Origin of the sequence: Pseudomonas guangdongensis, from assembly GCF_900105885.1 — a bacterium.
GTDB lineage: Bacteria > Pseudomonadota > Gammaproteobacteria > Pseudomonadales > Pseudomonadaceae > Geopseudomonas > Geopseudomonas guangdongensis.
Genome location: NZ_LT629780.1, coordinates 3143663 through 3191054 on the forward strand (window position 1 = coordinate 3143663; position 47392 = coordinate 3191054).

The 47392-nt window shown below is 70.4% G+C and carries 45 protein-coding genes and 3 tRNA genes; 21 read left to right on the forward strand and 27 right to left on the reverse strand.

From position 1 onward, the window contains the following. Positions 1-22: 22 nt before the first annotated feature. On the reverse strand, positions 23-628 hold the full coding sequence (locus BLU22_RS14640) for an arylesterase (RefSeq protein WP_162274143.1): 606 nt from the start codon (positions 626-628) through the stop codon (positions 23-25). A gap of 10 nt (positions 629-638) precedes the next feature. Between BLU22_RS14640 and BLU22_RS14645 the strand changes: the two genes are divergently transcribed. From BLU22_RS14645 to greB, 3 genes are read left to right on the forward strand one after another with little or no spacing between them, the layout of a single operon-like run. Then, the gene (locus BLU22_RS14645; RefSeq protein ID WP_090216013.1) at positions 639-1316 is read left to right on the forward strand and encodes an ABC transporter ATP-binding protein; all 678 of its coding nucleotides are present in this window, start codon (positions 639-641) and stop codon (positions 1314-1316) included. Beyond that, positions 1316-3823, forward strand: a complete 2508-nt coding sequence (locus BLU22_RS14650; RefSeq protein ID WP_090216016.1) for an ABC transporter permease — start codon at positions 1316-1318, stop codon at positions 3821-3823. Before BLU22_RS14645 ends, BLU22_RS14650 begins: the two co-directional genes overlap by 1 nt. Positions 3824-3845: 22 nt before the next feature. Then, the gene (gene greB, locus BLU22_RS14655; protein WP_090216018.1) at positions 3846-4343 is read left to right on the forward strand and encodes a transcription elongation factor GreB; all 498 of its coding nucleotides are present in this window, start codon (positions 3846-3848) and stop codon (positions 4341-4343) included. An 8-nt stretch (positions 4344-4351) separates the two neighbouring features. Here the strand turns inward: greB and BLU22_RS14660 are convergent, their stop codons facing one another. Beyond that, entirely contained in the window at positions 4352-5740 is a 1389-nt protein-coding gene (locus tag BLU22_RS14660) for an MltF family protein (protein ID WP_394327556.1), read from the reverse strand. Positions 5741-5838: 98 nt separating this feature from the next. Between BLU22_RS14660 and BLU22_RS14665 the strand changes: the two genes are divergently transcribed. Further along, entirely contained in the window at positions 5839-6642 is an 804-nt protein-coding gene (locus BLU22_RS14665; RefSeq protein ID WP_090216021.1) for a TatD family hydrolase, read from the forward strand. Here the strand turns inward: BLU22_RS14665 and BLU22_RS14670 are convergent. From BLU22_RS14670 to BLU22_RS14685, 4 genes are all read right to left on the reverse strand, one after another. Then, positions 6634-7398: a CHAD domain-containing protein gene (locus tag BLU22_RS14670; protein ID WP_090216024.1), complete on the reverse strand. Its 765-nt coding sequence runs from the start codon at positions 7396-7398 to the stop codon at positions 6634-6636. The two genes, BLU22_RS14665 and BLU22_RS14670, sit on opposite strands and share 9 nt — an antisense overlap. 91 nt (positions 7399-7489) lie before the next feature. Continuing rightward, a complete protein-coding gene (locus tag BLU22_RS14675; protein ID WP_269457632.1) occupies positions 7490-9508 on the reverse strand; it encodes a transglutaminase TgpA family protein in 2019 nt (672 codons plus the stop codon). Further along, positions 9505-10464 carry a DUF58 domain-containing protein gene (locus tag BLU22_RS14680; RefSeq protein ID WP_090216026.1) on the reverse strand — a complete coding sequence of 320 codons (960 nt, stop codon included), beginning with the start codon at positions 10462-10464 and terminating at the stop codon, positions 9505-9507. The genes BLU22_RS14675 and BLU22_RS14680 overlap by 4 nt, the downstream gene beginning before the upstream one ends. After that, complete coding sequence (locus BLU22_RS14685; RefSeq protein WP_090216029.1) at positions 10464-11381, reverse strand: AAA family ATPase; 918 nt, start codon at positions 11379-11381, stop codon at positions 10464-10466. The genes BLU22_RS14680 and BLU22_RS14685 overlap by 1 nt, the downstream gene beginning before the upstream one ends. A 429-nt stretch (positions 11382-11810) precedes the next feature. On the opposite strand from BLU22_RS14685, the gene BLU22_RS14690 reads away from it, so the two are divergent. After that, positions 11811-12575 carry a 4-hydroxy-tetrahydrodipicolinate reductase gene (locus tag BLU22_RS14690; protein ID WP_090216032.1) on the forward strand — a complete coding sequence of 255 codons (765 nt, stop codon included), beginning with the start codon at positions 11811-11813 and terminating at the stop codon, positions 12573-12575. Between the two features lie 44 nt (positions 12576-12619). After that, the gene (locus tag BLU22_RS14695) at positions 12620-15310 is read left to right on the forward strand and encodes an HAD-IC family P-type ATPase (protein ID WP_090216035.1); all 2691 of its coding nucleotides are present in this window, start codon (positions 12620-12622) and stop codon (positions 15308-15310) included. A gap of 276 nt (positions 15311-15586) precedes the next feature. Here the strand turns inward: BLU22_RS14695 and BLU22_RS14700 are convergent, their stop codons facing one another. Next, positions 15587-15925: a ribonuclease E inhibitor RraB gene (locus BLU22_RS14700; RefSeq protein WP_090216038.1), complete on the reverse strand. Its 339-nt coding sequence runs from the start codon at positions 15923-15925 to the stop codon at positions 15587-15589. Positions 15926-16251: 326 nt separating this feature from the next. On the opposite strand from BLU22_RS14700, the gene BLU22_RS14705 reads away from it, so the two are divergent. Together BLU22_RS14705 and BLU22_RS14710 are read left to right on the forward strand one after the other, a co-directional pair. Then, positions 16252-16914 (forward strand): DUF2726 domain-containing protein, encoded by a 663-nt coding sequence (locus BLU22_RS14705; RefSeq protein WP_090216040.1) that lies wholly within the window; start codon positions 16252-16254, stop codon positions 16912-16914. Positions 16915-16939: 25 nt separating this feature from the next. Then, positions 16940-17422 carry a GNAT family N-acetyltransferase gene (locus BLU22_RS14710; RefSeq protein WP_090216519.1) on the forward strand — a complete coding sequence of 161 codons (483 nt, stop codon included), beginning with the start codon at positions 16940-16942 and terminating at the stop codon, positions 17420-17422. Positions 17423-17498: 76 nt separating this feature from the next. Here BLU22_RS14710 and speE read toward each other — a convergent pair whose 3' ends face one another. The 6 genes from speE to aroC all read right to left on the reverse strand — a co-directional run bounded on the left by speE (position 17499) and on the right by aroC (position 22743). Then, positions 17499-18359 carry a polyamine aminopropyltransferase gene (speE, locus tag BLU22_RS14715; RefSeq protein WP_090216043.1) on the reverse strand — a complete coding sequence of 287 codons (861 nt, stop codon included), beginning with the start codon at positions 18357-18359 and terminating at the stop codon, positions 17499-17501. 145 nt (positions 18360-18504) lie between these two features. After that, a complete protein-coding gene (mtnC, locus tag BLU22_RS14720) occupies positions 18505-19188 on the reverse strand; it encodes an acireductone synthase (protein WP_090216045.1) in 684 nt (227 codons plus the stop codon). Between the two features lie 2 nt (positions 19189-19190). Beyond that, positions 19191-19736, reverse strand: coding sequence for a 1,2-dihydroxy-3-keto-5-methylthiopentene dioxygenase (locus BLU22_RS14725; RefSeq protein ID WP_090216048.1), 546 nt, complete (start codon positions 19734-19736; stop codon positions 19191-19193). Between the two features lie 18 nt (positions 19737-19754). Continuing rightward, positions 19755-20375: a methylthioribulose 1-phosphate dehydratase gene (locus BLU22_RS14730; protein WP_090216053.1), complete on the reverse strand. Its 621-nt coding sequence runs from the start codon at positions 20373-20375 to the stop codon at positions 19755-19757. Between the two features lie 27 nt (positions 20376-20402). After that, positions 20403-21560, reverse strand: coding sequence for an MFS transporter (locus BLU22_RS14735; RefSeq protein ID WP_090216056.1), 1158 nt, complete (start codon positions 21558-21560; stop codon positions 20403-20405). A gap of 91 nt (positions 21561-21651) precedes the next feature. Further along, on the reverse strand, positions 21652-22743 hold the full coding sequence (gene aroC, locus BLU22_RS14740) for a chorismate synthase (protein WP_090216058.1): 1092 nt from the start codon (positions 22741-22743) through the stop codon (positions 21652-21654). A 201-nt stretch (positions 22744-22944) separates the two neighbouring features. Between aroC and BLU22_RS14745 the strand changes: the two genes are divergently transcribed. The 3 genes from BLU22_RS14745 to cmoB all read left to right on the forward strand — a co-directional run bounded on the left by BLU22_RS14745 (position 22945) and on the right by cmoB (position 25398). Beyond that, positions 22945-23511, forward strand: coding sequence for a hypothetical protein (locus BLU22_RS14745; RefSeq protein ID WP_090216062.1), 567 nt, complete (start codon positions 22945-22947; stop codon positions 23509-23511). Between the two features lie 149 nt (positions 23512-23660). Further along, positions 23661-24404: a carboxy-S-adenosyl-L-methionine synthase CmoA gene (gene cmoA / locus BLU22_RS14750; protein WP_090216065.1), complete on the forward strand. Its 744-nt coding sequence runs from the start codon at positions 23661-23663 to the stop codon at positions 24402-24404. 16 nt (positions 24405-24420) lie between these two features. Further along, positions 24421-25398, forward strand: coding sequence for a tRNA 5-methoxyuridine(34)/uridine 5-oxyacetic acid(34) synthase CmoB (gene cmoB, locus BLU22_RS14755; protein ID WP_090216067.1), 978 nt, complete (start codon positions 24421-24423; stop codon positions 25396-25398). Positions 25399-25421: 23 nt separating this feature from the next. On the opposite strand, the gene BLU22_RS14760 is transcribed toward cmoB, so the two are convergent. After that, on the reverse strand, positions 25422-25733 hold the full coding sequence (locus tag BLU22_RS14760) for a BolA family protein (protein ID WP_090216070.1): 312 nt from the start codon (positions 25731-25733) through the stop codon (positions 25422-25424). Between the two features lie 130 nt (positions 25734-25863). Between BLU22_RS14760 and BLU22_RS14765 the strand changes: the two genes are divergently transcribed. Beyond that, complete coding sequence (locus BLU22_RS14765) at positions 25864-27258, forward strand: class II fumarate hydratase (protein WP_090216072.1); 1395 nt, start codon at positions 25864-25866, stop codon at positions 27256-27258. A gap of 40 nt (positions 27259-27298) precedes the next feature. Here the strand turns inward: BLU22_RS14765 and BLU22_RS14770 are convergent, their stop codons facing one another. After that, on the reverse strand, positions 27299-28243 hold the full coding sequence (locus BLU22_RS14770; RefSeq protein WP_090216075.1) for a DMT family transporter: 945 nt from the start codon (positions 28241-28243) through the stop codon (positions 27299-27301). 263 nt (positions 28244-28506) lie between these two features. Further along, positions 28507-30000 (reverse strand): polyphosphate:AMP phosphotransferase, encoded by a 1494-nt coding sequence (gene pap / locus BLU22_RS14775; protein WP_090216079.1) that lies wholly within the window; start codon positions 29998-30000, stop codon positions 28507-28509. A 475-nt stretch (positions 30001-30475) separates the two neighbouring features. Here pap and mnmC point away from each other — a divergent pair, with 475 nt between their 5' ends. From mnmC to BLU22_RS14795, 4 genes are all read left to right on the forward strand, one after another. Further along, complete coding sequence (gene mnmC, locus BLU22_RS14780) at positions 30476-32437, forward strand: bifunctional tRNA (5-methylaminomethyl-2-thiouridine)(34)-methyltransferase MnmD/FAD-dependent 5-carboxymethylaminomethyl-2-thiouridine(34) oxidoreductase MnmC (protein ID WP_090216082.1); 1962 nt, start codon at positions 30476-30478, stop codon at positions 32435-32437. Positions 32438-32649: 212 nt separating this feature from the next. Continuing rightward, complete coding sequence (locus BLU22_RS14785) at positions 32650-33204, forward strand: Tll0287-like domain-containing protein (RefSeq protein WP_090216085.1); 555 nt, start codon at positions 32650-32652, stop codon at positions 33202-33204. Then, the gene (locus BLU22_RS14790) at positions 33204-33470 is read left to right on the forward strand and encodes a metal-sensing transcriptional repressor (RefSeq protein WP_090216088.1); all 267 of its coding nucleotides are present in this window, start codon (positions 33204-33206) and stop codon (positions 33468-33470) included. The genes BLU22_RS14785 and BLU22_RS14790 overlap by 1 nt, the downstream gene beginning before the upstream one ends. Before the next feature lie 109 nt (positions 33471-33579). After that, a complete protein-coding gene (locus BLU22_RS14795; protein WP_090216090.1) occupies positions 33580-33813 on the forward strand; it encodes a YheU family protein in 234 nt (77 codons plus the stop codon). Positions 33814-33893: 80 nt separating this feature from the next. On the opposite strand, the gene BLU22_RS14800 is transcribed toward BLU22_RS14795, so the two are convergent. Together BLU22_RS14800 and BLU22_RS14805 are read right to left on the reverse strand one after the other, a co-directional pair. Beyond that, complete coding sequence (locus BLU22_RS14800) at positions 33894-35552, reverse strand: cation acetate symporter (RefSeq protein ID WP_090216093.1); 1659 nt, start codon at positions 35550-35552, stop codon at positions 33894-33896. Further along, positions 35552-35866, reverse strand: coding sequence for a DUF485 domain-containing protein (locus tag BLU22_RS14805; RefSeq protein ID WP_090216096.1), 315 nt, complete (start codon positions 35864-35866; stop codon positions 35552-35554). Before BLU22_RS14805 ends, BLU22_RS14800 begins: the two co-directional genes overlap by 1 nt. Positions 35867-36361: 495 nt before the next feature. Between BLU22_RS14805 and BLU22_RS14810 the strand changes: the two genes are divergently transcribed. Then, positions 36362-37927 carry a glycoside hydrolase family 17 protein gene (locus BLU22_RS14810; protein ID WP_090216099.1) on the forward strand — a complete coding sequence of 522 codons (1566 nt, stop codon included), beginning with the start codon at positions 36362-36364 and terminating at the stop codon, positions 37925-37927. 139 nt (positions 37928-38066) lie between these two features. Beyond that, positions 38067-39242, forward strand: a complete 1176-nt coding sequence (locus tag BLU22_RS14815; RefSeq protein WP_090216103.1) for a YbfB/YjiJ family MFS transporter — start codon at positions 38067-38069, stop codon at positions 39240-39242. A 291-nt stretch (positions 39243-39533) separates the two neighbouring features. Here the strand turns inward: BLU22_RS14815 and BLU22_RS14820 are convergent. The 4 genes from BLU22_RS14820 to dapA form a co-directional block, all read right to left on the reverse strand. Next, positions 39534-39623: transfer RNA gene (locus BLU22_RS14820), tRNA-Ser, on the reverse strand. Positions 39624-39718: 95 nt separating this feature from the next. Next, positions 39719-40588, reverse strand: coding sequence for a phosphoribosylaminoimidazolesuccinocarboxamide synthase (locus tag BLU22_RS14825; protein ID WP_090216106.1), 870 nt, complete (start codon positions 40586-40588; stop codon positions 39719-39721). A gap of 85 nt (positions 40589-40673) precedes the next feature. Then, positions 40674-41765: an outer membrane protein assembly factor BamC gene (gene bamC / locus BLU22_RS14830; RefSeq protein ID WP_090216110.1), complete on the reverse strand. Its 1092-nt coding sequence runs from the start codon at positions 41763-41765 to the stop codon at positions 40674-40676. Positions 41766-41781: 16 nt separating this feature from the next. Continuing rightward, complete coding sequence (dapA, locus tag BLU22_RS14835; protein WP_090216113.1) at positions 41782-42660, reverse strand: 4-hydroxy-tetrahydrodipicolinate synthase; 879 nt, start codon at positions 42658-42660, stop codon at positions 41782-41784. 171 nt (positions 42661-42831) lie between these two features. Here dapA and BLU22_RS14840 point away from each other — a divergent pair, with 171 nt between their 5' ends. Together BLU22_RS14840 and BLU22_RS14845 are read left to right on the forward strand one after the other, a co-directional pair. After that, positions 42832-43389, forward strand: coding sequence for a glycine cleavage system protein R (locus tag BLU22_RS14840; RefSeq protein ID WP_090216115.1), 558 nt, complete (start codon positions 42832-42834; stop codon positions 43387-43389). Positions 43390-43411: 22 nt separating this feature from the next. Then, entirely contained in the window at positions 43412-43885 is a 474-nt protein-coding gene (locus BLU22_RS14845) for a peroxiredoxin (protein ID WP_090216117.1), read from the forward strand. A gap of 54 nt (positions 43886-43939) precedes the next feature. Here the strand turns inward: BLU22_RS14845 and BLU22_RS14850 are convergent, their stop codons facing one another. Next, positions 43940-44191 carry a sulfurtransferase TusA family protein gene (locus BLU22_RS14850; protein WP_090216120.1) on the reverse strand — a complete coding sequence of 84 codons (252 nt, stop codon included), beginning with the start codon at positions 44189-44191 and terminating at the stop codon, positions 43940-43942. Between the two features lie 108 nt (positions 44192-44299). On the opposite strand from BLU22_RS14850, the gene BLU22_RS14855 reads away from it, so the two are divergent. Beyond that, positions 44300-45733, forward strand: coding sequence for a M48 family metalloprotease (locus BLU22_RS14855; RefSeq protein ID WP_090216123.1), 1434 nt, complete (start codon positions 44300-44302; stop codon positions 45731-45733). A gap of 90 nt (positions 45734-45823) precedes the next feature. Here BLU22_RS14855 and nadA read toward each other — a convergent pair whose 3' ends face one another. From nadA to BLU22_RS14875, 4 genes are all read right to left on the reverse strand, one after another. After that, positions 45824-46882 (reverse strand): quinolinate synthase NadA, encoded by a 1059-nt coding sequence (nadA, locus tag BLU22_RS14860; protein ID WP_090216126.1) that lies wholly within the window; start codon positions 46880-46882, stop codon positions 45824-45826. A 114-nt stretch (positions 46883-46996) separates the two neighbouring features. Continuing rightward, positions 46997-47071, reverse strand: a tRNA-Lys gene (locus tag BLU22_RS14865). Positions 47072-47145: 74 nt separating this feature from the next. After that, positions 47146-47220: transfer RNA gene (locus tag BLU22_RS14870), tRNA-Lys, on the reverse strand. Positions 47221-47274: 54 nt separating this feature from the next. Further along, positions 47275-47392, reverse strand: a 118-nt coding sequence (locus BLU22_RS14875) for a 7-cyano-7-deazaguanine synthase (protein ID WP_173867185.1), incomplete at its 5' end; no start/stop codon positions are given.

Consider the following 47392-nt stretch of genomic DNA (forward strand, 5'->3'; position numbering starts at 1 on the left):
AAAGCCCCGGACGGGAAAAGCCTCAGAGCAGCGGCGCGAGGGTCGGCCAGAGATTTTCCAGCAGCACCGGCTGCGCAGCGGCGTTGGGGTGGATGCCGTCGCCCTGCATCAGCGCCGGCACGCCGCCCACACCCTCCAGGAAGAACGGCACCAGCGGCACCGCGCGCCGCGCGGCCAGCTCGCGGTACACCTGGGCGAAGGCGCGGGTATAGCGCTCGCCATAGTTGGGCGGCAGCTGCATGCCGAGCAGGACCACCGTCGCGCCGGCCGCCTGCCCCTGCGCGATCATCGCCTCCAGGTTGGCCTGCAGCTGTGCCGGCGGCTGGCCGCGCAGGCCGTCGTTGCCGCCCAGCTCGATCAGCAGCAGCTGCGGTGCATGGCGCTCCAGCAACTCCGGCAGGCGGGCCCGCCCGCCGGCGCTGGTTTCGCCGCTGCGCGAGGCGTTGACCACCTGCCACTGCGGCGCCTGCTCGCGCAGCCGGTCATCCAGCAGGCTGACCCAGCCCTGGCGAGTTTCCAGCCCGAAAGCCGCGCTGATACTATCCCCGACGACCAGCAGCGTGCCGGCCATCGCCTGCTGGGCCAGCAGCAGCCACAGCAGGCCGGTCCCCAACCACTTCATAGCCATCGGACTCCCCATGAGCGCCAGCATTCTCTCTGCGAGCCACCTTAGCAAAGTGGTCCCCGGCCCGGAAGGCGAACTGACCCTCCTCGACGCCTTCTCCCTGGAGCTGGCCCGCGGCGACTCGCTGGCCATCGTCGGCCGCTCGGGCTCGGGCAAGTCGACCCTGCTCGGCCTGCTCGCCGGACTCGACCTGCCCAGCGGCGGCGAGGTGGTGCTGGCCGGCCAGCCGCTCGGCCGCCTCGACGAGGACCAGCGCGCCCGGGTGCGCGCCGAGCATGTCGGCTTCGTGTTCCAGTCCTTCCAGCTGCTCGACAGCCTCACCGCCACGGAGAACGTCATGCTGCCGCTGGAACTGGAAGGCCGCCGCGACGCCCGCAGCCGCGCCGTCGCGCTGCTCGAACGGGTCGGCCTCGGCCAGCGCCTGGGCCACTACCCGCGCCAGCTGTCCGGCGGCGAGCAGCAGCGGGTGGCGGTGGCCCGCGCCTTCGCCGGCGAGCCCGACCTGCTGTTCGCCGACGAGCCCACCGGCAACCTCGACAGCCAGACCGGCGAGCGCATCATCGAGCTGCTCTTCGAGCTCAACCGCGAGCGCGGCACCACCCTGGTGCTGGTCACCCACGACGCCCGCCTCGCCGCCCGCTGCCGGCGCCAGCTGCGCCTGGAGGCCGGCCGCCTGGTGCCGGAGGCCTGATGCGCGCGCCGCTGTCCTTCCTCCATCTGCTGCGCCTGGCCCTGCGCCAGCTGCGCCGCGAGGCGCGCGCCGGCGAACTGCGCGTGCTGTTCGTCGCCCTGCTGATCGCCGTGGCGGCGAGCAGCGCCATCGGCCACTTCACCGAACGCCTGAACGGCGCCATGCTGCTGCGCGCCGGCGAATTCCTCGGCGCCGACCTGGTGCTGCGCGGCAGCAGTCCGGCACAGCCGGACCAGCTCGACGCCGGCCGGCGCCTCGGCCTGCAGGAAGCCGCCACGGTCGAGTTCTCCAGCGTGATCGCCAGCGAACAGGCCCTGCAGTTGGCCAGCGTCAAGGCGGTCGACGCGCGCTACCCGCTGCGCGGCCAGCTGCGCAGTGCCGCGCACCCCTTCGCCGCCGAACAGCCCGGAGGCCATCCGGCGCCCGGCGAGGCCTGGGCGGAAAGCCGCCTGCTGACCGCGCTGGACCTGAAGGTCGGCGACGTCGTCGAGGTCGGCCGCCAGCGCCTGCGCCTGAGCCGCGTGCTGACCTACGAGCCGGACCGCGCCGGCGACTTCTACAGCCTGACCCCGCGCCTGCTGATCAACCTCGCCGACCTGGACGCCACCGGCGTGGTGCAGCCCGGCAGCCGGGTCGCCTACCGCACCCTGTGGCGCGGCGAGGCGGCGCAGCTGGCGGCCTATCGGCAGGCGCTCGACGGCCGCCTGGCCGCCCACCAGCGCCTGCAGGATGCTCGCGACGGCAGCCGGCAGATCGGCGGCGCGCTGCAGCGCGCCGAGCGCTACCTGGGCCTGGCCAGCCTCGCCGCGGTGCTGCTCGCCGGGGTCGCGGTGGCGCTGTCGGCCAGCCGTTTCGCCAGCCGCCGCTACGACCTGGCCGCCCTGCTGCGCTGCCTGGGTCTGGCCCGTCGCCAGGCGCTCGCCCTGTTCGCCCTGCAGGTGCTGCTGCTCGGCCTGGCCGCCAGCCTGGCCGGCGTGCTGCTCGGCAGCCTCGCCCAGCTCGCCCTGTTCCACCTGCTCGGCGGCCTGCTGCCGGCCGAAATCCCGCCGACCGGCTGGCGCCCGGCGCTGCTCGGCGTCGCCGTCGGCATGGTCGCCATGGCCGGCTTCGCCCTGCCGCCGCTGGCCGCGCTGGGCCGGGTGGCGCCGCTGCGCGTGCTGCGCCGCGACCTGCAGCCGGTGCCGCTGTCCAGCCTGGCCGCCTACGCCAGCGCGCTGCTGGCGCTGGGCCTGCTGATGTGGTGGCTGAGCCTGGACCTGTGGCTGACCCTCGCCCTGCTCGGTGGCGGCCTGCTCGCCTGCCTGCTGCTCGGCGGCCTGTGGCTGCTGGCCCTGCGCGGCCTGCGCCGCCTGCTGGCCAACGCCGGACTGGCCTGGCGCCTGGGACTCGGCCAGTTGCTGCGCCACCCGCTGGCCGCCGCCGGCCAGTCGCTGGCCTTCGGCCTGATCCTGCTGGCCATGGCGCTGGTGCTGCTGCTGCGCAGCGAGCTGCTCGACGACTGGCAGCGCCAGTTGCCGGCCGACGCCGCCAACCACTTCGCCCTGAACATCCTGCCCGACGAGCGCGAGGCCTTCGCCGCGCGCCTGGCCGCGCTCTCGGCGCGCCGCGCGCCGCTCTACCCGGTCGCCCCCGGCCGGCTGGTCAGCATCAACGGCGAGCCGGTGCGCCAGCACGTCAGCAAGGAGTCGCGCGGCGAGCGGGCGGTGCAGCGCGACCTGAGCCTGACCTGGAGCCACGAACTGGCCGCCGACAACCGCCTGCTCGCCGGCCAGTGGTGGGATACGCTGCCGGCCGGACACGGCCCGGCGGTGTCCATCGAGGCCAAGCTGGCCGAGAGCCTGGGTGTCGGCGTCGGCGACCGGCTCGGCTTCGACATCGGCGGGCAGGCGCTGGAGGCGCGGGTCGCCAGCCTGCGCAGCGTCGACTGGGACAGTTTCCAGCCCAACTTCTACATGGTCTTCGAGCCGTCCAGCATGGCCGGCATCGCGGTCACCTACCTGACCAGCTTCCACCTGCCGGCCAGCCGCGAGCGGGAGCTGGTCGAGCTGGCCCGCGCCTTCCCGGCGGTCACCCTGCTGCAGGTCGACGCTTTGCTCGCCCAGCTGCGCAGCATCCTCGCCCAGGTCAGCCTGGCGGTGGAGTTCGTCCTGCTGTTCGTGCTCGCCGCCGGCCTCGCGGTGCTGCTCGCCGGCCTGCAGAGCACCCTCGACGAGCGCACCCGCCAGGGCGCCCTGCTCCGCGCCCTCGGCGCCGAGCGCCGCCTGCTGCAGCGCGCGCGCCTGGGCGAATTCGCCGTGCTCGGCGCCGCCAGCGGCCTGCTCGCCGCACTGGGCTGCGAGCTGGTCAGCGCCCTGCTCTACCGGCTGGTCTTCGACATGCCCTGGCAGCTCCACCCGCAACTGCTCCTGCTACCCCCGCTGGGCGCGGCGCTGGTCGCCGGCGCCGGCCTGCTGGGCACCCGCCGCGTGCTGAGCGCCAGTCCGCTGGCGGTGCTGCGCGAATCCTGATCCCCCGTACCGGAGTCGCTCGATGAGCCGATATCGTCCGCCGCGCCCCGCCGGCACCCCGCTGATCACCCCCGAAGGCGAGGCGCGGCTGCGCGCCGAACTGCACGAACTGTGGAACGTGCGCCGCCCGCAGGTCACCCAGGCGGTCAGCGAGGCCGCCGCCCAGGGCGACCGTTCGGAGAACGCCGAATACACCTACGGCAAGAAGATGCTGCGCGAGATCGACAGCCGCGTGCGCTTCCTGCGCAAGCGCCTGGAGGCCCTCAAGGTGGTGGGCGAGCGGCCGGCCGACCCCGGCAAGGTGTACTTCGGCGCCTGGGTGACCCTCGAGGACGAGGACGGCGAGCAGGCCCGCTACCGCATCGTCGGCCCCGACGAACTGGACCTCAAGCACAACCTGATCAGCATCGACTCGCCGCTGGCCCGCGCGCTGGTCGGCAAACCGCTGGATGCCGAGGTGCGGGTGCAGACCCCGGCTGGCGAGCGCAGCTGGTACGTGGTGGCCATCGACTATCCCTGAGCCGAGGCTCAGGGCTCCAGCCGGTAGCGCTCGCGGGCGAAGGCCAGCTGGTACTTGTTGATGCTGTTGACGTAGCTGACCACGCCCATGCCGTGGCGCTCGGCCGCCACCCGCTCGACCTGGAAGAACCACTGGTTGGGATTGAGCCCGCGCCGCCGCGCCTCGGCGCGCAGGCTCTGCACCCGCTGCGGGCCGAGGTTGTAGGCGGCGAGGACGAAGGCCATGCGCTCGCGCTCGTTGAGCTGGCTGCTGGCGAAGAAGCGCCGGCGCAGCATGGCCAGGTAGCGCGTGCCGGCCTGCACGTTGCCGTCGAGGCTGGCATGGTTGTGGACCCCGACGCTGCGCGCCGCCGCCGGGGTGATCTGCAGCAGCCCGGTGGCGCCACCGGCGCCGCGCGCGGCGGGGTTGAGGGTCGACTCCTTGAAGGCCAGCGCGGCCAGCAGCAGCCAGTCGAGATCCGCGGCGCGGGCATGGCTCATCAGCGTCGCGCGCACCCGCGCCAGGCGCTGCAGCTCGACGCGGCCGAGCGGGTTGTGGACCTTGTAGAGGCGCCGGTAGACCCGCTGGAAGGCGGCGTCCTGGTTGGCCGGCGCGCGGTATTCGCGCAGGAAGCGGTCGATGCCGGCGCGCAGGTTGGGCGCCTCGCGGTGCACGAACCAGTGCATGCCGCCCTCCGTGGCCAGCTGCAGGTGGCGGTCGATGCGCAGCTTCGGCCAGACCCGCGCCCAGCGTTCGGCGATCGGCAGCTCCACCGCGGTCATCGGCAGGATGCCGGCCTGGACCATCTCCAGCACGTCCTCCACCGCCAGGCTGGGGTCCAGCCAGTCGGCGACGATGGGCGTCTTGCGTCCGGCGTTGAAGCCCTGCAGCGCCTCGCGGGCGGCGCTGCCGGCCGGCAGCGCCAGGCTGCGCCCGGCCAGTTGCTCGAGGGTGGCGTAGCGGCGGTTGCCCTGGCGGCTGACCACCACCAGCGGCACCCGGGCCAGCAGCGGCGCGCTGGCGCTGACCGCCTGGCCGCGGCGCACCGCCAGCAGCTCGCCGGGCGCCACCAGGTCGCCCTCGCCGCGCAGCAGCGCCGGCAGCAGTTGCTCCTTGGGCAGGGGGATCAGCTTCAGGCGCACCTCGCGGCCGTCGCGCGCGCCGCGGTTGAGGTATTGCTCGAAGGCGCGCAGGCGCCGGTATTCGACGCCGATCGGCTCGCCACGCACCTCGCCCGAGCTGTTGCGGCTCTGGTTGACCAGCACCCGCAACTGCCCGCTGGCGCGCACCGCCGCCAGGTCGCGCACCCGCGTGTGGCCCTCCCAGCCTTCCGGCGGGCCGGGCAGACGGGCCTGGGCCAGCGGCGCCAGCAGCAGGCCGAGCAGCGCCAGGCAGGCGCACAGCCAGAGCGCCGGCAGGGTTCTGCCGTTACTGGCGCGGTTGCGGTTAAATAGGCTCTTTTTCGTCAATCTCGAATTCCCGACCGGGCATTCGGCCAGCCAACGGGTGCAGCACCATGCAACTGATCGACATCGGCGTCAATCTGACTCATGGCTCATTTGCCAGGGACACCGAGGCCTTCCTGCAGCGCGCCCGGGACGCCGGCGTGTGCCAGATGGTGCTCACCGGCACCTCGGCGGAGGACAGCGAAGCGGCGCTGGCGCTGTGCCGCGCCTTCGACCCCGAGGGACAGCGGTTGTTCGCCACCGCCGGCCTGCATCCCCACGAAGCCAGCCAGTGGCACGCCGACAGCGCCCGCCAGCTGCGCGCGCTGCTGGCCGAGCCGCAGGTGCGCGCGGTCGGCGAATGCGGGCTGGACTTCAACCGCGATTTCTCGCCGCGCCCGCAGCAGGAGAAGGCGCTGGAGGAGCAGCTGGCGCTGGCCTGCGAACTGCAGCGCCCGGTGTTCCTCCACGAGCGCGAGGCCAGCGTGCGCCTGCTGGCGATCCTGCGCCACTACCGCGACCGCCTGCCGGGCGCGGTGGTGCACTGCTTCACCGGCGAGAAGGCGGCGCTGTACGCCTACCTCGACCTCGACCTGCACATCGGCATCACCGGCTGGATCTGCGACGAGCGCCGCGGCAGCCACCTGCATCCGCTGGTGCGCGAGATTCCCGCCGGCCGCCTGATGCTGGAAAGCGACGCGCCCTACCTGCTGCCGCGCACCCTGCGCCCGCGACCCAGGCACGGCCACAACGAGCCGGCGTTCCTGGTCGAGGTGCTCGACGAGGTGGCCCGCCATCGCGGCGAGTCCGCCGAGCAGCTGGCCGCCCACAGCACCGCCAGCGCGCGGGCCTTCTTCGCCCTGCCCTCAGTCTGAGGCGCCGTCCAGATCGCGCTGCAGCTGCGCCAGCGCCGCATCGGCGGCCAGCGCCGCCTGCTCCAGTTCGGCCTGCCACTGCGCCAGACAGGGCGCCAGCGCGGCATCGACGGCGGTGCGCTGGCACCACTGCCAGCGATCGTGCCAGTCGCCGAGGGCGGCCTGGGCCAGCTTGAGGCCCTCGCCCTGCACCTGCAGCTGCCGCGGCCAGGCCTCGGCGGCGTAGCGCACGCGCTTGACCAGGATGCGCAGCCGATGGCGGTCGTGGGCCGGGTCGGCCAGCCCCTCGCGCAGCCGCAGCACCTGGCGCTGCAGGCGCCGCTGCAGGCGCTTGCCCAGCCCGCGCAGGGCGCCCTCGCGCTCGGCCTCGCGCAGCAGTCCCGGCCACAGCCCCAGCGCCTGGCGCAGGCGGGCCAGCTCGGGGGCGGCCAGCAGTTCGTCGTAGCCCGCCTCCAGCGTGCCGCGCCGCTGCACGGCCAGCGCTTCCAGGCCACGGCGCTGCAGTTCCTCGGCCAGCACCTCGACGTCGCGCAGCGGTCCGGACTGGCGGCCGAAGGCGCCGGACAGCGCCTCCAGGGTCTCCACCCCGGGTACCCCGCGCAGCGGGCGCAGCAGGCTGCGCAACCGCCGCACCGCCACCCGCAGGTCGTGCAGCGCCTCGCCGTCGGTGCGCGCCTGCAATCGCGCGCGGGCCGCCAGCAGGGCCACTTCAAGAGCGATGGAACGGTGGATCAGACGATCGAGCAAAGCGGACATTGCGCCTCTCCTTCTGTGTCGTCGGGAATCTCGCCTCGCCCAGCATACCAGCAGGACGCCGGGCGGCCCGCCCGCTCGGGCCGGCGCCGGCTCAGGCACGCCCCACGCGACGCAGGCTGCGCCGCAGCTCGTCCAGCCGCTGGCGCAGCGTCACGGCAGAGCGCGGCGCGGCGGCGTAGCGCTGCGCCTCGAAGGCTTGGGCGAAGGCGAGGATCGCCGCCGCCTGAGCCGGCAACGCGCGCGCCGCGCGCTCGGCGAAGTCGCGCGGCCCCTCACCGGGCGCACGGTACAGCCGCTGGCGCGCCAGCAGACGCTCGAAGCGCCGGTATAGGCGGCGCTGACCGTCGCGCTCGACCCGCCAGGGCTTGAGCAGCAGCAGGGCGAGCAGCGCCAGCACGGCCAGTGTGCCGCCGAGGATCAGGGCTGCGAGCTGGCCGTGCTGCAGGTCGCCGAACAGGCGGCGCAGCAGCTGCATCTGGGTGTCGCCGCGATAGCCCAGCACCTGACGCTGCCAGGCGTGGTTGAGGGCATCCCAGGACAGGCGCAGCTCGTTCAGCCAGGCCACGTGGCGATAGCGCAGCGCCGACAGCGGGGTCTCGGCGAGGAAGGCCTCGCCCTCCGGCAAGGCCTGCTCCAGCCCCAGCTCGATGCGCGCCGGCGCCACCTGGAAGGTCGGGTCGACGCTGCGCCAGCCGAATCCCGGCTGCCAGTACTCGACCCAGGCGTGGGCGTCGAACTGGTGGACCAGCACATGCTGGCCGTCGGGATTGACCTCGCCGCCCTGGTAGCCGGCCACCACCCGGCTCGCCACCCCGGCGGCGCGCAGCACGAAGGCCATCGCTCCGGCGTAGTGGGCACAGAAGCCGCGCCGGCTGTCGAACAGGAAGTGGTCGATGCTGTCACCGGCCGCCGGCGTCGGGCGCAGGGTGTAGGCGAACGACTGCTCGGCGAAGTAGCCCAAAAGCGCCGCGGCCAGCGCCTGCGGATCGTCGCCGTGCTGCGCGCGCAGCCGCGCCGCCCAGGCCCGCGCGCGCGGATTGCCGCTCGCCGGCAGCTGCAGCGCCGCGGCCAGCCGCGGGCTGCCGGCGGCCTCGCGGCGCGCCTCGGGCCAGGACTGCAGCGTATACAGCAGGCGCTGCTCGACGGGGCGGGCATGTTCGAGGCGGAAGTCGCCCTTCTGGCGGATCTCCGCCTGGGCGCTGTAGGCGCTGTCCAGCGCCGGCAGCCAGGGCCGGCCGCTGGGTTCCAGGACGATGCTGTAGTCCAGGCGCGGGCCGCGCGGCTGCCACCGCGGCGTATCCGACCAGGCCGCTTCGGGCAGTTGCGACCAGCGCTGGCCGTCGAACGCCTCGTAGGTCAGCGCCCGCCAGTAGAGCTGCGCGCGCGGCGGCGGCGGCCCCTCGAAACGGGCGCGCAGCACCAGCGCATCGGACAGCCCCAGCTCGGCGATCTCCCCCGGCGCCATGCTCTCGGACAGTCCGCTGCGCGCCTGCAGGCCGTTCTGCGGCAGGCGCCACAGCGGTTCGAGGCGCGGCACCAGCAGGAACAGCAGCAGCGCCAGCGGCGCCGCCTGCAGCACCAACAGCAGGGCCAGGCGCAGGGTCGGCCAGGGCCGCTCGACCAGCGGCGAGGTCTGCAGGCCGAGCAGCGCGGCAAGCAGGGCGAGCACCGCCAGCAGGCTGTACAGCGCCGCCGGCAGACTGTCGTCGAACAGGTAGCCGACCCCCACGGCGATGAAGCCGAGCAGGATCGCCACCTGGCCGTCGCGGCGGGTCTTCAGCTCCACCAGCTTGAGCACGAAGGTGGCCAGCAACAGGGCGCGCCCGGCCTCCAGGCCGAACAGCGAACCGTGGGCGCTATAGACCCCGGCGGCGGCGGCCAGCACCATGGCCGCCTTGCTCCAGGCGCCTGGGAAGCCGGCGCGCATGCGCAGCACCTGCACCCGCCAGGCGGCGCAGACCAGCCACAGGCCGCTGATCCACAGCGGCAGGTGGCGCAGGTGCGGGGCGATCACCAGCACCTGCGCCACCAGCAGCCAGAGCAGCGCGACCCGCGGCAGCGGCGGGGCCTGGCGGACCTGCGCCCGCCACGCGGCCAGGCGGCGCCTCACGACGCCCGCTCCGCCGCGCCGCGCTCGAACAGCGCCAGGTCGCGCAGGCACTGCTCCACGCTCGCCGTGCCGGGCGCGCGGCTGACGCCGGGCAGGCGCAGGCCGAAGGTCTTGCCGCGCGCCGCCAGCTGCAGCACGCCATGGCAGAGCAGCGACAGGCGCGCCTCGCGCTCGCCGTCCAGCGCCTCGAAGTCCAGCCAGGGATCGTCGCCGCGCAGGGCGGCGAAGTCCTTGACCAGCAGACCTTGGCCGCGCGACCAGGCCTTCCAGTGCAGGCGCCGCCGCGAGTCGCCGGGCTGGTAGGGACGCAGCCCCTGGAAATCGTCGACCCCGTCACGAGCCAGGGCACGACCACCCTCCTCGCCGCCGCCGAGCGCCGCCTGCCACTCGCCGGCCAGCGGCGCCGGATAGACCAGCACCGCCAGCTGCAGGTCGACCCAGCTCCAGGCCACCCACAGGCCGAGGGGGAAGCGCGTCTCGACGCGCAGGCGCGGCGCCGCCAGCCAGCCGCGCCGTACGGTGGCCAGGCTCAGATCGATCTCGGCATTGCCGGCCGCCGGCACGTCGGCGCGCAGCAAGGGCGCCGGCGGCCAGCCCAGTTCGATGCCGTGATGGGCGCGCCCGCCGCTCTGCAGGCGCACGCGCAGCAGCGCGCGCTCGCCGGCGAACACCGGCGGCGCCTCGCCGGCCGCCAGCTCGATGCCGGCCAGGTTGCGCCAGGTGTGCAGGATCGCCACCAGCGCCAGCGACAGCAGCAGGAAGCACAGGGCGTAGGCCAGGCTGTTGCGGTAGTTGATCGCCACCAGCAGCAGCGCCAGCCAGCCGACGGCGAACAGCCAGCCGGCCGCGCTCGGACGGATGAAGATGCTCCGCGCGCCGAGGCGTACCTGGCGTGCGGCGGGGATGCGCCGCTGCAGCCAGCGGCCGTCGCGCCAGAGCTTGCCCGCCCCGGCCATCACAGCGGCGCCACGTCGCGCAGCAGACCCTGCACCAGCGCGCCGCCGCCGTGGCCGGCGGGGTCGGCGGCATCGCGCAGGCGATGTCCGGCCACCGCCGGCAGCACTGCCTGGACATCCTCGGGGATCACGTAGTCGCGCCCGGCCAGCAGCGCCCAGGCGCGCGCCGCCGCCAGCAGGCCGAGGCTGCCGCGCGGCGACAGGCCGAGGGCGAAGGACGGCTGGCTGCGGGTGGTTTCGGCCAGGCGCAGGATGTAGTCGACCACCGCCTCGCTGACATGCACGGCGCCCGCCTGGGCCTGCAGCGCGGCCAGGGCGCGGGGATCGAGCACCGGCTCCAGCTGCGGCAGCAGCTCGCGCCGCGAGGCGCCGAGCAGCAGGGCGCGCTCGGCGGCGCGTGCCGGGTAGCCGAGGGCGATGCGCATCAGGAAGCGGTCGAGCTGCGACTCGGGCAGCGCGAAGGTGCCGCCCTGACAGCTGGGGTTCTGGGTGGCGATGACGAAGAACGGCTCGGGCAGCGGCCGGGTCGCACCCTCGATGGTCACCTGGCGCTCCTCCATGGCCTCCAGCAGCGCGCTCTGGCTCTTCGGGGTGGCCCGGTTGATCTCGTCGGCCAGCACCAGTTCGGCGAAGATCGGCCCGGGATGAAAGCTGAACTGCCCGCTGTCGCGGTCGAACACCGAGGTGCCGAGGATGTCGCCGGGCAGCAGGTCGGAGGTGAACTGGATGCGCTGGTAGCTCAGCCCCAGCACCCGCGCCAGGGCATGGCTGAGGGTGGTCTTGCCCATCCCCGGCAGGTCTTCGAGCAGCAGGTGCCCGCGCGCCAGCAGGCAGGCCAGGGCCAGGCGCACCTGGCGCTCCTTGCCCAGCAGCACCCGGTTGATTTCCCCCAGGCAACGTTCCAGTTGGCTGCGCATCGTCCACTCCTTGTCTCGACCGTTTCGCTTGGCCGGCGATCGTACTGCCCGGCGCCGCGTCAACCAAGCGACGTCCGCACGCTTCGGCGCCCGCCGGCGCCGCGCGGTGCCGGTTTTATTTCCGGATATTACATCCGCCCCGTACGCCGCAGCCCGCAGAGGACGGGGGCTGCCGGCCATCGGGCGGCCGCGCGCGGGGCGACTCGCGGCGCCGGCGCGGGGCGGCGCGCATGGACGCTGGCGGCGCCGCTGCGGTAAGTTTCGGGCGCATCGATGCGCCCGTACAGCGATCCGGAGGGCATCATCGGGCAACGGGCAGGCAAAGACCGGCAAACGGAGTCCACTTTTCCACCCCGCCACAATCCCTTCATCGATTCGGGAGACGCTGCGTATTCGGACGACAACAATCAGAAATCCGAGGTAGGTACATTGAAAGTTGGACTCATAGGTTTTGGGCGCACGGGCAAGTCCGTCGCCAGCGTGCTGCTCAACAGCAGCGACACCACCCTGGAATGGGTGATCCGCGGCTCGGCCACCCCCGGGCACCGCTCCGCCGCCGAGTGCCTCGGCGTGGAGTCGAACAACCCGGCGACCCTCTTCGGCCGCGACGAACTGCGCATCGACGAGCTGCTGGAACGCCAGCCGGTCGACCTGATCATCGACTTCTCCTCCAGCGACGGCATCGAGCTGTACGCCGAGGAGGCCGGGCGGCGCGGCATCGCCATCATCAGCGCAATTTCCCACTACCCCGAGGAGCGCATCGCCCAGCTCCAGGCGCTGGGGCAGCACACGCGCATCCTCTGGTCGCCGAACATCACCCTGGGGATCAACTTCCTGATCCTCGCGGCGAAGATCCTCAAGCAGATCGCCCCCGACGCCGACATCGAGATCATCGAAGAGCACTTCGCCAGCAAGCCGGAAACCTCCGGCACCGCCAAGGTGATCGCCGAGAGCCTCGACAAGTGCAGCGACGACATCAAGTCGATCCGCGCCGGCGGCATCGTCGGCCGCCACGAGATCCTCTTCGGCTTCCCCTACCAGACCGTGCGCCTGAGCCACGAGTCGATCGCCCGCGAGGCCTTCGGCAACGGCGTGCTGTTCGCCGCGCGCAACCTGTTGCAGCGCGAAGCGGGCTTCTACAGCATGCAGGACCTGCTCGAACCCTACTTCTACGACAAGGCGGCCAGCGGCTGAACGCCCTGGCCGCGCAACCGGCCCCGCTTACAAGGAGTTGCACCATGTCCTCGCCCACCCCATCGAACTGGCACGCCCGCGACGGCCAGGAGTGCCTGGATGCACTGCACAGCAGCTGCGCCGGGCTGGAGGGTCCCGAGGCGCAGCGGCGCCTGGAGCGCCACGGCGCCAACCGCCTGCCGGAGGCGCCCGGCAAGGGCTGGCTGCAGCGCCTGCTGCTGCAGTTCCACAACCTGCTGATCTACGTGCTGCTGGCCGCCGCGGTGCTGGTCGCGGCCCTCGGCGAGTGGCTGGACAGCGCGGTGATCCTCGGCGTGGTGCTGATCAACGCCGTGGTCGGTTTCGTCCAGGAAGGCAAGGCCGAACAGGCCATGCGCTCGATCCGCGGGCTGCTCAGCCTGGAATGCCGGGTGCGCCGCAACGGCGTGATCCAGACACTGCCGGCCGAACAGCTGGTGCCCGGCGACATCGTCCTGCTCGACGCCGGCGACCGGGTGCCGGCCGACCTGCGCCTGCTCGACTGCCGCGACCTGCGCATCGACGAGGCGATGCTCACCGGCGAGTCGCTGCCGGCCGGCAAGCGCTGCACGCCGGTGGACAACCAGGCCAGCCTCGGCGACCGCCACGGCATGGCCTACTCCGGCACCCTGGTGGTGGCCGGCAGCGGCAGCGGCGTGGTGGTGGCCACCGGCACGCAGACCGAACTGGGCAACATCAGCCACCTGCTCGGCACGGTGGAAAGCCTGCTCACTCCGCTGCTGGCCGACATGCAGCGCTTCGCCCGCCAGCTGACCCTGCTCATCGTCGGCCTCGCCGTGCTGACCTTCGCCATCGGCGTGCTGTGGCGCGGCTACTCGGCCGAGGAAATGCTCATGGCCGCGGTCGGCCTGGCCGTGGCGGCGATCCCCGAAGGTCTGCCGGCGGTGCTGACCATCGTCCTCGCCCTCGGCGTGCAGCGCATGGCCCGCCACCGCGCCATCGTCCGCCGCCTGCCGGCGGTGGAGAGTCTCGGTGCGGTGACGGTGATCTGCTCGGACAAGACCGGCACCCTGACCCGCAACGAGATGACCGTGCAACGGGTATTCACCGCCCAGGGCGACTACGCCATCGGCGGGGTCGGCTACGCCCCCTGCGGCGAGCTGCGCCACGCCGGCGAGGTGTGCGACCCGCAGCAGTTCCCCGACCTGCTGGAGCTGGCCCGCGCCGGCCTGCTGGCCAACGACGCCAGCCTGCGCGAGAGCACCGAGGGCTGGCAGATCAGCGGCGACCCCACCGCCGCCGCCCTGCTCACCCTGGCCGGCAAGCTCGGCCTGGAAAGCGCGCATGAACAGGCGCGCCTGCCGCGCATCGACGCCATTCCCTTCAGTCCCGAGCTGCGCGCCACCGCCAGCCTGCACCACGACCACGCCGGGCACGGGCTGATCTACCTGTTCGGCGCTCCGGAGCGGGCGCTCGAACTGTGCAACCGCCAGTGGCGCGACGGCAGCGCCGAGCCCCTCGACCTGCGCCTCTGGCACAGCCGCATCGAGCAGGGCGCCAGCGCCGGCCTGCGCATGCTGGGCATCGCCATGCGACCGCTGCAGGCGCCGCAGAGTCTGCTGGACTACGCCGACCTGGAGGGCGACTTCATCCTCCTCGGTCTGGTCGGCATGCTCGACCCGCCGCGCGAGGAAGCCATCGCCGCCATCGCCGACTGCCGCAACGCCGGCATCGCGGTGAAGATGATCACCGGCGACCACGCCGCCACCGCCAGCGTGATCGCCGAGCGCCTCGGCCTGGCCGGCGGCGCGCCGCTGACCGGCGCCGATCTGGATCGCCTCGACGACCGCGAACTGGACGAGCGCCTGCCGCATACCTCGGTGTTCGCCCGCACCAGCCCGGCGCACAAGCTGCGCCTGGTCGAGCGCCTGCAAGCCAATGGCGCACGGGTGGCGATGACCGGCGACGGGGTCAACGACGCCCCTGCGCTCAAGCGCGCCGACATCGGCATCGCCATGGGCATCAAGGGCACCGAGGCGGCCAAGGAGGCCTCGCAGATGGTGCTGGCCGACGACAACTTCGCCACCCTCGCCCACGCGGTGGCCGAGGGCCGCACCGTCTACGACAACCTGAAGAAGTCGATCCTGTTCATCCTGCCGACCAACGGCGGCCAGGCGCTGGTGCTGCTGGCGGCCATCGCCCTGGGCCTGACCCTGCCGATCACCCCGCTGCAGATCCTCTGGGTCAACATGATCACCGCGGTGACCCTGGCGCTGGCGCTGGCCTTCGAGCCGGCCGAGGGCGAGCTGATGCGCCGCCCGCCGCGCGACCCGGCGCAGCCGCTGCTGTCCGCCCTGGTGCTGTGGCGCATCCTGTTCGTCTCGCTGCTGCTCACCGCCGCCAGCCTCGGCCTGTTCCTCTACGCCCAGAGCCAGGGGCTGGCGCTGGAGGTGTGCCGTACCCTGGCGGTCAACGCGCTGGTCGCCGGCGAGATCGGCTACCTGTTCTGCGCCCGCCGCCTGCACGCGCCGGCCGCCTTCGGCCTGCGCGACAACCCGATGGTCTGGGGCATGGTGCTGCTGTTGCTGCCGCTGCAACTGGCATTCAGCCACTGGGCGCCGCTGCAGGAGCTGTTCGGCACCGCGGCGCTGGATGCCGGCGGCTGGAGCTGGGTGATCGGCGCCGGACTGGCGGTGCTGGTGCTGGTCGAGCTGGAGAAGTGGCTGCTCGGCCGCCTGCTGCGCCGCGAGGCCTGACGGCCCGCGCGCCGACGCGCTGCGCCTGCACAAAAACGCCGTTTCCCCGCCCGGGGAAACGGCGTTTTGCGTGGCGGACGGCGACATGCGCGAGCGGCGGCCTATGCGGACGAAGCCTGCGCGCGCGACCGGAACCGGCGCATGGGTTGTTCAAGCACACGAGCGCCGCCATACCAGGCGATGCCCTGTAGCGGCCTCCTGGTGTGGCGGCGCCTTGAAGTGGAGGGCAGCAGCACCCGACTGCGATCGCGTGGGGCAGCCACGTGGCCATGCGGCTCAACGTGGCGGCGCGGACACCTCCTGGGTCACGCCCCAGCCGTCGAGGATGCCGCCGAGCGGACCGACCACCGCCTGCAGGTCGTGTTCGAAGTCGTCGATGCCGTCGCGGGTGGCGTACATCACCTTGCTGACCTGCAGGTGCCAGGCGCCGTCGCGCCGGCAGACCTGGGCATTCAGCCACTCGCCACGGAACTGCCCGGCGGCGCGGCGCGCCTGCGCCTCGTCGGCGAAGATCGCGTAGAACTCGATGGGATGCACACGGGCGAAGTCGAAACCGCCCTCGCGCATCTGCCGCAGCACGGTATTGCCGATGTCTTCAGGAGAGATTCTGGCCATGGCGCACACTCCTTCATCGTTCAACGGACATTAAGCTGCCACCGGACCCAGACGAGGGTCTGCATGAAAGGCCGGCCGGGCGAGCGGCGGGCAAAGCGAAAAGCGGCGGGGAAGCGCAGTTTACCGAGCGTAAATGAGCATTCCGAGCCGCTTTGCAACGCCACTCGACCGGGCGCAGGCACTCCCAGAGCCTAGTGGCAAATCGGCCGGCGTGCACGCGCTCCCGGCACCGATCCGACGGCGCGCACCGCACGGGCCGGACTTGCGCCGGGCATTCTGCGACAATCGCCGGCGATTTCCGCACCCTCCTCCGGCAAGGCTGATCGATGACGCTGTACCCCCTGGCAGGCGGCCTCGCCCTACTGCTGTTCTGTCTGCTGCTTGCGCTGCTCTGGCGCCGCGCCTCGCGCCGGCGCAACGCCACCTACCGGCGGCTGCCCGCGCTGTTCAGCCCCGGCGAGCGGGCCTTCCTCGCCGTGCTGCGCGAGGTGGTCGGCGAGCGCGCCCTGGTGTTCGGCAAGGTGCGCGTCGCCGACCTGCTCACCCCGCGCAGCGGCCTCAAGGGCCAGCGCTGGTGGCGGGCCTTCAACCGCATTTCGGCCAAGCATGTCGACTTCGTGCTCTGCAACCGCGACGACTGCGCGGTGCTCTGCGTGGTGGAGCTCAACGACGCCTCCCACCAGCGCCGCGACCGCCGCGAGCGCGATGCCTTCCTGGCGGAAGCCTGCGCCGGCGCCGGGCTGCCGCTGCTGCAGGTGACCGCGCGGGCGCGCTATGCACGCGCCGACCTCGAAGCGCTGCTGGCGCCCCATCTGGACAGCCGCCACGACACCCCCGTGGCGCCGGCCATACCCCGCTGCACGGCCTGCGCCGCGCCGATGGTGCAGCGCGTGGCACGCCGTGGCAGCCATGCCGGACGCGCCTTCTGGGCTTGCAGCCGCTTCCCGGCCTGCCGGCACATCGAACCCATCGACCGCTCACAGGAGTGACGCCATGACCCCGACCCTGCGCCCGATGCGCACCAGCGACATCCCGGCGATCCTCGCCATCCAGGCCGAGGCCTACAGCGACATGCTGCTGGAAAGCGCTGAGGTGATCGCCCTGCGCCTGCAGGCCTCTCCCGAACTGGCCTGGGTGGCCACCGACGCGCAAGGCCCCTGCGCCTACCTGTTCGGCTACCGCTCCCGCGCCGGCACCGTCACCCCGCTGGACGGCGCCTTCAGCGAACCGGACGACCCCGACTGCCTGTACCTGCACGACCTGGCGGTGGCGCGCCGCGCCGCCGGCCGGGGCATCGGCCCGCTGCTGGTGCAGCGCCTGCTCGACCACGCCCGCGCCCAGCGCCTGCGCTACAGCGCGCTGGTCTCGGTGCAGGACTCCGAGGCCTTCTGGAGCCGCCTGGGCTACGCTCCGGCCAGCGACCTGGACGAGCGCCAGCAGGCCCATCTGGCGTCCTACGGAGTGCCGGCGCGGTACATGGTGCAGGCGCTGCACTGAGTACGCGGGCCGAAAGCCTGCGCCGAAACGACAGAAGGGGCCTTGCGGCCCCTTCTGCGTTTCACCCGGCGAGCACTCAGTCGTTGCTCGGCTTGTGCACCGCTTCCAGCACGTACTGCGGCAGGGCAAAGGCCGCCTGGTGGATGTCGGCGTTGTAGTAGCGGGTGACGATACCGCTGCCGGCGTAGCGCTGGCGCAGGGTTTCCAGCGGCAGCTTGCGGTAGTCGGCGTTGGTGCTGCCCCAGGCGAAGGTCATGGCGCCGCCGATGTAGGTGGGTACCGCGGCCTGGTAGAAGTGCCAGTCGGAGAACAGACCGTTCATCCGCTTGGCGGTGGTCTGCACTTCGCCCAGCTGCATGAACGGGGTGCCGTTCTGAGTGACCAGGATGCCGCCGTCGTTCAGGCAGCGGCGGCAGGCTTCGTAGAAGTTCTCCGAGAACAGCACCTCGCCCGGACCGATCGGGTCGGTGGAGTCGGAGATGATCACGTCGAACTTTTCCTCGGTGGTAGCAACGAAGCGCATGCCGTCGTCGATCACCAGGTTCAGGCGCGGATCGTCGTAGGCGCCGCGGGAATGGTTGGGCAGGAACTGCTTGCACATGTCGACCACGGTGGCGTCGATCTCGACCATGGTGATGTGCTCGACGCTGCGGTGCTTGGTCACTTCGCGCAGCATGCCGCCGTCGCCGCCGCCGATGATCAGCACGCGCTTGGCCAGGCCGTGGGCGAGGATCGGCACGTGGGTGAGCATCTCGTGGTAGATGAACTCGTCGGCCTCGGTGGTCTGGATCACGCCGTCCAGGGCCATGACACGGCCCATGCGGGCGTTCTCGAAGATCACCAGATGCTGGTGCTCGGTACGCACTTCATGAAGCATCTTGTCGATGCTGAAACGCTGGCCATAGCCTTCGTAGAGGGTTTCCTGGTAATCGCTCATCGGCGTGTTTCCTTGCAAGTCGTTGAAAACTTCGGGGCGCAGACGCCCCGGATGTCCGGGATTGTAGGGGGCGCACGGCCGCCACGACAGTCTGGGGCCGCCGGGTGACGGCCCGGTTGCAGGGCTGCGTGTGGCCGGCGGCGGCTCAGCAGGCCGCCGGATCGATGGCCGCGAAGCTGGCCACGGTGCGGTGGCCGGCCAGCTCGCCACCCTCGCGGGCCAGGCCGCAGGTAGCCATGCCGGCGGCGCGAGCGGCGTCCAGCTCCTCGACCACGTCGGAGAGGAACAGGATCTCGCCGGCCGGGCGGCCCAGGGCGGCGGCGATGCGGGCGTAGGACGCCGCCTCGCGCTTGCCGCCGCTGGTGGTGTCGAAGTAGGCGTCGAACAGCGCCGTCAGGTCGCCCGCCTCGGAGCAGCCGAAGATCAGCTTCTGCGCCTGGATCGAGCCGGAGGAGTAGACGCCTAGGGTGTAGCCGGCGGCGTGCCAGGCGCGCAGCGCCGCGACCGCGTCGGGGTAGACGTGCCCCTTGAGCTGGCCGGCGCGGTAGCCCTGCGCCCAGACCATGCCCTGCAGCGCCTTGAGCGAGGTGGCCTTGCGGTCGGCGGCGATCCACTCCAGGAGGATGGCGATGACCCGTTCCAGATCGGCGTCGGCCTCGCCGCTCTCGGCGCGCACCGCGGCGATCTGCTCGGCCACCGCCGGCTCGGCGGCCCGCTCGCGGAGGAAAGCCGGCAGGTGCTGGCGGGCATAGGGGAACAGCACGTCGAAGACGAAACTCACCGCGCTGGTGGTGCCTTCGATATCGGTGAGGATGACTTTGATCGGCACCGTCAGTACTCCAGGCCCGGGAAGCCGGCGGCGATGGGGTCGCCGGTGAACTGCGCCACCCAGCCTTCGGGGTTGTTGAACAGGCGGATGGCGACGAAGTGCGGCTCCTCGCCCATGTCGAACCAGTGCTTGGTGCCGGCCGGTACCGAGATCAGGTCGTTCTTCTCGCAGAGCACCGCGTAGACGCGCTCGTCGACGTGCAAGCAGAACAGCCCGCGACCGGCGACGAAGAAGCGCACCTCGTCCTCGCCGTGGGTGTGCTCGTCGAGGAACTTGGCGCGCAGCTCGGCCTTCTGCGGGTGGTTGCGGTCCATGCTGACCACGTCGACGGTGACGTAGCCCTCCTCGAACATCAGCTTCTCGATCTCGTGGTGGTAGGCGGCGATCACCTCCACCGGGCTGGCGCCGGGGGCGATGGGCGCGTTGGCCGCCCAGCGCTCGAAACGTACGCCGACCGTCGCCAGCGTGCTGGCGATGTCGGCCGGATCGGTGAGCATCTTTTCCGGCTGCTCGGGTTGGGACTGGTGGTAGACGGTCAGGCTGCTCATTGACGGAATCCTTGTGGCTCAGCGACCCAGCACCTGGCGGGTCTTCAGTTCGCATTCGAAGAGGAATTCGAAGGCCTCGATCTGGCGCAGGGCGTCGCTCATCTGCGCGCCCCAAGTGTAAAGGCCGTGGCCGCGGATCAGGTAGCCCACGCAGTCGGGGTGCTTATCCAGCCACTGCTGCACCTGGAGGGCCAGACGGGCGATGTCCTGGTCGTTGTCGAAGATCGGCACTGTCACCCGGCCTTCGTGGGTGGTGACCCCGGCGAAGGCCTTCTGCAGCTCGTAGTCCTCCAGCTCCAGATGGTCGCCCGGGGTGAGGCGCGACAGCACGGTGGCGTTCACCGAGTGGGTGTGCAGCACCGCGCCGATTTCGGCGCGCCAGGCGTACAGCTGGGTGTGCAGCAGGGTTTCGGCCGAGGGCTTCTTGCCCGGCTCCAGGCTGTGGCCGGCCAGGTCGGTGGCCAGCACGTCGTCCTCGCCGAGCTGGCCCTTGTGCTTGCCGGACACGGTGAGCAGCGCCTGGTCGGCGGCCAGGCGCGCCGAGTAGTTGCTACTGGTGGCCGGCGACCAGCCGCGGCCGTAGAGGAAGCGGCCGGCGTCGATGATCTGTCGGGTGAGGCGTTGGCGCTGATCGGTCATCTTGACGGTCTCCAAGCGAGGGGAAATTCAGGGCGCGCAGGCGGGATCGCGCAGGCGCCGGATCACCAGGACGGCGGCGAGCAGCGCCGCCAGGCTGGCCAGGGCGAAGGTCCAGGCCGGGCCGAGGCCGTTCCAGCTATAGCCGGCGTACAGCGCGCCGAGCGCGCCGCCGACGCCGGACAGAGCGGCGTACAACGCCTGGCCCTGGCCCTGCTGGCGGGCGGCGAAGCTGTGGCGGACGAAGTGAATGGCTGCGGCATGGAAGCTGCCAAAGGTCGCCGCGTGCATCACCTGCGCCAGCAGCAGCACCGGCCAGTAGCCGGCCAGGCCGCCCAGCAGCAGCCAGCGCAGCGCCGCCAGCAGCAGGCTGGCGAGCAGCACCTGGCGTACCGAGAAGCGCGCCAGCAGGCGGGCCATGACCAGGAACACGAGGATCTCGGCCACCACGCCGAGCGCCCACAGCGCGCCGATCTGCCCGCGGGCGTAGCCGAGGCTTTCCAGGTGCAGGGTGATGAAGGTGTAGTAGGGACCGTGGCTGAACAGCATCAGCGCCACCGCACCATAGAAGGCCGGCACGCCCGGACGGCGCAGCTGCTGCAGAAAGCCGCCGCGCGCCGCCTCGCCGGGCGGGCTGTGGGGCTGGGCGTTGGGAATCCACAGGCTGCCGAGGGCGATGCCCAGCATGATCAGGCTCACCGCCCAGGGATAGGCGTCCAGGCTGACCCGCTCGAACAGCGCGCCGAGGCCCACCACCGCGGCGATGAAACCGATCGAGCCCCACAGGCGCAACTGGCTGTAGCGCGCCGCCTGCTCGCCCAGGTGGGCCAGGGTGATGACCTCGAACTGCGGCAGCACCGCGTGCCAGAAGAATGCGTGCAGGGCCATCACCAGGGCCAGCCAGGCGTAATCCTGGCGATGGAAGATGGCGAGAAAGCTCAGCAGGGTGCAGAAAGCGCCGAGGCGCACGATCAGCAGGCGTCGGCCGCTGACGTCGCCCAGCCAGCCCCACAGGTTGGGCGCCACGCAGCGCATCAGCATGGGAATGGCCACCAGCTCGCCGATGCGCGCCGCGGAGAAGCCCAGGTGATGGAAATACAGGGCGAGGAACGGCGCCGTCGCGCCGAGCAGGGCGAAGTAGTTGAAGTAGAAACCGGACAGCCGCCAGTAGGGCAGAGCCGCCGTCATGGGCGACCCGCCGCGCGACGCACGCACGACGCGCTCCGGCGCCGCACGCGCCGGGAAGCGGCCGGCGCCGCTGCCCGAGCGACTCGCCGGCTCACAGCTGCGGCAGCACCGGAGTGTTCACCCGCACGTCGGCGTTCTGCGCGCGGTGGCGCAGCAGGTGGTCCATCAGCACCATGGCCATCATCGCCTCGGCGATGGGCGTGGCGCGGATGCCGACGCAGGGGTCGTGACGTCCCTTGGTGATCACCTCCACCGGATTGCCGTCGACGTCGATGGAGCGGCCGGGGGTGGTGATGCTGGAAGTCGGCTTGAGCGCCAGATGGGCGACGATCGGCTGGCCGCTGGAGATGCCGCCGAGAATGCCGCCGGCGTGGTTGGAGAGGAAACCCTCCGGGGTCAGCTCGTCGCGGTGCTCGGTACCGCGCTGGGCGACACAGGCGAAGCCGGCGCCGATCTCCACGCCCTTGACCGCGTTGATGCTCATCAGCGCGTGGGCCAGCTCGGCGTCGAGGCGGTCGAAGATCGGCTCGCCGAGACCCGGCGGCACGCCCTCGGCGACCACGGTGATCTTCGCCCCGACCGAATCCTGGTCGCGGCGCAGCTGGTCCATGTACGCCTCCAGCTCGGGCACCTTGTCCGGGTCGGGGCTGAAGAAGGCGTTGCCTTCCACCGAGTCCCAGGTCTTGAAGGGGATCTCGATCGGGCCGAGCTGGCTCATGTAGCCGCGCACCGTGATGCCCAGACCCGCCAGGTACTGCTTGGCGATGGCACCGGCGGCGACGCGCATGGCGGTCTCGCGCGCCGAGCTGCGGCCGCCGCCGCGGTAGTCGCGCAGGCCGTACTTGTGGTGGTAGGTGTAGTCGGCGTGGGCCGGGCGGAACAGGTCCTTGATCGCCGAGTAGTCCTTGGACTTCTGGTCGGTGTTGCGGATCAGCAGGCCGATGGGGCAGCCGGTGGTGCGACCTTCGAACACCCCGGAGAGGATCTCCACCTCGTCGGCTTCCTGGCGCTGGGTGGTGTGGCGGCTGGTGCCGGGCTTGCGGCGGTCGAGGTCGCGCTGCAGGTCGGCCGCCGACAGCGCGACGCCCGGCGGGCAGCCGTCGACGATGGCGACCAGGGCCGGACCGTGGCTTTCGCCGGCGGTGGTGACGGTGAACAGCTTGCCGTAAGTGTTGCCAGACATGCAGGAAGCTCCGCGGCGAGGGAAAGTCAGGGCCGCGCAGTATACCCAAGCGCCCGCGCACTGGGGAAACGCCACCCGCGCGAGCCTGCCGCGTCCGGCAGGCGCCCAACGGTCGCCCGTCGTGCGGCGCTGCGCAGGCGTGGCCGGTGGAAATCGCCTATACCCAAGATGGGTGATCATGCTGGGTGGGGGGAACGCATCATGCGCTATTCCGTCTTGTCGCTGCTGGCCCTGTTCCTGCTCTCCGGCTGCACCAGCCTGCTGCCCAGCGAGCGCGCCGAAGTCAGCTCGGCGTTCCGCGACTATCTCGATGCGGAAACCAGCTTCGCCCGCGCCACACCGGGCAAGACCACCCGCAGCGAGCTGTTCTCCCTGGGCTTCGACCCGCTGAACGGCGGCAACGGGCGCATGCTGTCGTTCCTCGACGTGCGCATGCTGTTCGTCCAGCCCAACGTGCCCATCGACTACCTGCCCGACAGCCTGGTCAGCTGCCTGCAGGCCAAGGAGCGCTGCAGCGGCTACGCCTTCGAGTTCAACCAGACCGACAGCCAGCGGGTCGGCAGCTTCTGGGCCGACGTGTTCAACTTCCGCAAGAACCGCCGGGTCCACGGCTGGACCTTCCGCGCGGTGTTCGTGCTGGTCGACGACGTGCTGGTGCACAAGATCAGCAACGGCGAGCCGCAGATCCGCCGCTTCGAGGTGCAGCGCAACCCGCTCGGCCCGCTGCAGGGCGCCGGCGAATTCTTCTCCGATCAGTTGAAGAAATGAGCGGGGCGCCGCCCGGGCAACAGCTCAGGCGGCGCACGCCGCGCGGAACGAGGGCCTCACCGCGGATCGCCGGAAAACCGCTGCACGGGTTTTCTACCCGCCGCCGCAGTTCGCTAGAATGCGCGGCTTTCTCCCAGCGGAAGCGCGCCGTGAAGCAGACACCCGACCGCATCTATGCATCGCCCCAGGAACAGGTCGCCGACTTCGTGTTCAACGAGGCGGTGGTGCGGGTGTTCCCCGACATGATCAAGCGCTCGGTACCCGGTTACCCGACCATCGTCGAGAACCTCGGGGTGATCGCCGGGCAGTTCGCCCAGCAGCACAGCGCCCTCTACGATCTGGGCTGCTCGCTCGGCGCGGTCAGCCAGGCGCTACGCCGCCATGTGCAGGTCGAGGATTGCCGGGTGATCGCGGTGGACAACTCCAGCGCCATGGTCGAGCGCTGCCGCGAATACCTGCACGCCCAGGACTCGATGTTCCAGGAATTGCTGCCGGTGGAGGTCGTCGAGGCGGATATCTGCCGGCTCGACTTCCGCCCGGCCTCGGTGGTAGCGCTGAACTTCACCCTGCAGTTCATCCCCCGCGAGCAGCGCCTCGACCTGCTGACCCGCATCCGCCGGGCGCTGCTGCCGGGCGGCGCGCTGATTCTCTCCGAAAAACTGCGCTTCGCCGATGACCAGGAGCAGGCGCTGCTCACCGACCTGCACATCGCCTTCAAGCGCGCCAACGGCTACAGCGAACTGGAGATCGCCCAGAAGCGCAGCGCCATCGAGAACGTGATGAAACCCGACAGCCTGGAAGAACACCGCGCACGCCTGGCCGAGGCCGGTTTCTCGAAAGTCGTGCCCTGGTTCCAGTGCCTGAACTTCGCCTCGCTGATCGCCCTGCCCTGACCGCCCCGGACCGCCCATGACCGCTCTCGCCACCCGCGCCGGCCTCCCCGCCCTGCTCGCCCGCCTGCACGGCACGCCGCTGGCCTCCTGGGCCGCGACCCTGCCCGACCTGCTCGCCGACAAGCTGGCCCGCGGCCACGGCGACCTGACCCGCTGGCAGGCGGCCGTGGACGCCCTGCCGGCGCTCGACGCCCGCCAGCGCGAGCTGGCCGAAACCTTCCACCTCGCCGGCCCGTGCAGCGACGCGCAGCGCGCCGCCCTGGAGCAGGCGCTCAAGGGCCTGATCCCGTGGCGAAAAGGGCCGTTCGAGCTGTTCGGCATGCATATCGACACCGAATGGCGCTCGGACTGGAAGTGGGCGCGCATCGCCCCGCACCTCGACCTGCGCGGCAAGCGGGTGCTGGATGTCGGCTGCGGCAACGGCTATTACCAGTGGCGAATGCTCGGCGCCGGCGCCGACTGCGTGATCGGCGTCGACCCCAACTGGCTGTTCTTCTGCCAGTTCCTGGCGATGAAGCATTACCTGCCGGAGCTGCCCGCCTGGCACCTGCCGCTGGCGCTGGAGGAGCTGCCTGCGAGCCTGGAAGGCTTCGACACAGTGTTCTCCATGGGCGTGCTCTATCACCGCCGCTCGCCCATCGACCACCTGCTGGCGCTCAAGGACTGCCTGATGCGCGGCGGCGAGCTGCTGCTGGAGACCTTGGTGGTGGAAGGCGACGCGCAGACCGTACTGGTGCCCGAGGATCGCTACGCACAGATGCGCAACGTCTGGTTCCTACCCTCGGTGGCGGCCCTGGAGCTGTGGCTGCGCCGCGCCGGCTTCGTCGATGTGCGCTGCATCGACGTCAGCGTCACCAGCGTCGAGGAGCAGCGCTCCACCGAGTGGATGAGGTTCCAGTCGCTGCCCGAATTCCTCGACCCGCAGGATCGCAGCAAGACCATCGAAGGCCTGCCCGCACCGCGCCGCGCCGCACTGCTGGCGCGCAAGCCCTGAGTCAGCCCTGACAGGGCTCCGCCTCAGTGCCCGTCGTGCTTGCTGCCGCCCAGACACGTCGGAGAATCGGGCACCTGACCGGTGGCGGCCCACTCCTCGGGGGTGTAGGTGTGCTGAGCCAGCGCATGGAACTGCGCCATCAGCTCGCCAAGGGCGGCATAGACCTTCTGGTGACGCTGCACCGGGCGCAGGCCGGCGAACGCCTCGCTGACCACCACCACCTTGAAGTGGCTGTCCTGGCCGCGACTGTGCATATGGCTCTCGTTGTGGACTTCCAGGTGCTGCGGCGCGAAAGCGCTGGCGAGCGCGTAGCGGATCTGTTCCTGCATCGACATGGCGATTCTCCGGGATGAGTGTGCGCGCATTCTGCGCACAAGCCGCCGGCCGCTCAAGGTCGCCGCGGTCGCAGAACGGCGGCGCCCAGAACTAGACTGCAGGACCACCCCCTTCTGCAGGAGAGCCGCGATGACCCGCACCGAAACCGACAGCCTCGGCCCCATCGAGGTGCCCGCCGACGCCTACTGGGGCGCGCAGACCCAGCGCTCGCTGATCAATTTCGCCATCGGCGAGGAGCGCATGCCGCGGGCGGTGATCCATGCCCTGGCGCTGATCAAGAAGGCCGCCGCGCGGGTCAATGCGCGCAGCGGCGAGCTGCCCGCCGCCATCGCCGCGCTGATCGAGCGGGCCGCTGACGAGGTGCTGGCCGGCGCCCACGACGCGCAGTTCCCGCTGGTGGTCTGGCAGACCGGCAGCGGCACGCAGAGCAACATGAACGTCAACGAGGTGATCGCCGGGCGCGCCAACGAACTGGCCGGCCAGGGGCGCGGCGGCAAGAGCCCGGTGCATCCCAACGACCACGTCAACCGCGCGCAGAGCTCCAACGACTGCTTCCCCACCGCCATGCACATCGCCGTGGCGCTGGCGGTCAGCGAGGAACTGCTGCCGGCCGTACAGATGCTGCGTGCAGGGCTGCAGGCGCAGGCGCAGCGGCATGCCGGGCTGGTCAAGACCGGGCGCACCCATCTGATGGACGCCACGCCGATCACCTTCGGCCAGGAGCTGTCGGCCTTCGACGCCCAGCTCGGCTACGCCGAACAGGCGATCCGCGCCGCCCTGCCGGCGGTCTGCCAGCTGGCCCAGGGCGGCACCGCGGTGGGCACCGGGCTGAATGCCCCGGCCGGCTTCGCCGAGGCCATCGCCCGCGAGATCAGCGAGCTGTCCGGACAGCTGTTCGTCAGCGCGCCGAACAAGTTCGCCGCGCTTGCCGGCCACGAGCCTCTGGTGGCGCTGTCCGGGGCGTTGAAGACCCTCGCGGTGGCGCTGATGAAGCTGGCCAACGACCTGCGCCTGCTTGGCTCCGGGCCACGCGCCGGGTTCGCCGAGGTGCGCCTGCCGGCCAACGAGCCGGGCAGCTCGATCATGCCCGGCAAGGTCAACCCGACCCAGTGCGAGGCGCTGTCGATGCTCGCCTGCCAGGTGCTCGGCAACGACGCCACGGTGAGTCTGGCCGCCAGCCAGGGGCACCTGCAGCTCAACGTGTTCAAGCCGGTGATCGTCCACAACCTGCTGCAGTCGATCCGCCTGCTCGGCGACGGCTGCCGCAATTTCGAGGAGCACTGCGTGCGCGGCCTGGAGCCGGACGCCGCGCGGATGGCCGAGCACCTGGAGCGCGGGCTGATGCTGGTCACCGCGCTGAACCGGCACATCGGCTACGACAAGGCCGCGCAGATCGCCAAGAAGGCCTACGCCGAGAACCTCAGCCTGCGCGAGGCGGCGCTGGCGCTCGGTTACCTGTCCAACGCCGAGTTCGACGCCTGGGTGCGCCCGGAGCGCATGCTGGCTCCGGGCGACGAGGGCTGAGGCCGCTACTGGCGCCGCGCCATGGCGCTCGGCCGGCGGCTTACCCCGCCCTCGCCCGGCGGCGCGCCCGCAGCGTCGGCGCCAGCGCGGTCAGCGCCGAACCGGCGACCACCAGCAGGGCGCCGGCGTAGCCCAGCGCGTTGATGTCCTCGGGCTGCACATGCAGCGGCCAGAGCAGCGCCGCCAGCGCCACCGAGGCGAAGGTCACCAGCGGCGTCACTGCCAGCGCGGCGCTGACCCGCGAGGCCTCCCAGTGCGCCAGCGCCTCGGCGAAGGCGCCGTAGGCCACCAGGGTGTTCAGGCAGCAGGCGGCCAGCAGCCAGCCCTGCAGCGCGGACAGCTCCAGCGCCTGCAGCGGCTGCGCCCAGGGGGTGAGCAGCGCGGCGCAGCACAGGTAGATCACCATCATGATCTGCAGCGAGTTCCAGCCGCTGAGCAGCTGCTTCTGCGCCATCCCGTAGAAGGCCCAGACCAGCGCCGCCAGCAGCACCAGCAACACACCCAGGCTGTAGTCGCCCAGCGCGCCGAACAGCTCGGCCAGGCGCTGGTTGAAGAACAGCGCGAAACCGCCGAGCAGCACCGCCAGCCCCAGTGCCTGCCAGCTGTCGAAGGCTTCGCGGAACACCAGCAGGCTGCCGAGCAGCAGCAGGATCGGCGCGATCTGGATCAGCAGCTGGGTGGTGCCCGGACTCAGCAGCTGCAGGCCCAGCAGGTAGAGCACATAGTTGGCGGCCAGCCCGCCGATAGCCAGCGCCAGCAGCCAGGGGCCGCTGCGCCCCAGCGCCGCCCGCCGCGGCAGGCGCCGGCTGGCGGCCAGCCAGAGCAGCAGGATCAGCCCCGAGGAGAACAGCCGGTACCAGGTGACGGTCACCGGGTCCATGGTCTGCAGGACCTGCTTGAGCTTGATCGGCAGGATGCCCCAGAGCAGGGCGGTGACCATCGTCAGGAACAGGCCGTAGAGCCAGCGGCCGGAGGAAACGTGCATGGGGGGGGAAACTCGCAGGAAAGGCCGTAGGGCCTGGAGAACGGGAGGCCGCCGCAGCGGCCGATGGCCCATTCTAGAGCCTGCGCGTGGCGCACGCCCGGAAGATTTCGCGCCGCGCGGCCGGCGGGCGGGTCACCATGACTCTGCGCCGAAGGCTCGGCGCAGAGCGTTGCATGGAGCCGCTGCCGATGATCCCGGCAGCCCCGTGCGCCCGGCACTCGCCCCTCTCCTGTCGGCGGGCAAGGCAGGACGGCACTCTCCCGCTACTTCGGCTTGCGGGCGAAGGCCGCTTCCAACGCGTCGTTGATGGTGCGCAACACCTTGACCCGGGCGAAGCGCTTGTCGTTGGCCTCGACCAGCGTCCAGGGCGCGATCTCGGTACTGGTGCGGTCGACCATGTCGTTCACCGCGTCGACGTACAGCGGCCACTTCTCGCGGTTGCGCCAGTCCTCCTCGGTGATCTTGAAGCGCTTGAGCGGGTTCTGTTCGCGCTCCTGGAAACGCTCCAGCTGGGTCTGCTGGTCGATGGCCAGCCAGAACTTGACCAGCACCACCCCGGCGTCGGTGAGCTGCTCCTCGAAGTCGTTGATCTCATTGTAGGCGCGCAGCCAGTCGGCCTGCGAGCAGAAGCCCTCGACCCGCTCGACCAGCACGCGGCCGTACCAGGAGCGGTCGAACACGGTGAACTGGCCGCGCCCGGGGATGTGCCGCCAGAAGCGCCACAGGTAGGGCTGGGCGCGCTCTTCCTCGGTCGGTGCGGCGATCGGCACGATGCGGTACTGGCGCGGATCGAGGGCCTCGGCCATGCGGCGGATCGCCCCGCCCTTGCCGGCCGCGTCGTTGCCCTCGAACACCGCCACCAGGGCATGGCGCCGGAAGCGCTTGTCGCGCATCAGGGTGGCCAGACGCGCCTGCTCGGCGACCAGCTGCTGCTGGTAGCTGTCCTTGTCCAGGCTCTGGGTCATGTCCAGGCTGTCGACCAGGCCGCGATTGTCGATGCTCGCCGCCACCGGCGCGGCATGGGGATGGGGCTGCGGGCGGTTCTTGGTCTTCAGCGCCGCCTGCAGGCCTTCGAGCAGGATGCGCCCGACGCTCAGGCTGCGGTAGCGCTCGTCCACGCCCTCGACCACGTACCAGGGCGCGTAGTCGCGACTGCTGCGGCGCAGGATGCGCTCGCCGTAGCGCACGAAGCGGTCGTAGGTCTTGCTCTGCTGCCAGTCCAGCGGGCTGAGCCGCCAGCTGTGCCGGGGGTCGTCCTCCAGCGCCTTGAAGCGCGCCTTCATCTGCTGCTTGGAGAGGTGGAACCAGAACTTGAAGATCAGCGCGCCCTCGTCGCAGAGCATCCGCTCGAAGCGCTCGGCGCTGTCGATGGCCTGGTCGAGCTGGGCGTCGTCGATGTGCTTGTGCACCCGCCCCTGGAGCATCTGGCTGTACCAGTTGCCGAAGAAGATGCCGATCTGCCCCTTGGGCGGCATGCGCCGCCAGTAGCGCCAGTAGGGCGGGCGGGCCAGCTCCTCGTCGCTCTGCTGGTCGAAGTTCTCGACGCGGATCATCCGCGGGTCCATCCATTCGTTGAGCAGCTTGACCGTCTCGCCCTTGCCGGCGCCCTCGACCCCGCTGATCAGGATGAAGACCGGGAAGCGCGCCTGCTGGCGCAGCTCCATCTGCGCTTCCAGCAGTGCCTGGCGCAATTCGGGGACGGCGGCATCATAGGTTTCCTTGTCGATCTGGTGACCGATCTCGGCGGATTCGAACATTCGGGCTCTACCATCAATGGTTGTCGGAATACCGGCAGCGCATCCCGCGCCGGCACAGCGGTGCAATCGGGGAGGAGTGGCTGCGCGCCTCGTTGCGGCAACCGCTCGTCGTGCAGGATACCCGATGCCCGGCGTGCGCCGGGTAGTCCTGTACGCGCTCGGGTGTCATGGGTCGGCGCCGAGCCGCCTACAGCACTAACAGAGGATCAAGCAACTGCAGATCGCCCATGCCCCGGAGCAGCGTCTGCTGTTCCCCAACATCGGCCAGGATGCCTTCACGACTTTCCTTGACGAGCCGAGCCAAGTGCTGCTGGAGCTGCTCGCCGAGCATCCGCGCGCGGTGGTCGAGCTGATCGAGAACAGCTCGGTGTACGATACCCGGGTCAGCATCGCCAGGCTGCGGGCCGCACGCGCGCAGACGCGGCCTGCGCCGGCGGCTAGAATGGCGCCCCCCATCCAGCCCGCTCACCGACCGATGACCGAACAAGCGCATGCCCAGCTCGACTGGGACGAACAGGGCCAGCCGCTGTCCCGCACCTTTGGCGACGTGTACTTCTCCCGAGCCTCGGGCCTTGAGGAAACCCGCCATGTGTTCCTCGCCCAGAACCGTCTGGCCGAGCGCTTCGCCGCGCTCAGCGGCGGTGCGCGCCTGTGCATCGGCGAAACCGGCTTCGGCACCGGGCTGAACTTCCTCTGTGCCTGGCAGCTGTTCGAGCAGTGCGCGCCGGGCGACGCCCGCCTGCACTTCGTCAGCGTCGAGAAGTACCCGCTGGCGCGCGCCGACCTGCAGCGCGCCCTGGACCTGTGGCCGGAGCTGGCGCCCTTCACCGCGCAGCTACTGGCCCAGTACGTCGGCATCCACCCGGGCTACCAGCGGCTGGTGTTCGCCGGCGGGCGGGTGGTGCTGACCCTGCTGGTCGGCGACGTGCTCGAAACGCTGCCGAGCCTGGATGCGCGCATCGATGCCTGGTTCCTCGACGGCTTCTCCCCGGCGAAGAATCCGGCGATGTGGACCCCGGAGCTGTTCGCCCAACTCGCCCGGCTGTCGGCCCCCGGCGCCAGCCTGGCCACCTTCACCTGCGCCGGCTTCGTGCGCCGCGGGCTGATCGAGGCCGGGTTCGCCATGGCCAAGGTCAAGGGCTTCGGCCACAAGCGCGAGATGCTCGCCGGCACCTGCAGCGGCGCACCCGCCGAAGCCGGCCCGCCCTGGTACGCGCGTCCGCCGCGCACGGCGGGCGAGCGCCGCGCGCTGGTGATCGGCGGCGGTCTGGCCGGCTGCGCCACTGCCGCCAGCCTGGCGGCGCGCGGCTGGCAGGTCGACCTGCTGGAGCGTCACGGCGCGCTGGCCGAGGAGGCCTCCGGCAACCCCCAGGGCGTCCTGTACCTCAAGCTCTCCGCCCACGGCACCGCGCTCTCGCAGCTGGTGGTGGCCGGTTTCGGTCACACCCGAAGGCTGCTGGAGCGCCTGCAGCCCGGCCAGGACTGGAGCGCCTGCGGCGTGCTGCAACTGGCCTTCGACGCCAAGGAGCGCGAGCGCCAGGCGCGGCTCGCCGCCGCCTTCCCCGCCGCGCTGCTGCGCGCCGTGGATGCCGCCGAGGCCAGCGCGCTGAGCGGCCTGGCGCTGGAGCAGGGCGGCCTGTGGTATCCCGAAGCCGGCTGGGTGCATCCGCCGGCGCTGTGCCACGCCCTCGCCGCCGATCCGGCGATCCGCGTCCATACCCATAGCGAAGCCCTCGACCTGCAGCGGATCGACGGCCAGTGGCAGGCCCGTCAGGGCGGTACGCTGCTCGCTGCCGCGCCGGTGGCGATCCTCTGCAGCGCCAGCGAGGTGCTGCGCTTCCCGGCTGCCGCCCACCTCAAGCTCAAGCGCATCCGCGGCCAGATCAGCCGCCTGCCGGCCAGCCCCGCCAGTCGCGCGCTGCGCACCGTGCTGTGCGCCGAGGGCTATGTGGCGCCGCCGCGCGGCGACGAGCACACTCTCGGCGCCAGCTTCAACTTCCAGCGCGACGACCTGGCGCTGAGTGCCGAAGAACACGCCGACAACCTCGGCATGCTGCGGCAGATATCCCCGGCGCTGGCCGACGCGCTCGGCGCCGACGCCCTGGATCTCGCCAGCCTGCAGGGCCGCGCCGCCTTCCGCAGCACCACCCCGGACTACCTGCCGCTGATCGGCCCGCTGGTCGACGCCGAGGCCTTCCGCGCCGCCTACGCCGCCCTCGGCAAGGACGCCCGCCAGCGCTTCGACACCCCGGCGCCCTGGCTGGACGGCCTGTACGTCAACGCTGGACACGGCTCGCGCGGGCTGATCAGCGCGCCGCTGTCGGCCGAACTGATCGCCGCCTGGCTGGACGACGAAGCGCTGCCGCTGCCCCGCGCGGTGGCCGAGGCCTGCCATCCCAGCCGCTTCCTGCTGCGCGAGCTGATCCGCGGGCGCTGAGCCGGCGTCTGCACGTCAGGGCAATGACACGCCATTTGTAGTGGTGCGCCATGCACACCCTGGGTCGCTCCGATCCTGCGGTGCGTACGGCGCACCCTACTCATCCGATACGGCAACCTGCAGGCGATTCCCCCGACTGCCTTGGGCGTCTTGCCTTGCCGGCGCGCCGCGCAGATACTCCCCCCAGTAAAAGATCACCTGAAGGAGCTTCCATGCGTCTCGTCTCGTTCGCCCTGCTCGCCGCCCTGAGCGGCAGCACCCTCGCCGCCCCCGACCTGCAGAAGCTGAGCGCCGAAGGCGCCGCACTGATCCCGCCGTTCCAGCAGCACCTGCTCGACACAGTGAAATCCGCACTGCAGGACGGCGGTCCGGCTCAGGCCGTGGCCGCCTGCCAGAGCCTCGCCCCGCAGATCGCCGCGCAGCACAGCGCCGCCCCCTGGCAGGTCGGGCGCACCGCGCTGAAGGTACGCAACCCGGACAACGTCCCGGACGCCTGGGAGCGCCGAGTGCTGGAGCAGTTCGCCGCGCGCATCGCCGCCGGCGAGCCGGTCGCCGAGGTCCGTCATGCCGAGGTGGTCGACGGCGAATTCCGCCTGATGAAGGCCATTCCCACCGGCGAACCGTGCCTGGCCTGCCACGGCAGCGCGATCAAACCGGAACTGGCGGCGGTGATCGATCAGCGCTATCCCGCCGACCAGGCGCGCGGCTTCGCCCTCGGCGAACTGCGTGGCGCCTTCAGCCTGCGCCGCCCGCTGGACGCACAGTGATGCAAACGCCCGCCCAGCAGCATCAGGACGCCATGCTCAAGCGCCTGGCGCGCATCGAAGGCCAGGTACGCGGCCTGCAGGCGATGATCCGGCGCGGCGAGGACTGCGAGGCCATCGCCCAGCAGTTCAGCGCCGCGCGCAAGGCGCTGGACCGCGCCTACCAGGCCATGCTGATGTGCCTGGTCGAGGAAGCCATGCACGACACCGCGCAGGACAGTGCGGAAACTCTCGCCAAGGTCCGCGCGATCTTTACCAAGTACACCTGAGCGAGCGGCGAGGCACGTGCGAACCGCGCCGCACTCGCCCGGTGCGCGGCATGGCCCAGCACCGGTAGGCGCTGCTAGGATGCGCGCCCACCCTGTTCGCGGAGCCGCCATGCTGATCCCCCACACCCTGCTCGAAGCCGACACCCTGACCCGTCTGATCGAGGACTTCGTCACCCGCGAAGGCACCGACAACGGCGACGACACTCCGCTGACCACCCGCGTCGAGCGGGTGCGTCAGGCCCTGGCGCGCGGCACCGCGGTGATCCTCTTCGACCCCGACAGCCAGCAGTGCCTGCTGCTGCCACGCCACGAAGTGCCGGCCGAGCACCTGGGCGACGACTGACGCGGCCTTCCCGCCCTGCAGGCAAAAAAAAGGGCAGCCCGAAGGCTGCCCAATGAAGGAGTTGCAATGCTCGACGCGGATCAGTGCGCCACGGCGCCGGTAGCGCCCAGGCCGGTCTGCGAACGCACGAACTGCGGGAAGAAGCGCTCGCGCTCGTCGCTGGCCATCTTCGACTTGTCGGTGATCGAGAAGAACCAGATACCGATGAAGGCGGCGACGACCGAGAACAGCGCCGGGTAGGAGTACGGGAAGATCGCCTCGGCGTTGCCCAGTACCTGCACCCATACGGTCGGGCTGAGGATGGTCAGTACCAGCGCGGTGAACAGGCCCAGGGCACCGCCGAACAGCGCGCCGCGGGTGGTCAGGTTCTTCCAGTACATGGAGAGGAACAGCACCGGGAAGTTGCAGCTGGCGGCGATGGAGAAGGCCAGGCCCACCATGAAGGCGATGTTCTGCTTCTCGAAGGCGATGCCGAGCAGGATCGCGACCACACCCAGGGCCAGGGTGGTGCGCTTGGTCACCTTCATCTCGTCCTCTTCCTTGGCCTTGCCCTTCTTGATCACGCAGGCATACAGGTCATGGGACACGGCAGAGGCGCCCGCCAGGGTCAGGCCGGCGACCACCGCGAGGATGGTGGCGAAGGCCACGGCGGAGATGAAGCCGAGGAACAGGTTGCCGCCGACCGCTTCGGCCAGGTGCACGGCCACCATGTTGGTGCCGCCGATGATGGCGCCGGTGGCGTCCTTGTACTCGGGGTTGGTGCTGACCAGCAGGATCGCGCCGAAGCCGATGATGAAGGTCAGGATGTAGAAGTAGCCGATGAAGCCAGTGGCGTAGAACACGCTCTTGCGCGCTTCCTTGGCGTCGGACACGGTGAAGAAGCGCATCAGGATGTGCGGCAGGCCGGCGGTACCGAACATCAGCGCCAGGCCCAGGGAGATCGCCGAGACCGGGTCGGTCACCAGGCCGCCGGGGCTCATGATGGCAGCGCCCTTCTCGTGGATCTTCACCGCTTCGGAGAACAGCGAACCGAAGTCGAAGCCCACGTGCTTCATCACCATGATCGCCATGAAGCTGGCGCCGGAGAGCAGCAGCACGGCCTTGATGATCTGTACCCAAGTGGTGGCCAGCATGCCGCCGAACAGCACGTAGCAGACCATCAGCACGCCGACCAGGATCACCGCGACATAGTAGTCGAGACCGAACAGCAGCTGGATCAGCTTGCCGGCACCGACCATCTGGGCGATCAGATAGAAAGCCACCACGGTCAGCGAGCCGAACGCCGAGAGGATGCGGATCTGGGTCTGGCCGAGGCGGTAGGAGGCCACGTCGGAGAAGGTGAACTTGCCGAGGTTGCGCAGGCGCTCGGCCATCAGGAACAGGATCAGCGGCCAGCCGACCAGGAAGCCGATGGAGTAAATCAGACCGTCGTAACCGCTGGTGAACACCAGCGCGGAAATCCCCAGGAAGGATGCGGCGGACATATAGTCGCCGGCGATCGCCAGGCCGTTCTGGAAGCCGGTGATGCTGCCGCCGGCGGTGTAGTAGTCGGCGGTGGAGGTGTTGCGCTTGGCCGCCCACTTGGTGATGCCCATGGTCGCGACGATGAAGATCACGAACATGGAGATGGCGGTCCAGTTGGTCGCCTGTTTTTGCACTTCGCCGGTCAGGGCTTCGCCCGCCAGCAGCATCGGGGACGCTGCCAGCAGGGCGGCAGCGGTCAGGAAACGAGCAATCATTATTTCTGCGCCTCGTCGAGGATTTCCTGGGTGATACGGTCGAATTCACCGTTGGCACGCTGCACGTAGACACCGGTCAGGGCGATGGCCAGGAAGATCAGCCCCAGACCCGCCGGGATGCCCCAGGTGGTGACGGTATCCGGGCCCAGCGGAATGCCCAGCACTTTCGGGTCGAACGCGATCACCAGGATGAAGGCGAAGTAGGCAGCCAGCATGACCAGGGACAGCAGCCAGGCGAAACGACCGCGCCTGGCCACCAGTTCCTTGAAGCGTGGGTTGGCATAGATCTGCCGGTACACATTTTCGTTGTTCATTGGATGAGTCTCCACACGATCTGATGTCCCCCGTGTAGGGGACAGGGCGGTACTTTATGTCCGGTTGTGTCTAACACCAGACGACTTTAGTCGCTCCCCTTCTGCCCGCCGACGTTCGGAATAGAGCCTTTCCCTCCTGCCGCGGAGGGTTTTGCGGGCTGCAGCCCGCGATAGCCGTGGCCTGGAGCGATTTTGCATATCCATAGAACACAACTATGCAACGCCCCAGCACCGACACTTTCCGCAGCGCTCCGACGCTGGTCTTGCGCCTCCGGCAGCGGGCATGGCACGCCTCCGCCGGAGGCCGCCACCGCACCGGCCACGACGGCAACGCCCGGCGCGCCGCTCGTCGCGCGGCACGGGGCGCAGATGCCCTGGCCCGGCGGCCGGCACCCGCGAATACCCGGCGCCGCGCAGGCATCCACCGGGGGGCTGGCGCAGCGGCCGGGCGCCTCCTAATATGCGCGGCTTTCCGACTGCCGACTGTCCACCGCCATGCCCACGTTCTCCCGTTACCTGCTGGCCCTGCTATGCGTCCTGGCGGCTCTTGCCGGCCTCTGGTACAGCCTCGGCCGCGACCAGCACCTCGCCGCCGCTCCCCAGGCCGGCACACGCCTGCAATGCACCTCCTACAGCCCCTTCGATCACGACCAGTCGCCCTTCGACCTGCCGCTGGAGATCCGTCGCGAGCGCATGGAGGCCGATGTCGCGCTGCTCGCCGAGCGCTTCGACTGCCTGCGCACCTACTCGGTGACCGGCCTCGAAGCCCTGCCGGACATCGCCCGCCAGCACGGCATGCGCCTGATGATCGGCGCCTGGGTCAGCCGCGACACCAAGGCCACCCGCGAGGAGATCGAGGGCCTGGTGCGCACCGCCAACGCCCACCCGGACGTGGTCGAGGCGGTGATCGTCGGCAACGAGGCGCTGCTGCGCCGGGAGATCAGCGCCCGGCGCCTGGTCGCGCTGATCGAGGAGGTCAAGTCGCGGGTCGCCCAGCCGGTCACCTACGCCGATGTCTGGGAGTTCTGGCTGCGCCACCCGCAGGTCGGCCCGGCCGTGGACTTCGTCACCATCCACCTGCTGCCCTACTGGGAGGACGACCCCACCGGCATCGACGCCGCGCTGGCCCAGGTCGAGAAGGTGCATGCCCGTTTCGAGCGTCTCTACAGCAAGCCGATCTTCGTCGGCGAGACCGGCTGGCCGAGCCAGGGCCGCCAGCGCGAGGACGCCCTGCCCAGCCGGGTCAACGAGGCACGCTTCATCCGCGGCTTCATCGACCTGGCCGAGCAGCACCGCTGGCAGTACAACCTGATCGAAGCCTTCGACCAGCCCTGGAAGCGCATCAGCGAGGGCACGGTCGGCGGCTACTGGGGCCTGTTCGACGCCCACCGCCAGGACAAGGGCATCCTCGCCGGGCCGGTCTCCAACCTGCCGGACTGGCCGCGCTGGCTCGCCGTCAGCGGCCTGCTGCTGATCGCCGGCCTGGCCCTGGCCGGGCGGCCGCACCGCCCCGGCGCCGACTGGCAACTGCCGCTGCTGACCGGCCTCGGCGCGGCCAGCCTGGGCCTCTGGCTGCAGCAGACCACCCTCGACAGCCGCCATCTCGGCGAGTGGCTGTGGCACGGCGCCCTGGCCGTCCTCAACCTGCTGGTGGCCGCCCGCCTGCTGCTGGCCGTCAACCCGGCAGAGCACGGCTGGCGCGCCCGCCTCGGCCGCTGGCTGGAAGCCCGCGCCGCCTGGTGGTTGCTGGCCGCCGGGCTGGCCGGCGCCTGGCTGATGCTGGCGCTGGTCTTCGATCCGCGCTATCGCAGCTTCCCCAGCGCCGCCCTGCTGCTGCCGGCGCTCGCCTACCTGCTGCACCCGTGCCGCGGCCCGCGCACCGAGCTGGGCTTGCTCGCCGTGCTGCTCGGCATCGGCCTGCCGCCGCTGCTCTGGCAGGAAACCCTGCTCAACCTGCAGGCGCTCGGCTGGGCAGTGGTCGCCCTGAGCCTGCTGCTGGCACTGTGGCGCAGCCGCGCGCCGAGCGTGGCCGACACCTGCCGGGCGGCCGCAGCCGCCTGAACCGCCCCGCGCCGGCAACGGCGCGGGCGTTTCCCGCTTGCCGCGCCTGCCGCCGAGTCCCTAAGCTCGGCGGCAGGCGCCCGCGTGCGCTGTTCATCACAACAAGCGCCGCGCCACAGGCTGGCGCAAAGGACTGCCCATGACCGTCATCCGCTCCAACCTGTTGCCGGTGCTGCTCGCCGGTGCCGCCGTGCTGCTGGTGGTACACACCCTCGGCCGCTTCATCTACACCCCGCTGCTGCCATGGCTGGTCGAGGACGGCCTGCTGACCCTGCGCCAGGGCGCCGACATCGCCAGCTGGAACTACCTCGGCTATCTGGCCGGTGCCCTGCTGGCGATCCGCTGGCATCGCATCGCACAGATCCGCCGCTGCCTGCCGGCCGGGCTGGCCCTGCACGTGCTGACCACCCTGCTGCAGACCCAGGCCAGCGATCCCGACCTGCTGGCCGCCCTGCGCCTGGTCAACGGCCTCTGCAACGGCCTGGTGTTCGTCCAGGCACCGGCGCTGATCCTCGAATGGCTGGCCCGGCAGAACAGCGCCAGCGCCAGCGGGCTGGTCTACCTCGGCGTCGGCGGCGGCCTGCTGATCTCCAGCGCGATGGTCAGCCTCAGCGCCGACTGGCTGCACGGCCCGGCTCGCTGGTGGCCGGCGGCACTGCTCAGCCTGCCGCTGGCGTGGTGGGGCTGGCGCCAGCTGGCACGTCTGGATACCCCGGAGCACGCAGCGCCCAGCGGCCAGGCCGCCCCCAGCGGGCGGCTGCTGGATCGCAGCAGCATTCCGCTGTTCCTCGCCTATGCCGGCGCCGGGATGGGCTACATCCTGCCGATGACCTTCCTGCCGATGCTCGCCCGCCTGCAACTCGAGGCAGGCAGCTTCCTGGTCGGCGGCAGCTGGCTGCTGGTCGCCCTGGCCACCCTGATCGCGCCCTGGCTGTGGAATCGCGCCGGCGCGCGCCTGGGCGACAAGCGCGCCCTGCAGGTCAACTACCTGATCCAGCTGGCCGGCGTGCTGGCCGCCCTGCTGCTGCCCGGCGCCAGCGGCATCGTGCTCTGCGCCCTGCTGGTCGGCAGCACCTTCCTCGGCACCGTGCTACTCACCCAGCGCTTGGGACGCAGCCTACAGCCGCACCAGGGGCCGCGCATCTCGGCCGCGATGATCGCGCTGTACAGTGTCGCCCAGCTCGCCGGCCCCTGGCTGACCAGCCAGTGGCTCAACCAGGGAGGCAGCCTGCACAGCGCCTTCTGGCTGGGCGCCGGGGCGCTGGCCTGGGGGTTCGCGTGGATGCTCGCGGTGCCGGCACAGCAGCAGGCGTAAGCCAGATTTCCGCCCGTAACGCGCAAGGGCGGCAGCGGCGATGCAATCGCACGCCCCGCCCCGATTATCAATCCTCCTAGCACCGACCCAGCACCCAGAAACGCGAAAGCCCGCCTACAGGCGGGCTCTTGCGCCAAACATGCTGCAAACGGCGCATGCCAAACACCATGTAAGACGGCGCCGAGTCGGGCGCGCTTACAGAAACTCTCGACACTTTTTCGACACTTGGCCAGCGTAAAAAAGCAAAAGCCCCTGATTCTCTAGGGGAATCAGGGGCTTTTGCTTTCGATATGGCGGGGAGATAGGGATTTGAACCCTAGGTACCCTCGCGGATACAACGGATTTCGAATCCGTCCCGTTCGACCACTCCGGCATCTCCCCCAAGTCGGCGCGCATCATAACAGCTGAAATCGGTTTGGCGAACCCCCTCGATGAAAAAAATTCGCCGAATCAGATGCTTGCGCGCCGATACGACGTCAGCGGGTCAGCCGGGTCAGCGCCTCGCGGTACTTGTCGGCGGTCTTCTGCGCCACTTCGGCGGGCACCGCCGGGGCCGGCGGCTGCTTGTTCCAGCCGGTGGACTCCAGCCAGTCGCGGACGAACTGCTTGTCGAAGCTCGGCGGGTTGCTGCCCTCGGCGTAGCTGTCGGCCGGCCAGAAACGGCTGGAGTCGGGGGTCAGCGCCTCGTCCATCAGGGTCAGGGTACCGTCCTCGTCGAGGCCGAACTCGAACTTGGTGTCGGCGATGAGGATGCCGCGGGTCGCCGCGTACTCGACCGCCGCGCTGTACAGGGCGATGGCGGTGTCGCGCACCTGGGCGGCCAGCTCGGCGCCGATCAGCGTCTCGCACTGGGCGAAGGAAATATTCTCGTCGTGATCGCCGACGGCGGCCTTGGTCGAGGGGGTGAAGATCGGCTGCGGCAGCTTGGCCGCTTCCTTGAGGCCGGCCGGCAGGGCGATGCCGCAGACGGTGCCGCTCTTCTGGTATTCCTTCCAGCCGGAGCCGACCAGGTAGCCGCGCACGATGGCTTCCACCGGCACCGGCTTGAGACGCTTGGCGACTACCGCGCGACCTTCCACCAGCGCCAGCTCGGCGGCCGGCACCACGTCCTCGACCCTGTCGCCGGTGAAGTGGTTGGGCACCAGATCCTTGAGCTTGTCGAACCAGAAGTTGGAGATCGCGGTGAGGATCTTGCCCTTCTCCGGGATCGGCTGCTCGAGGATGACGTCGAAGGCCGACAGGCGATCGCTGGCCACCATCAGCATGCGCTTGTCGTCGATTTCGTAGAGGTCGCGGACCTTGCCCGAGTAGATCTTCTTCAGGCTCAGGGTGGTGGGTGTGCTCATGTCGGCGGTTCCGTTTCTGGCAAACAAGACAGGCGAAACCCTGGGGGTTTCGCCTGTCGCGGTGGATGGCTGAACGCTGGACGGGTCAGTCCAGGCGCTCCTGGAGCAGGCCCAGCACGCGGCGGGCCACATCACCGGGGGCGACCGTCTCGCTGTCCTTGTCGAGGGACACCTGCACGCTGCTGCCCAGGGTGGTCAGGCGCAGCTGGTAGCGCTCGGCGCGGGCATCGACCGCATCGCGGTCGGACTCTCCGCCGAACAGACGGGAGAACAGACCCGGCTTCTCGTCTGGCTGCCGGGCACCCTCGGCAAGGTTGACGTAGTAGACGCCCAGGCTGCGGTTGAGGTCGTCGACGCGGATGTCGGCATCCTGCAGGGCGCGACCGATGGCCGACCAGGCGCGGTCGAAGTCGGTGGCCAGGGTCAGCTGCGGGTTGCCGTTGCCGTCGCGGCCCAGGCTGACCCGATTCGGCGCATCGAAGCGACGGTCGGCCAGCAGGGATACGCTGCTGCCGCGCCCGGCATTACTGTCGAGATTGTCGAGCAGTTGTTCGAGGAATGCGGCGTCCAGCGCCGGCGCCACCGCACGGGTCGGCCAGGCCGGACTGGCCGAGCTGCCCTCGGGGCGGACGTTGCTGAGCAGGAAGATCTCGCTGGTATTGCGCTGCACGCCCGGCTCGATGCGCAGGCGCACGCTGACCTCGTCGTCGCCGTCGTCGAGGTGGCGGCGGAAGGCCGCCGGCAGCGGCGCCCAGGCGCTGGTCAGCTCGCCCACCTCGGCACGCTCGCCGGCGATCGGCAGACCGGCCTGCTCGAAGAACTGGCGGGCCAGCGGCCAGACTTCCGCGGGCGGACGCTGGGCGATGAGCCAGCGCTGCTCGCCGCTGCGCTGCAGGCTGAACTCGCTGCGCTGGGCAGTGGCGCGCAGCGCCTGCGGACGCGGCACCTCGTACTCGCCCTGGGCGCTGGAGGTCGGCACACCGGCCGGGATCGGCAGCAGCGGGTCGAGGCGGCGTGCCTGGACATCGGCGGGCAGCTGCATCGGCGGCGCCTCGCGGGAGGTCAGGTAATCGCTGCTGCGGTCACGGAAGTAGCCATCCTCACCCCACAGCCAGCCGCAGCCGCTGCTGGTGGCGATGATCAGGGCGAGCGCGGAAAGACCGGCCAGTTGCTTCATGCATGTTCTCCGTGGGTCAGGCAAGCACGCCGGCCTGGCGCATGGCCTGACGCAGCGGCTCCTGGCAGTCCTGGCTGAGCCAGGTCAGGGGCAGGCGGATGCCTTCGGGAATCAGGCCCATCTCGTGCAGGGCGAATTTCACCGGAATCGGGTTGGCTTCGCAGAACAGCTTCTGGTGCAGCGGCATCAGACGCTGGTTGATGGCGCGGGCGGCCTCGGCCTCGCCACGCATGGCGGCGGCACACATCTCGCTCATCGCCCGCGGGGCGACGTTGGCGGTCACCGAGATGTTGCCCTTGCCGCCCATCAGGATTAGTTCGACGGCGGTGGCGTCATCGCCGGAGTAGACCAGGAAGTCGCCGGACACCTTGTCGAGCACTTCGCGACCGCGGGCCAGGTCGCCGGTGGCTTCCTTGACGCCGATGATATTGGCCACCGTGGACAGGCGGGCGATGGTGTCGGGCAGCATGTCGCAGGCGGTGCGGCCCGGCACGTTGTAGAGGATCTGCGGGATGGCCACGGCCTCGGCGATGGCCTTGTGGTGCAGGTACAGGCCTTCCTGGGTCGGCTTGTTGTAGTACGGCGTCACCAGCAGGCAGGCGTCGGCGCCGGCGGCCTTGGCCGAGGCGGTCAGCTCGATGGCCTCGCGGGTGGAGTTGGCGCCGGTGCCGGCGATGACCGGGATGCGCCCGGCCACCTGCTTGACCATGTGACGGATCACGGCCACGTGCTCGCTCACGTCCAGCGTGGCGGACTCGCCGGTGGTGCCGACCGCGACAATCGCGTTGGTGCCTTCCTGGAGGTGGAAATCGACCAGCCGGGTCAGGCTGTCCCAGTCCAGGTTGCCCTGTGCATCCATGGGCGTAACCAGTGCCACAATGCTGCCCGAAATCATCCAACCGCTCCTGCCGCTATATATAAACAAGGCCGTAATGGTACTGATGGCCCCGGCCTTGCACAAGCCGGCTGCGACGGCCCGGGCATTCCCCTTGCCGGCGCTTTTCGCTACCCTTCCCGGCCTTGCCGACAGCGGGCTGTCGCCACTTTTCTTTCGCAGGAACCATGCATGTCCGTTACGCCTCCCCGTGAACAGTTTCTCGTGATCAGCGCCCTGGGGGCTTCGCCCATGGAGCTCACCAGCGTGCTCTGCCGGGCCAGCCAGGAGAGCCGCTGCAACGTGATCAGCAGCCGCCTGAGCCGCCACGGCGAGTACAGCGCCCTGGTACTGCAGGTCGCCGGCAGCTGGGACGGCCTGGCCCGCCTGGAGGGCAGCATGCCCGCGCTGGCCAAGCGCCACGACATGATCATCAACGTGACGCGCAGCGCGGCCGCCGAGGAGCGCCCCAATGCGCTGCCCTACGTGGTCTACGTCAGCGCCGCCTATCGCCCGGACATCCTCGGCGAGCTGTGCCAGTTCTTCAGCGATCACCGCATCGAACTGGAGAACATGACCTGCGACACCTTCCAGGCCCCGCAGACCGGCGCCGCGCTGCTCAACGCCACCATCACCGTTACCCTGCCGCCGGGCACCCAGATCAGTTGGCTGCGCGACCAGTTCCTCGACTTCGCCGACGCCCTCAACCTCGATGCGCTGATTGAGCCTTGGCGCCCGCAGAACCCGTAACCCGCCGCCCAAGGAGCACACCATGCCGGTCACTCTCGATTCGCCCGTCGCCGACTTCCAGGCCCAGGCCACCAGCGGCCAGCAGGTCCAGCTGAGCGCGCTCAAGGGCCGCCAGGTGGTGCTGTACTTCTATCCCAAGGACAGCACTCCCGGCTGCACCACCCAGGGGCAGAACTTCCGCGACCTGCACGAAGCCTTCGCCGCAGCCAACACCCTGGTGTTCGGCGTCTCGCGCGACGACCTGCGCAGTCATGAGAACTTCAAGGCCAAGCAGGACTTTCCCTTCGAGCTGATCAGCGACGGCGACGAGCAGCTCTGCCAGCAGTTTGCGGTGATCAAGCCGAAGAAGCTCTATGGCAAGGAATACCTGGGCATCGAGCGCAGCACCTTCCTGATCGACGCCGATGGCGTGCTGCGCCACGAGTGGCGGGGCGTCAAGGTGCCCGGCCACGTCGAGGCGGTCCTGCAGGCCGCCCGCGAGCTGGCCGCGCGCTGAGGACCATGCCGGCCGCCGGGCGCCCGCCCCGGACAAGCGCCCGGCACCGCCCACTCAGGCCTTGCGCAGCCAGTAACGGAAGCGGCCGTCCGCCTCATCCTCATGAAGCAGCTGGTGCCCGGCCAGCCGGGCGAAGGCGCGGAAATCGCGCTGCGAGCCGGCATCGGTGGCGATGACCTTGAGCACCGCGCCGCTGGCCAGGCGGTTGAGTTCCAGCTTGGCCTTGAGCAGCGGCAGCGGGCAGCTCAATCCGCTGGCATCCAGTTCGGCATCGAAGGCCGGCAGCGGCCCGATCGCATCGGTCATCGTCATTCCTCCGCAAAATGCCGCGCAGCATACCCAAGCCGCGCGGCGACTGGCCAGCCGCCGGCCGCTGCGGCTAGAGTAGCGGCCTGCCCCCTGCGAGCCTGCCCGATGAAGATTCTGCGCCCCACCCTGCTGACGCTGGCCTGCCTGCTGGCGACTCCGCTGGCCGCCAGCGACCTCCCCGCGCTGGGCGACGCCAGCTCCTCGATCGTCTCGCCCGACCAGGAATACCAGCTCGGCCGCGCCTGGCTGAACCTGCTGCGCGGCCAGGTCAAGAGCCTGCCCGACCCGCTGCTGATGGACTTCATCGAGACCAGCGTCTATCGCCTGGCCGAAACCAGCCAGCTGGACGACCGCCGCCTGGCCTTCGTGCTGCTCGACAGCGCGCAGCTCAACGCCTTCGCCGCCCCAGGCGGGGTGATCGGCGTCAACGCCGGCCTGCTGCTCCACGCGCAGAACGAGGGCGAATACGCCTCGGTGCTGGCCCACGAACTGGCCCACCTCTCGCAGCGCCACTTCGCCCGCGGACTGGAAGAACAGAAGCGCATGCAGGTGCCGCTGATGGCCGCGCTGCTGGCCGGCGTGGTCGCCGCCGCAGCGGGTGCCGGCGATGCCGGGATCGCCGCCATCGCCTCGACCCAAGCGGCGGCGATCCAGGCACAACGCAGCTTCTCGCGGCAGAACGAGCAAGAGGCGGATCGCATCGGCCTGCTCAACCTGCAGCGCGCCGGCTACGACCCGCGCAACATGCCGAGCATGTTCGAGCGCCTGATGCGCCAGTACCGCTACACCCGCGTGCCGCCCGAATTCCTCCTCACCCACCCGGTCAACGAGTCGCGGGTAGCCGATACCCGCAACCGCGCCGAGCAGTTCGCCGGCAACGGGCGCAGCGACAGCCTGCTCTACCAACTGATGCGCGCCCGCGTGCAGCTGCACTACGAGAACACCCCGGGCCTGGCCGCCAAGCGCTTCCGCGCCCAGCTCGACGAGAACCCGCGTCTGGACGCCGCCCGCTACGGCCTGGCCCTCGCGCAGCGCCGCAGCGGCCAGCTCGACGAGGCCCGCCAGACTCTGCAGCCGCTGTTGCAGCAGGCGCCCAACGACATCGTCTACAACCTGGCGCACATCGAGCTGGACATCGCCGGCGACCGCCTGACGGACGCCGAGCAGCGTCTGCAACGCCTGCTCGGCCTCTACCCGTCCAGCTATCCGCTGCGCCAGCAGCAGGCCGAACTGCTGCTCAAGCAGGGCCGCGCCAAGGAGGCGGAAAAGGCCTTCGACGCCCTGCTCGCCGAGCGCCCCAACGACAGCGAGCTGTGGTACCTGCAGGCGGAAACCCGCGGCCTGGCCGGCAACATCATCGGCCTGCACCAGGCGCGCGCCGAATACTTCGCTCGGGTCGGCGACTACGATCAGGCGCTGGAGCAGCTGGACTTCGCCCGGCGCCGCGCCAGCGGCAACTTCCAGCTGGCCGCGCGCATCGACGCCCGCCACAGCGAACTGCTCGACGAGAAACGCGCCATCGACCAGCTGCTGCGTTAAGGCACGAGCGCACCCCGGTCGAGCCGGCACGAGCAGCGACGAAAAAGGCCCGGCATCTCTGCCGGGCCTTTTTCGTTGCAGACCGCATCCTCAGGCGTTGCCGCCCTGCTGCAGACGCAGCGCCTGGGTGAAGTCGAGCATGCGCTTGAGCGGCTTGACCGCCCTGGGGATCAGCGCCGGATCGACGTGGATCTCGTTGCTGCCCTGGCGCAGGCAATCCAGGGTGCGCTCCAGGGTGTTCATCGCCATCCATGGGCAGTGCGCGCAGCTGCGGCAGGTGGCACCCTGCCCGGCGGTCGGCGCCTCGATGAACGACTTACCGGGGCACAGCTGCTGCATCTTGTAGAGGATGCCGCGGTCGGTAGCGACGATGAAGATCGGGTTGGGCATCGTCTGCGCCGCCTTGATCAGCTGGCTGGTCGAGCCCACCGCATCGGCCAGGGCGACCACCGCCTCCGGCGACTCCGGGTGAACCAGTACCGCGGCATCCGGATACAGCGCCTTGAGATCCTGCAGCTGCTTGGCCTTGAACTCCTCGTGGACGATGCAGGCCCCTTCCCAGAGCAGCATGTCGGCGCCGGTCTCGCGCTGGATGTAGCGCCCCAGGTGCTGGTCCGGCGCCCAGAGGATCTTCTCGCCGTTGTCCATCAGGCTCTCGACGATCTCCAGCGCGCAACTGGAAGTCACCACCCAGTCGGCGCGCGCCTTCACCGCCGCCGAGGTGTTGGCATAGACCACCACGGTGCGCTCGGGGTGCTGGTCGCAGAACGCGGAAAACTCTTCCACCGGGCAGCCCAGGTCCAGCGAGCAGGTCGCCTCCAGGGTCGGCATCAGGATGCGCTTCTCGGGATTGAGGATCTTCGCTGTCTCGCCCATGAAGCGCACCCCGGCGACCACGATGGTCGAGGCCGGGTGCTGGCTGCCGAAGCGGGCCATTTCCAGCGAGTCGGCCACGCAGCCGCCGGTTTCCTCGGCCAGAGCCTGGATGATCGGATCGGTGTAGTAATGGGCGACCAGCACGGCGTTGTGCGCCTTGAGCTCGGCGGCAATCGACTGGCGGTAGTCGGCGATCTCCTGTTCGGTCAGCACGCGGGGCTGCTTGGCATCCAGATGGGCCTGAACCAGGAGTCGTTCGGAAATCTGCGTCATGTTCGCTGCACCTGAGGGTTAGGGTGCGGGAACCGGAGTATACACCCGTTCCAGAGCACCAGACGGGAGGCTATGCGGAGGGGAGTGAAACGCGGGAGGACAAGAGTGCGGAAGTGGTGGGTCGTGTAGGGGTCGAACCTACGACCAATTGGTTAAAAGCCAACTGCTCTACCACTGAGCTAACGACCCGGAGAGCCGCATCTTGCTGGTTTGCCTGCTTTGCCCAGCGCCGGGAGCGATGGGCAATGCCTGCGAGTAAATAGTGGTGGGTCGTGTAGGGGTCGAACCTACGACCAATTGGTTAAAAGCCAACTGCTCTACCACTGAGCTAACGACCCAACGCCGCGCATCATACTGATTTGATTCGGAATTTCAAGCTTTTTCTGCACCGCTCAGCGATATCGGGTCGGATCGGCCACTCCGGCACCGGCAAAACCCTCGGCGCGCAGCCGGCAGCTGTCGCAACGCCCGCAGGCGCGACCGTCGTCGTCGGCCTGGTAGCAGGACACG

What these genes read in the sequence shown, in the direction of transcription:
- BLU22_RS14640 (WP_162274143.1), bottom strand. Translation starts at nt 628, where the DNA reads ATGGCTATGAAGTGGTTGGGGACCGGCCTGCTGTGGCTGCTGCTGGCC.
- BLU22_RS14645 (WP_090216013.1), top strand. Translation starts at nt 639, where the DNA reads ATGAGCGCCAGCATTCTCTCTGCGAGCCACCTTAGCAAAGTGGTCCCC.
- BLU22_RS14650 (WP_090216016.1), top strand. Translation starts at nt 1,316, where the DNA reads ATGCGCGCGCCGCTGTCCTTCCTCCATCTGCTGCGCCTGGCCCTGCGC.
- greB (WP_090216018.1), top strand. Translation starts at nt 3,846, where the DNA reads ATGAGCCGATATCGTCCGCCGCGCCCCGCCGGCACCCCGCTGATCACC.
- BLU22_RS14665 (WP_090216021.1), top strand. Translation starts at nt 5,839, where the DNA reads ATGCAACTGATCGACATCGGCGTCAATCTGACTCATGGCTCATTTGCC.
- BLU22_RS14670 (WP_090216024.1), bottom strand. Translation starts at nt 7,398, where the DNA reads ATGTCCGCTTTGCTCGATCGTCTGATCCACCGTTCCATCGCTCTTGAA.
- BLU22_RS14680 (WP_090216026.1), bottom strand. Translation starts at nt 10,464, where the DNA reads ATGGCCGGGGCGGGCAAGCTCTGGCGCGACGGCCGCTGGCTGCAGCGG.
- BLU22_RS14685 (WP_090216029.1), bottom strand. Translation starts at nt 11,381, where the DNA reads ATGCGCAGCCAACTGGAACGTTGCCTGGGGGAAATCAACCGGGTGCTG.
- BLU22_RS14695 (WP_090216035.1), top strand. Translation starts at nt 12,620, where the DNA reads ATGTCCTCGCCCACCCCATCGAACTGGCACGCCCGCGACGGCCAGGAG.
- BLU22_RS14700 (WP_090216038.1), bottom strand. Translation starts at nt 15,925, where the DNA reads ATGGCCAGAATCTCTCCTGAAGACATCGGCAATACCGTGCTGCGGCAG.
- BLU22_RS14705 (WP_090216040.1), top strand. Translation starts at nt 16,252, where the DNA reads ATGACGCTGTACCCCCTGGCAGGCGGCCTCGCCCTACTGCTGTTCTGT.
- BLU22_RS14710 (WP_090216519.1), top strand. Translation starts at nt 16,940, where the DNA reads ATGCGCACCAGCGACATCCCGGCGATCCTCGCCATCCAGGCCGAGGCC.
- speE (WP_090216043.1), bottom strand. Translation starts at nt 18,359, where the DNA reads ATGAGCGATTACCAGGAAACCCTCTACGAAGGCTATGGCCAGCGTTTC.
- BLU22_RS14725 (WP_090216048.1), bottom strand. Translation starts at nt 19,736, where the DNA reads ATGAGCAGCCTGACCGTCTACCACCAGTCCCAACCCGAGCAGCCGGAA.
- BLU22_RS14730 (WP_090216053.1), bottom strand. Translation starts at nt 20,375, where the DNA reads ATGACCGATCAGCGCCAACGCCTCACCCGACAGATCATCGACGCCGGC.
- BLU22_RS14735 (WP_090216056.1), bottom strand. Translation starts at nt 21,560, where the DNA reads ATGACGGCGGCTCTGCCCTACTGGCGGCTGTCCGGTTTCTACTTCAAC.
- aroC (WP_090216058.1), bottom strand. Translation starts at nt 22,743, where the DNA reads ATGTCTGGCAACACTTACGGCAAGCTGTTCACCGTCACCACCGCCGGC.
- BLU22_RS14745 (WP_090216062.1), top strand. Translation starts at nt 22,945, where the DNA reads ATGCGCTATTCCGTCTTGTCGCTGCTGGCCCTGTTCCTGCTCTCCGGC.
- cmoB (WP_090216067.1), top strand. Translation starts at nt 24,421, where the DNA reads ATGACCGCTCTCGCCACCCGCGCCGGCCTCCCCGCCCTGCTCGCCCGC.
- BLU22_RS14760 (WP_090216070.1), bottom strand. Translation starts at nt 25,733, where the DNA reads ATGTCGATGCAGGAACAGATCCGCTACGCGCTCGCCAGCGCTTTCGCG.
- BLU22_RS14765 (WP_090216072.1), top strand. Translation starts at nt 25,864, where the DNA reads ATGACCCGCACCGAAACCGACAGCCTCGGCCCCATCGAGGTGCCCGCC.
- BLU22_RS14770 (WP_090216075.1), bottom strand. Translation starts at nt 28,243, where the DNA reads ATGCACGTTTCCTCCGGCCGCTGGCTCTACGGCCTGTTCCTGACGATG.
- pap (WP_090216079.1), bottom strand. Translation starts at nt 30,000, where the DNA reads ATGTTCGAATCCGCCGAGATCGGTCACCAGATCGACAAGGAAACCTAT.
- mnmC (WP_090216082.1), top strand. Translation starts at nt 30,476, where the DNA reads ATGACCGAACAAGCGCATGCCCAGCTCGACTGGGACGAACAGGGCCAG.
- BLU22_RS14785 (WP_090216085.1), top strand. Translation starts at nt 32,650, where the DNA reads ATGCGTCTCGTCTCGTTCGCCCTGCTCGCCGCCCTGAGCGGCAGCACC.
- BLU22_RS14790 (WP_090216088.1), top strand. Translation starts at nt 33,204, where the DNA reads ATGCAAACGCCCGCCCAGCAGCATCAGGACGCCATGCTCAAGCGCCTG.
- BLU22_RS14795 (WP_090216090.1), top strand. Translation starts at nt 33,580, where the DNA reads ATGCTGATCCCCCACACCCTGCTCGAAGCCGACACCCTGACCCGTCTG.
- BLU22_RS14800 (WP_090216093.1), bottom strand. Translation starts at nt 35,552, where the DNA reads ATGATTGCTCGTTTCCTGACCGCTGCCGCCCTGCTGGCAGCGTCCCCG.
- BLU22_RS14805 (WP_090216096.1), bottom strand. Translation starts at nt 35,866, where the DNA reads ATGAACAACGAAAATGTGTACCGGCAGATCTATGCCAACCCACGCTTC.
- BLU22_RS14810 (WP_090216099.1), top strand. Translation starts at nt 36,362, where the DNA reads ATGCCCACGTTCTCCCGTTACCTGCTGGCCCTGCTATGCGTCCTGGCG.
- BLU22_RS14815 (WP_090216103.1), top strand. Translation starts at nt 38,067, where the DNA reads ATGACCGTCATCCGCTCCAACCTGTTGCCGGTGCTGCTCGCCGGTGCC.
- BLU22_RS14825 (WP_090216106.1), bottom strand. Translation starts at nt 40,588, where the DNA reads ATGAGCACACCCACCACCCTGAGCCTGAAGAAGATCTACTCGGGCAAG.
- bamC (WP_090216110.1), bottom strand. Translation starts at nt 41,765, where the DNA reads ATGAAGCAACTGGCCGGTCTTTCCGCGCTCGCCCTGATCATCGCCACC.
- dapA (WP_090216113.1), bottom strand. Translation starts at nt 42,660, where the DNA reads ATGATTTCGGGCAGCATTGTGGCACTGGTTACGCCCATGGATGCACAG.
- BLU22_RS14840 (WP_090216115.1), top strand. Translation starts at nt 42,832, where the DNA reads ATGTCCGTTACGCCTCCCCGTGAACAGTTTCTCGTGATCAGCGCCCTG.
- BLU22_RS14845 (WP_090216117.1), top strand. Translation starts at nt 43,412, where the DNA reads ATGCCGGTCACTCTCGATTCGCCCGTCGCCGACTTCCAGGCCCAGGCC.
- BLU22_RS14850 (WP_090216120.1), bottom strand. Translation starts at nt 44,191, where the DNA reads ATGACCGATGCGATCGGGCCGCTGCCGGCCTTCGATGCCGAACTGGAT.
- BLU22_RS14855 (WP_090216123.1), top strand. Translation starts at nt 44,300, where the DNA reads ATGAAGATTCTGCGCCCCACCCTGCTGACGCTGGCCTGCCTGCTGGCG.
- nadA (WP_090216126.1), bottom strand. Translation starts at nt 46,882, where the DNA reads ATGACGCAGATTTCCGAACGACTCCTGGTTCAGGCCCATCTGGATGCC.